Genomic DNA, 57360 nt, shown 5'->3' with positions numbered 1-57360 from the left:
GCACGCGGCCGGCCTGCTCCGCGAGTACCGCGGCGACGGCCACATCGCCGCGCTCACCGCGGCCGGTGTGGACGGCGCCGCGGCGCACGTGCTGCTCGTTGCGGCCGGGTTGGCCCCGCGGGAGCTGCTCCAGTCGGTCCGTGGCTGGGACGACGACGACTGGGCGGCGGCCACCGCGCGGATGGTCGAGCGTGGATGGCTCGGGCCGGACGGCGGCTTCACCGAGTCGGGGCGACTGGCCCGCGAGCGGATCGAGCAGATCACCGACGAGTGCGCGCTGCCCCCGCTGGAAGTCCTCGGCGACGCCGGGACGCAACGCCTGATCGAGCTGGCGACCCCGGCGACGGCGAGGATCGTCGACGACGGCGGCTTCCTGGTGCCTAACCCGATCGGCCTGACCAGGTGACGAGGACGGTGGCCCTGCTGGTCAATCCGACCGCGGGGAAGGGGCGCGCCCAACGGTTGTCGGGCATTGTCGTTGAAGAGCTGACGAAGGCCGGGCTTTCGGTCACGGTGCTTGTCGGGGCCAACGCCGAGGAGGCGCTGGCGCTCGGGCATTCAGCGGTCCGGGACGGCGCGGACGCGCTCGTCGCGCTCGGTGGCGACGGCATGGTCCACCTCGCCCTTCAGGCCGTGGCCGGTACCGCGACACCACTCGGGATCATCCCGGCAGGTACCGGCAACGATCTCGCCAACAGCCTGGGGCTTCCGGCGCATGCGCCGGCGGCGGCCGCGGCCGTCGTCGCCGACCGGTTGCTCCGGGCGGACGGGTCGCCCGGTCGGGCGATCGACGCGGTTCGTGGCGCCGGGAAGTGGTTCGGGTGCGTCCTGGGGGCCGGGTTCGATTCGAGGGTCAACGACCGGGCGAACCGGATGTCCTGGCCGCGTGGGCGGATGCGCTACAACCTGGCGATCCTCGCCGAGCTTCGCGTTTTCCGCCCGCTGCCGTTCCGGATAACCCTCGACGGCGAGTTGCTCGAGACCGAAGCTATGCTTGTCGCGGTCGGCAACGCGCAGTCCTACGGCGCCGGGATGAGGGTCCTGCCCGATGCCGTGCTCGACGACGGCTTGCTCGACGTGTGCATCCTCGGCCCGGTCTCGAAGCCGGAGTTCCTGCGCACTTTTCCCAAGGTTTACAAGGGCACCCACGTCCGGCACCCGGCAGTCACCATCCGCCGGGCGCGCACCGTGACGCTCGAGGCGCCGGACGTCACCGCCTACGCCGACGGCGAGTTCTTCGCCGACCTCCCGCTGTCCTGCGAGTGCGTGCCGGCTGCGGTCCGGGTGCTCGTCTGAGCACCCGCCGCTCCGCCTCCCTCGGGGAATTCGCAGCGAGTTTCCCCTTCCCGCTGGACCCTTTCCAGCAGCGGGCCTGCGCGGCGCTCGACGCCGGGCACAGCGTGCTCGTCGCGGCTCCGACCGGTGCGGGCAAGACCGTGGTCGGCGAGTACGCCACCCATCTCGCCCTCGCCACCGGCCGCAAGTGCTTCTACACCACGCCGATCAAGGCACTGTCCAACCAGAAGTACTCCGACCTGGCCGCCCGCCACGGCCCCGCCCGGGTCGGCCTGCTCACCGGCGACACCTCGCTCAATTCCGAGGCGCCGGTGGTCGTCATGACGACGGAAGTCCTCCGGAACATGATCTACGCCGGGTCGGACACGTTGCGCGGCCTCGGTTACGTCGTCCTCGACGAGGTCCACTACCTCGCCGACCGGTTCCGCGGCGCCGTCTGGGAGGAGGTCATCATCCACCTGTCGACGAGCGTGCAACTCGTCGCGCTGTCCGCGACGGTGAGCAACGCCGAGGAGTTCGCCGACTGGCTGGTCACGGTGCGCGGCGATACCGCGGTGGTCGTCGACGAACACCGGCCGGTCCCGCTGTGGCAGTCGATGCTGGTCGGCCGCCGCCGGCTCGACCTGTTCGCCGACGACGCGCAGACCGAGATCCATCCCGATCTGGTCCGGCTGGTCCGGGAGGAGGAGCGCCGGGCCGAATCCGCCGACCCGCGGCGCCGTCACCGGTACTGGCGCCCACCGAGCCGGCCCGATGTCATCGAACGGCTCGACGCGGAAGGGTTGCTTCCGGCGATCACGTTCATCTTCAGCCGGGTGGGCTGCGACGCGGCGGTCAGCCAGTGTCTGCGGGCGGGGCTGCGGTTGGTAGGCGCCGACGAGCGGACGACGATCCGCCGGATCGTCGAGGAACGCACCGCCGACCTGTCGGCGGAGGACCTTCCGGTCCTCGGCTACGGGGAATGGCTGGACGGGCTGGAACGGGGGATCGCCGCGCACCACGCCGGGCTGCTCCCGACCTTCAAGCAGGTCGTGGAGGAGCTGTTCGCCGCCGGCCTGGTCCGGGCGGTCTTCGCCACCGAGACGTTGTCCCTCGGGATCAACATGCCGGCGCGCAGCGTCGTGCTCGAACGCCTGACCAAGTGGAACGGCGAGGCCCATGCCGAGATCACCCCGGGGGAGTACACCCAGCTCACCGGTCGAGCCGGGCGCCGGGGGATCGACGTCGAGGGCCACGCGGTCGTGCTCTGGTCACCGGGGGTCGATCCCCGGCAGGTCGCCGGGCTCGCCTCGACCCGGACCTACCCGCTGCGCTCGTCGTTCCGGCCCTCCTACAACATGGCGGTCAACCTGGTCGGCACCGTCGGCCGGGCCCGGGCCCGGGAGCTGCTCGAGTCCTCGTTCGCCCAGTTCCAGGCCGACCGGGCGGTCGTCGGCCTCGCCCGGCAGCTCGCGGCCAACTCCGATGCCCTGCGCCGGCTCGGCGAGGCGGTTCACTGCGAGCTCGGCGACGCACCCGGATACGCCGAGCTGCGCCACCGGATCGGTGAGCTCGAGCGCCGGTCGGCCCGGGCGGGCGCCTCGGCGCGACCGGCCGCCGCCGAGGCCACCTTGGAGCGGCTCCGGGTCGGGGACGTGATCCGGATGTCGTCGGGCCGCCGGGCTGGCCTCGCGGTCGTCGTCGAGACCGGCCCGCCGACCGTGCTGACCCTCGACCGGCGGGTCCGCCGGCTCAGCGTCGTCGACGTCACCGATGCGCTGGAACCGCTGGGCCGGCTGCGTTTCCCGCGTGGCTTCAACCTCCGCTCACCGGCCTCCCGGCGGGATCTCGCGTCGTCGCTGCGCAGCGCCGGCTTCGCCGAGCCGCACCGAGCCCGCCGGTCCGCGGCCGAAGACGACCCCGAGGTCGACCGCCTGCGCGCCGGGCTGCGCGCCCATCCGGTGCACCGCTGCCCGGGTCGGGAGGATCACGTCCGGGCGGCCGAGCGGCACCGGCGGTTGCGCACGGACACCGACAGGCTCGCCGCCCGGGTGGAATCCCGGACGAACACCATCGCCCGCACTTTCGACCGGGTGTGCGCGCTGCTCGACGAGCTCGGCTACCTGTCCGGGGACAGCGTGACGCCCGCCGGGCGCATGCTGGCCCGGATCTATGCCGAGTGCGATCTGCTGGTCGCCGAATGCCTGCGCCGCGGGCTGTGGGACTCGCTGGGGGCGGCCGAGCTGGCGGCGGTCGCGTCCACGTTGGTGTACGAGGCGCGTCGGGACGACGCACCGCCACCGCGGCTACCGGGGGGACCGGTCCGCGACACCCTGGCCGTCATGGCCCGGGTCCACGTCGAGCTGGCCGAGGCGGAGGCGTCGCACCAGCTGGCCTTCCTCCGCGAGCCGGACGCCGGGTTCGCCTGGCCGGCCTACCGCTGGGCGTCCGGGAGCTCCCTCGATGAGGTGCTGGGCGACGCCGCCCTGGCCGCCGGCGATTTCGTGCGGTGGACCAAGCAGACGATCGACCTGGTCGACCAGGTGCGCGACGCCGCGCCGGAGGGCCCGGTCTCCGCGACGGCCCGCCAGGGTGTCGACGCCCTTCGCCGGGGGGTCGTGGCCTACTCCTCGGTGGGCTGAACGTCAGTCTTCGCGGTGGCCGAGGAAGCGGTAGACGTGGACCGCCAGGTAACCGGCGACCGCAACCGCGAGGATCGGCATGACGACGTGGCGGAGCACGGCGAGCGCCACATAGGACGTCACGTAGATCCCGCCGGCGACAATCACGAACACCGCGAACGAGGGCGCCAGCCGGCGGCGCAGCCGACCTTTCTCCCGGCGTTGCACCGTGGACATCCGCTCACCCCTTCCACCTTGGAGCGTAGCCCGGTTCAGGCGGCCGCGTCCGCGGCCAACCCGAGCACGCCCCGCTCGGCCCGGACCGCGGCCGCGTAGCTCGCCACCTGCGCCGCGGCCCAGGCGGCGTCCCGGCCGATCTCGCCGGCCAGGATGCCGGCCGCCTCCGCGGCCGCCGGCAGGGCCGCGTCCCGGGCCCGCAGCGAGAGCCGCATCCGCCGGCTGAAGACGTCGTCCAGCGTCGCCGCCCCCTCCTCCCGAGCCGCGTAGAGGACCTCGGCGAAGATGTGGTCGGCCGCCGGCGAGACCGGCCGGGCTCGGGGACGGCCGGCGGCTTCGTCGCCGGCCACCAGGGACAGGACGTCGGCCGCGGCCTCGCCCTGCTGCCGGACGAGCAGCTTGCCGACCGCCTCGGACAGGCCGAGCGAGCGGGCGGCCTCCACGATCTCGTCCCGGAACGGCTCGAACGGCCGGGACAGTCCGAGCGGGATCTCCTCGGTCCGGCATCGGGCCCGGCGGCCGTCGGCGTGGACCAGCCGGTCGACGACGTCCCGGGCCATTCGCCGGTAGGTGGTGAGCTTCCCGCCGGTGATCGTGAGCAGGCCGGTTCCCGGATCGAGCAGAGTGTGCCGGCGGGACAGGTCGCCCATCGCGTCGCTGCCGTCGCCGCGCAGCAGCGGGCGCACCCCCGCCCAGGCGCCGACGACGTCGTCCGGAGCGAGCCCCCGGTCGAACACCGCGTTGCCGGCGGCGAGCACGTACTCGACGTCGGCTTCGGTGAGCCCGAGCCCGTCGAGCGGGCCGTCGTAGGCGGTGTCGGTCGTGCCGAGGATCGTCTGATGGCCCCAGGCGATCGCGAACATGGAGCGGGCGTCCCCCTGCCGGCTGGGGAGCAGGACGCTGGCCGCGTCGAGCGGAAGCCGGTCCCGCGGCACCACGAGATGCACGCCCTTGCTCGGCTGGACCATCGGCGCCCGACCCGGCTCGGCCATCCCGAGCAGCCGGTCCACCCAGACCCCCGTGGCGTTCACGACGTAGCGGGCCCGGATCTCGCACCGCTCGCCGGAGAGCCGGTCGGTGAGTTGGGCACCGACGATCCGCTCCCCGTCGAAGAGCAGGCCGGTCACCTCCGCGTAGGTGAGGACGATCGCCCCGAACCGGCGGGCCTGGCGGGTGACGGCGAGCACCAGCCGCGCGTCGTCGGTCGCGCAGTCGCCGTACAGGTAGGCGTACGCGCAGCCGCTGCGCTCGAGTGCCGGTGCGAGCTCGATCGCCTGCTCGGCGGTGATCCGGTCGTGCCGGCGGACGTTGCGCACCCCGGCGAACACGTCGTAGGTCGTCATCCCGATGCCGAGCAGCCGGCGGCGGGCGGTGTCCGGCCAGACCGGGTAGACGAAGTCCATCGGGCGGACCAGGTGCGGGGCGAGCCGCTGGAGCAGCTGCCGCTCGGTGACGCCCTCGTGGACCAGGCCGAACTCGTAGTTCTCCAGGTAGCGCAGGCCGCCGTGGATGAGCTTGCTCGACTTGCTGCTGGTGCCGCTCGCCAGGTCACCCATATCGACCGCGGCGACGGTGAAGCCGCGGCTGGCCGCGTCCAGCGCCACGCCGGCCCCGGTGGCGCCGAGCCCGACCACGAGAACGTCGAGGACGCCCCCGGTGGCGTCGGCCAGGTCCGCGGCCCGGTGGGCGACCGAGAACGCCCTAGTGCTCACGGATCAGATCGTGCCACGCACCGCCGGTGCTCGCGGCCAATCCGCCCGCGAGCCGGGTCAGCGGCCCGGCCAGCCCGTGCCGCTCGGCGAGCGCGAGGAGGGTGCCCGGATCGGCGGGGGCGCTCGGCACCCGGTCCTCCAGCGCGGGCACCGGGGCATCGGTGGCGACCCGCACGACCACTTCGGCCCGGTCGAGGTAGTCGGCGGCATCGACGAGGCGCCGGCGCGCGCCGGCCGGGAACCCCTCGTCGCCACCGGCCGCGGCGGCCGCCCGGGCGGCCGCGAGCGAGCCGAACCGGCTGACGATCGCGGCCGCGGTCTTCTCGCCGACCCCCGCCACGCCGGGGAGCCCGTCGGAGGGGTCGCCGCGCAGCGTGGCGAAGTCGGCGTAGGCCCGGCCGGGGATCCCGTAGCGCCGGGTGATCTCCGCCTCGTCGACGACGACGATCCCGCCCCTGCCGGTGTAGCGGACGAGGATCGGGACGTCGTCGCGGACCAGCTGGAACAGGTCCCGGTCGCCGGTGACGACGTCCACCGGGCCGCCGGCCCGCACGGCGAGGGTGGCGATGACGTCGTCGGCCTCGTAGCCCGGCACCCCCGGGCTGGCGATGCCGACGGCGCCGAGCACGGCGAGCAGCACTTCCACCTGCGGGCCGAGCTCCGCGGGGACCAACTCGGCTCCGTCCGGGCCGACCCGGTGGGCCTTGTACCCCGGGATCGCCGCCACCCGGAACGCCGGCCGCCAGTCGGCGTCCATGCAGGCCGCCAGCCGGGCCGGCCGATGCTCGCGGAGCAGTCGCGCCAGCGCGTCGAGGAAGCCGCGGACCGCCCCGATCGGGCTGCCGTCCGGGGCGCTGCCCGGGACCGCGTGGAAGGCCCGGAAGTACATCGACGCCGCGTCGAGGAGCATGAGCTGGCCCGGCACGCGGCCACCCTCCCACGCCGGGCGGCGGCTAGCCTTCCCCCGTGCCCGCGACCCGCCAGCTGCCGTCCCCGGAAGCCGAGGATCTGCTCGCGCTGACCCGGGAGCTGGCCGGGGATCTGCTCGCCCCCCGCGTCGAGGCGGGGGAGGCGGCCGGCGAGTTCCCGCGCGAGGTATTCGACCAGCTCGGTAAGGCCGGGCTGCTCGGGCTGCCCTATCCGGAGGAGTACGGCGGGGGGGCGCAGCCGTACGAGGTGTACCTCCAGGTCCTCGAGGAACTGGCCGGGGGGTGGCTCGCGGTCGGTCTGGGCGTCAGCGTCCAGACCCTGTCCGCGTTCCCGCTGGCGACCTACGGAACCGACGAGCAGCGGCGGGCCTGGCTGCCGGCGCTGCTGTCCGGGGAGGCGATCGGGGCGTACTGCCTGTCCGAGCCGGGCTCCGGCTCCGACGCGGCCGCGCTCACCACCCGGGCCACGCTCGACGGGGACACCTACCGGGTCAACGGGACGAAGGCCTGGGTCACCCACGGGGGCGTCGCCGACGTCTACAACCTGATGGTCCGTACCTCCGATGACGGTCCGCGCGGGATCTCCACCCTGCTCGCGCCCGCCGACACCCCCGGGCTGGCCCCCCAGCCGCCGGAACGCAAGATGGGGATGAAGGCCAGCCCGACCACGCAGATCGTGCTCACCGACGCGCAGGTGCCCGCCGATCGCCGGCTCGGCGCCGAAGGCATCGGTTTCCGGATCGCGCTGTCCGCCCTGGACAGCGGCCGGCTCGGGATCGCGGCCTGCGCCACCGGACTCGCCCAGGCCGCCCTCGACTACGCGGTGGGCTACGCCGCCGACCGGCGGCAGTTCGGCCAGCCGATCCTCGACTTCCAGGGCGTCGGGTTCCTCCTCGCCGACATGGCCGCCGGGATCGAGGCGGCCCGGGCGCTCTACCTGTCCGCAGCCCGGCGCCGGGACGCCGGGCTGCCCTTCTCCACGCAGGCCGCGATGGCCAAGCTGGTGGCCACCGACACCGCGATGCGGGTCACCACCGACGCGGTGCAGGTGCTCGGCGGCTACGGCTACACCGCTGACTTCCCGGTCGAGCGCTACATGCGCGAGGCGAAGGTGCTCCAGATCGTGGAGGGCACCAACCAGGTGCAGCGGCTGGTCATCGCCCGGTCCCTGGCGAAGCGGGACTGAGCTCAAGTCCGGCGCCGGGCCAGCCGATGCCCCGACTGTCCCCGACAACCGTCGGGGATGGACGGGACACGGTGATCCGAGCGGCCCCCACCGGCTCCGCAGAGCGCTGCGGAGCACGGAGAAACACGGTCGCCTAGGCAGCTCGGGGAGTGAGTGGCGAGACCGACCGGTCCGGAATGCGGGCTTTCCCGCTGAACGGACAGGAGTACTCATGCGCACGGTCCTGTGCAGGACGGCGGGACGCGCCGCGCTCATCCTCGCACTCGCGGGGGTGGTGGGCAGCGTGGCGAGTCCCGCCGTTTCTGCAAACGCCGAAGGGCGCCAGCACGTGGCGTCCTCGGCCGCCCGGCACCACGCTCGTCACGCTCGCGGCGGTTCGGTCCAGATCGGTACCGCCGTGGCGTACGTCCGGGAGCCGGACGGATCCGTTCGGGAGATCCGCTAGCCGGGTCCCCCGGACCCTCAGGCCGTCGCCGGCTGGTTCCCCCGACCGGTTCCCGTCCGGCGGCGGCCTGACCCGTCCGGCGCCGCGGCTACAGTCGCGCCGTGGAGGACACCGATCGACAGATCGTCCGGGCCCTGCTCCGGGACGGCCGGATGAGCTACACCGACCTCGCCCGGACCAGCGGACTGTCGGTCTCCGCCGTGCACCAGCGGGTCCGCCGGCTCGAAGAGCGCGGCATCCTCCGCGGTTACGCCGCGCGGATCGATCCGAGCGCGGCCGGCCTGCCACTCACCGCCTTCGTCTCGATCAAGCCGATCGACCCGGCCGCCCCGGACGACGCGCCGGACCGGCTGGCCCACCTCGACCCGATCGAAGCCTGCCACTCCGTGGCGGGGGAGGAGAGCTACATCCTCAAGGTCCGGGTGCCCGGGCCGGCTGAGCTCGAGGCCGTGCTCCAGCAGATCCGGGCCGCGGCGAACGTGTCGACGCGCACGACCGTGGTGCTGAGCACCGCGTACGAGGACCGGCCGCCGGCCCTGTGAGGGCCCGGCCGTCCGCCCGGCGCGACACGCCGACGATCTGCCGGATTTGCCCGGCTCTGCCCTACTGCGAAAGGCTGTCGCGGTCCCGCCGGCCGAAGGCCCCCAGACGATGCGAAGGACCTCTCCGTGCGCCGCCTCCTGACGATGCTCGCCGCCATGCCCCTCATCTGCGGGGCACTGGCTGTCACCCCGGCCTGGGCCGGGACCGCCGACGCGAGCTATCTGCTCGCCCAGACCGATGCCTTGCGGGCCGCGAACGGCCTGCCCGGCTACGCCGAGGTCGCCGACCTCGATGCGGTCGCCGCCGGGCAGGCCGACGCGATGGCGGCCAGCTCCACGCTGTATCACAACCCGCAGCTGGCGAGCGCGGTCTGCTGCTGGTCCTGGCTGGGGGAGAACGTCGGGTACGGCTTCAGCGCCGCCGTCGTCGAGGCCGCGCTGGTGGCCTCCCCGCCGCACCTGGCGAACCTGCTGTCGGTGCACTTCGACCAGATCGGGATCGGGACGGCGCGCAGCGCGGACGGCACGCTCTACATCGACGAGGTCTTCCGCCAGGTCGCTTCGTCCGGATCGGCCCCGCTGGTCCGGGCCGCACCGCCGGTGGCGTCCCGGAGCACCGGCCGGGCCCCGCTGGTCACCTACGCCGCGCCGGCCCGCACCGCGGTGGCCCCCCGGACCCGGGCCGCGGTCCTGCCGAGCCGGCAGCTGCTCGCCATGCGGCTGCGGGCCCGGCTGGACTGGGTCCGCGCGGTTGCCCTGCGGCGGCCGCGCGACCCGATCGCGGCCGGGCAGAACTTCTGGTGGTCGCTCAACCGGCTCGCCGGCTGAAGCCCCGGCCCGGGCCCCGGCCGCATCGACGCCCCGACGCACCAGCCCGGCGCCCGGCCGCACCGACGCGCGGCGGCGCGGGCGGACGGCGTGGAGGAATTGCCGGTTTCGTGGCGAACTGCAACCGAGCGTGATCGGGATCCGCGAGAGGGGCAATGGGATGGGTCGCAACCGCCGGCTGGGTCTTCTGGGGCTGGCCGTGGTCGCCGCCGTGGTCGCCGCCGTGGCCGGGGCAGGGGCCGGCCAGGGCGGCCCGGTGGGGCCGGTGGGGATCCAGCACGTCTACCCCGGGGGGACGAACCCGGAGGGGATGGATTCCGCCCTGCCGCCGGCGCCGCTGAACACGCTCGCGTCGCTGGACAACGTCGGGGACTATCTGCGCTACCACGAGCAGGCCGCGGCCCTGCCGGTGGCCGACGCGAACCTCCAGTGGCGCGACCGCGGTCCGTTCGGCATCGACATGCCCCCGGGGTACTCCCAGTCCGGTGAGCGCTTCGAGACGGTCTCCGGGATGGGCACGGCGATCGCCGTGCCGGCCGGGAGCCCGGACACCGTCTTCGTCGGGAACATGGGCGGGCTGTGGAAGAGCGCCGACGGGGGAGCGCACTGGGTCAACCTGACCGACGGCAAGATCCCGACCGTCGCCGTCGGCGCGATCGGCCTCGACCCGGCCCGGCCCGGGGACATCTACGTCGGGACCGGCATCTCCTACCTCACCCTGTCCGGTGACGCCAACGGCACCGGGATCTACGTCTCGCACGACGGGGGCAAGACCTTCACCCGGCCGGCCCAAACCACCACCGGGTACGGCACGAACCGGATCCTCGTCACCCCACAGGCGGTGTTCGCCGCGACCAACAACGGTCTGTTCCGCTCGATCGATCACGGCGCGAGCTTCAGCCGGGTTCCCCTGCCGACCAACGCCGCCGGCACGGCGGAGGCCATCGGCAAGTTCGCCAACTGGGTGAGCGACGTCGTAGCCAAGCCCGGCACCCCCGATGAGATCACCGCCGCGGTCGGGTTCCCGGAGGGCAAGGTAAAGCTGGCCGACGGCACCATCGCCGCGCCCGGCAACGGGCTGTACCGGTCGACCACCGGCGGCGGCCCGGGCAGCTTCAGCCGGATGGCCGGTAGCAGCCAGCTCACCAACCCGGCGGCTAGCTCCGACCCGATCGGGCGGATCTCGCTCGCCTACGGCCAGGCGCCGATGCAGGGCGACGTGCTCTGGGCCCTCGTCTCGGACGCCGGGCTCACCGCCGGGCTGGCCCCGGCCGGGCTGAACCAGATCCAGACGGCCGCCGGCCGTAGCCTCAACGCGGACAACACGGTCGTCAACGGCGTCTACCGCTCCGACACCGACGGCACGGCGTGGACGGTGAAAGCGAACGCGCCCAGCCTGCTGGCGGCGGTCGGGTCGACGATTTCCAGTGTCGCCCCACTCGGCTACGGACCCGGCGTGCAGGCCTACTACAACAACTGGATCGCCACCGATCCGAAGGTGCCGGACCAGGTCTATTTCGGGCTGGAGGAGGGCTACCAGTCCACGGCGAACGCCGGTCCCACGCCGGGGCTGATGGCGCTCACCTCGATCGAGAAGTACGCCGACATCTGCGGCTTCCAGAGCTACTTCCAGAACGTGACGAACGGCGCGGCCTGCCCGAACGAGACGCCGATCTACGGCGGCACGACCACCCACCCCGACCAGCATTCGGCAGTGGTCGTGGCCACGCCGACCGGGTCGCGGATCTACACCGGAAACGACGGGGGCTTCTTCCGCCAGGACAGCCACACGCTGCCCACCGGTCAGATCGGCTTCGACAACCAGAGCTGGACCGCCATCAACGACATGTCGAGCGTCGAACCGTGGCACGTGGCGCTGCTGCCCGACCAGGAGGTGATCGCCGGGCTCCAGGACAACGGGGCTCCGCTCGTCGACAGCCACGGGCACGGGATCGAGGTGTGCGGCGGCGACGGGATCAACGTCATGGCGACCCCCGACCCGAACGTCTTCTACTGCAGCTACGTGAACGCCCTGCTGTACGTGACGACGGACCACGGCCACCACATCACCGAGATCCAGCCGGCGCTCACCAATCCGGGCTTCCTCTCCCCGGACATTCTCGACCCGACCGACCCGAACCACCTGATCGCCGCCGGCGAGAACGTCATGGAGAGCCGGCAGGGAGCGAACACCAAGGTGACCTTCGACCCGGTGACCGGCACGATCATCAGCGACGGCGACTGGCAGACGTCCTTCGACGCCGGGATGAGCCCGTCGATCAGCCCCACGACCGGCCAGCCGATCCCGTACACGTCGAGCGCCCTCGCCGCCCGCGGGGCGGTGATCTACGCGGCCATGTGCGGGGCGTGCCGGACCACGACCGCCGATCCGCGGCTGATCCACGATGCCATCGCAACCGACGTCAAGCCCGGCTGCACCCCGGCGGTGCACTCGACGAACTGCTGGCATCTGGCCAAGAGCCTCGGGCTGCCGCATCTGGAGGTCAGCGGGATCGCGATCGACCCGACCGACCCGCGGACCATCTACGTCAGCTGCGACGCCGACAGCCTCTACGAGTACCCCGTGCCGGTCGCCGGCGCGCAACGGGTCCTGGTGAGCCACGACGGCGGCGACCACTTCACCGACGTCAGCGGCGACCTGCCCCGCACCAACGTGCACGCCATCGTGTGGCGAGCCGGCCAGATCATCGTCGCCACCGACGTCGGCATCTTCGTCGACGCCGCCGGTGATGGGCACTGGAGCCGGCTCGGCACCGGGAATCCGACCGGAGTGGTCGCCCGCGACCTCAGCCTCGACCCCACCGGACGTTACCTGCTGGCTAGTGAATACGGCCGCGGGGTGTGGGAGCTGGACTTCGGGGCGAAGGCGGTCAGCAGCGGCGGCCCCGGGCCGAAAGGCGAACCGGTCGTCGTCCCAACCCGTTCCACCGGCTCCCTCCCGGCAACAGGTTCGTCACCCTGGCTTGCGGTCCTGGCCGTGCTCGCGGTCGGCTCCGGTCTCCTGCTCGCCTGGCGTCGCCGCCGGTCCTAGGCAGGGGACTGCGCCGGGGACTGCGCCGGGGATTGCGCCGGTACGTGGCTCCGGCCGGCCCGCTGCGCCCACCAAGCCTGGCCGGCGGTCGGCAGGGCGTGCAGCGGGTCGTAGTACGGGTAGCGTCGGTCCAGCGCCTCCGGGTCGGCCAGCTCGATGCCGGTCCGGTAGTTCTTCGTCCAGTAGCTGATCCCGTGCGTTCGGTCGTACTCGTCGATCTGGTGCACCCAGCGCTTCCCCACGTAGGGAACGTCGCAGACCACGCGCGGGGTGGCGAATCCCGGCAGGTAACCCATGATCGCGTGCTGCAACGCCTGCGCCTCGCCGACCGAGATCCGCCAGTGCTCGGCACCCGGGATCATGTCGCACAGGTAGAAGTAGTAGGGGAGGATCCCAGCCCCGTCCTGCAAGGCGAAGCAGAGGTCGAGCAGGGCGTTCTGGTCGGTGTTCACCCCGCGGAGCAGCACCCCCTGGTTCCGGACGTCGCGGACGCCGGCGTCGAGCATCGCCTGGGTGGCCCGGGCGACCAGCGGGGTCACCGACGCCGCGGTGTTCACGTGGGTGTGGATGGCAAGCCCCACCCCGCGGGCCCGGGCGGTCGCCGCGAGCCGCGCCATTCCGGCCCGAACGTCTTCGGCGAGCCAGTGCTGCGGCATGCCCATCAAGGCCTTCGAGGCGAGCCGGATGTCGCGGATCGTGTCGATCTCCAGCAGGCGCGCGACGAAGTCCTCGAGCCGCCGCCACGGCAGGTTGGCGACGTCGCCGCCGGAGACAACCACGTCTCGCACCCCCGGCGTCCGGCGCAGGTAGCCGATCATCGCGTCGAGCCGGTCGACCGGCTTGAGCCGGAACCGGGTCTTGTCGACCTGCTGGGTCGACGTGCCGACCAGGTCCATCCGGGTGCAGTGCCCGCAGTACTGCGGGCAGGTGGAGACGATCTCGGCGAGCACCTTGGTCGGATACCGGTGCGTGAGGCCCTCGACGACCCACATCTCCGCCTCGTGCAACGAGTCCCGGCTCGCGTACGGGTGGCTCGGCCAGTTCGGATCGCGGTCGGAGCGCACCGGGAGCATGTAGCGGCGGACCGGGTCGGCGTACACCGCGTCGACGTCGGGCACCCGGTCCGCCACGATCGTGTTGAGCATCTGCGGCGGGAGCAGCAGGGCCATCGTCGCCTGCTCCGCCTGGTCCCGTTCCGCGTCGGCGTAGAAGCCGTCCGGGAGCAGGTCCCCGTAGACCGCGCGCAGCTCCCGCAGCGACTTCACGCAATGCGCGCGCTGCCATTGCGCGGATTCCCACTGCGCCGTCGTGACGTCCCGCCAGCCGGGCAACCGGGTCCAGTCCGGCTCGACGAGGGCGCGCTGCCGGTAGACATACGGCTGCTCCATGAGCGACACCCCCTCGCAGGAAGATATCCATCCAGATGGATAGGTTACCGGAAGAATTCCGCTACGCTCTGGTCAGCGCCTTCTTTTTCTTCAACGCCGGGGAACCGCACATGACCGACACCGCCCCGTTACGCAGCCGGCGGGCTGGCAGTTCCCCGGTCGGGCTGCACCGGGTCGTGGATCCGCCGGGTGTCCTGCCCCAGGCGGCCGACGTCCTCGACACCGACCCGGAACTGTGGCCGGACGAGGTGCGGATCGCACTCGAATGGCTCAACCTCGACGCGGCCTCGGTGCGGCAGCTGGCCGAGGCGCACCCGGACGATCCCGACCGACGCCGGGCGGCGGTGCTCGAGATCGTCACCCGCCGGGGCAAGATGCACAACCCGGTGACCGGGTCCGGCGGGATGCTGGTGGGGGTCGTCGACGCGGTGGGCCCGGAGTCACCGCTCGGGCTGCGGGTGGGGCAGCGGGTCGCCAGCCTGGTCTCGCTCACCCTCACCCCGCTGGCCATCACCGACCGGCTGGCCGGCTGGGACGGTAACGGTGGGCAGGTACCGTGCACCGGGCACGCGATCCTGTTCGCCCGCTCGGTCGCCTCCGGGTTACCCGAGGATCTGCCCACCCCGCTCGCGCTCGCCGTTCTCGACGTCTGCGGCGCGCCGGCGCTCACCGCGCGGGTGGTCGCGGGACGACCCGGCGGGTCGGTAGCCGTGCTCGGCGCCGCCGGTAAGAGCGGGTCGCTGAGTCTGGCCGCTGCTCGCCGGGCGGGTGCGGGCCGGTTGGTCGGCGTGGTCCCGGACGTGGCTGAACGCGATCGGTTGCTGGCCGCCGACCTGGCCGACGAGGTCGTCCTCGCCGACGCCCGGGATCCGATCGGGCTGGCCGAGGCGGTGGGGGAGCCGGTGGACCTCACCGTGGTCTGCGTCGACGTGCCCGGCTGCGAGGGCCCGGCGATCCTCGCCACCGCCGCCGGCGGCACCGTGCTCTTCTTCAGCATGGCCACGTCGTTCACCGCGGCGGCGCTCGGCGCGGAGGGCCTCGGGGCCGACGTCACGCTGCTGGTCGGCAACGGCTTCGTGCCGGGCCACGCCGAGCTGGCCTTCGACCTGGTCCGGGCTCACGCCGGCTTGCGAGCCCTGCTGGAGGAGCGAGTTGGCCTTCAGACCTCGGCCGGGCCCCAGATCCCGTCTAAACCTCTACTTGAGGGTATTCCATGAGCGGCCTGCGTCTCGGCCGCGCGGACGTCCGCCGGGCCCGGCGGCTGGCGGCAGCGGCCGGCGCCCCCATCGTCGAGCTGGCCCGCAGCCACACCACGGTATCGGTCGAGCGGGCCGTGCTCCGGCTGGCCGGGATCGGCGGCGCGGACGCCGAGGGGATTCCCTGGGTCAACCGTCTGGTCGACGCCGTCGCGGCCGAGGTCGGGTTGGCGCACGGCGTGGCCCTGCCGGTCTTCGACGCGCTGGCCCGCGACCGGCTGACCCTCGGCAGCCTTGCCGAGAAGGCGGCCGCCGGGGGGGTCCGGTTCGCCGTTCCGGTCGGGGCGGCGCGGGAGCGCGCCCGGCGGGCCGGCCGCCGGGTGGTGGGGCGCGGCCTCGCGCTGATCGACCGCCAACGCGTGGAACGTGAGCGTCTGGCCGACCGGCTCGGCGACCCGCCGCGGCCCTGGATCTACCTGATCGTCGCGACCGGGGACATCTACGAGGACATCCCGCAGGCGCAGGCGGCCGCCCGGGAAGGCGCGGACGTGATCGCCGTGATCCGGTCGACCGGGCAGTCGCTGCTCGACTACGTACCGGAGGGAGCGACCCGGGAGGGCTACGCCGGCACCTACGCGACCCAGGAGAACTTCCGGCTCATGCGGGCCGCCCTCGACGAGGTCTCCCGCGAGCTGGGCCGCTACGTCCGGCTCACCAACTACGCGTCCGGGCTGTGCATGCCGGAGATCGCGGTCCTCGCCGGCCTCGAGCGCCTCGACATGATGCTCAACGACAGCATGTACGGGATCATCTTCCGCGACATCAACCCGTATCGGACATTCATCGATCAAAGGTTTAGTCGACAAATCCACGCACGGGCCGGCATCGTCATCAACACCGGCGAGGACAACTACCTCACTACGGCGGACGCCGTCGACGCCGCGCACACGGTGGTGGTCAGCCACCTGCTCAACGAGTACTTCGCCCATGAGGCCGGGCTGGCCGACTGGCAGATCGGCCTCGGCCACGCCTTCGAGATCAACCCCGCGCTGCCGGACCAGTTCCGCCTCGAGCTGGCGCACGCGCTGCTCGTCCGGGAGCTGTTCCCGGCCGCGCCGCTGAAGTACATGCCGCCGACGAAGCACATGACCGGGAACGTGTTCGCCGGGTACCTGCTGAACGGCTTTTTCAACCTGGCCGGTCTGCTCACCGGGCAGCAGATCATCCTGGTCGGCATGATGACCGAGGGGATCGTCACCCCGTTCCTCTCCGATCGGGACCTCGCCCTGGAGAACGTGCGATACGTCCGGTCCGCCGTCGGCGGCCTGGCCGAGGACTTCCGCCCCGCGCCGGACGGGTTCATCGCGACCCGGGCCCGAGCGGTGCTCGCCGAGGCCATCTGCTCGCTCGAGCAGGTGAACCGGGACGGGCTGCTCGCCGCGATCGGGGCGGGCACGTTCGGCATCACCCGGCGCCCGGCGACCGGGGGGCGGGGCCTCGAGGGGGTCCACCGGCAGGCCGACGACTACCACAACCCAGCCACCGAGCTGCTCGAGGAGGGGCACCAGTGAGCGGATCCCGGCAGGTGCGGGCCTACGGCGACACCACCGGCGACGGCATGGTGCAGCTGTCGTTCACCCTCCCGGTCGCCGCCGGGCCGGTCGCGACCGCCGCGGCGACGGCGTTCGCGGGAGGGCTGGGGCTCGATCCGGCTCTCGTCGTGCACGCCAAGGCGATGGGTCCCGACTTCACCTTCTTCGTCGTCTACGGGCGCAGCCGGGTGGTCGTCGACCTGGACGCGGTCGCGGTCCCCGTCCAGGAATACCCCATCCTGGCCGCCAAAGAGATCAACCTCAAGCTGAGGTCGATACTGGGACGCCGCCTGGTGGTCGTAGGGGCTTGCATCGGCACCGACGCCCACACGGTCGGGATCGACGCCATCCTCAACGTCAAGGGACATGCCGGGGAGAAGGGGCTCGAGTACTACCGGGAGATCCAGGTGGTCAACCTCGGCGCCCAGGTGCTCGTCACCGACCTGGTCGAGGCGGCCCGACGGGAGCGTGCCGACGCGGTGCTGGTCAGCCAGGTCGTCACGCAGCGCGACGCCCATCTGACGAATACCCGGGAGCTGTCCACGGCCTTCACCGCGGCCTGGCCTGACCGGGTCGGCCGGCCGCTGCTCGTAGTCGGGGGACCGCGTTTCGACCCGGCGGCCGCCGCCGAGCTGGGGGTGGACCGCGTCTTCGCGAAGGGGACCACCCCACGGGAGGTCGCCTCCTACCTCGTGCACGCCCTGGCCGCGACCGCCGGCGCCAGCGCTCGGCGGTCCGCGTGAGCGGCCCGGTCCCGCGGCCGGGGGAGAGCGTCACGCACCGCCGCTACGTGCCGCACGGGCACGCCCACTACGGCGGCGGCCTGGTCGACGGCGCCTACGTGCTCGGCCTGTTCGGTGACGTCGCGACCGAGCTGTGCCTGCGGACCGACGGCGACGAGGGCCTTTTCGCCGGCTACGCGGAGGTGAGTTTCGCGGCGCCGGTCCGGGCCGGTGACGTCCTCGAGGCCACCGGCACGCTGCTCCGCGTCGGCCGGCGCAGCCGGGAGATCGGGTTCGAGGCTCGGGTCCTGGCCCGGGCCGCACCCGAGATCTCCCCGTCGGCCGGCCGGCTGCTCGACCCGCCGGTCGTGGCGGTTCGGGCCCGCGGGACGGTGGTCGTGCCGGGAACTGGGCCGGTTGGGTGATCCGGGCCCGCCGTTCGGTCAGTTCCGAAATCTTCCAAGATTTCCGATCAGTGGCCTCACCTGGGAAATCGCGCGTTTTCCCTGCTCAGAGGCCAGTTGCGGTCCGCGCTGGGGTGCGCTAGCTTCCGCGCTGTCCGTAAGGGACGGCCAGCGGAGCGGCCTTCCGAAATCCGAGGGGCACTGGGTCAGCCGTCGACGGTACTTGGCACAAGGGCCGTCGTGCGGGTGCCAGGCGCAGTGGCCGCGGGAGCGCGGGACGAACCGAGCTCCGCTAGTGGGGGTGCGATCACCCGGGAAGGACCCGGGCGCCCAGTAGACAACGGTTGTCAGGCTCGCCGCCAGCGAGCTGAGGCCGGTCCGAAGGGCGTCCGGGTTCACTTCCTTTTTTCCGCCACCAGCCACGCGACCGCAGGCCAGGGTCCCCACTGGACCCGTCTCCGGAAGGCCGGTCAGCGGATCTGCCGTATCCGGCCCGCAACGCCCCAGGCCCGGTCAGCCGTGAGGATCGGCACGTCCAAGCGGTCCCCGAGTGCCAGGCAGAGCCGGTCGGCCAGCGAGCGGCCCTGAGCCGAGCGCCAACTCCTCGCTGCCCGTTCGGCATCCTCAACGGTCACCGGCTCGATGACGAGGCCATAGCTGAGGAGTAGCGAACGGGAAAGGGCCCAGTCCCGACCATGGCCACGGACCTTCTGGGCCACCTCGGACCAGTTCGCCGCACCGCACACCCCTCCCGCTTCGAGGGCTGTCTCAACCAATGCCGAGCCGTCCTCACCTTGGAGATAGGCCAGGAGCGCCGAGGCGTCTACGACGTTCAATCCCACGTGGCGGGCGGTTACGCCGCGTCTTCGGCAGCTGCCTCGGCGCGGCGATCGGCGAGCAGCTCTGCTACGAGGTCCAGCCCAGCCAGGTCCGTACGAACCCGATCACGCAACTGCGCACGCGTGAAAAGGACGAGGCCCGCCGACGTCTCGAACAGGACGACGGGAGTGCCTTCCGCAAGCCCGGCACGGTCGCGAACCTCGGCGGGGATAACGAGCCTGCCCCGATCACCCATCGTTACCTGATACGTCCCACTCATGTCTTCAATATACCACTGGCTGTGCCGTCGTGGGAGGGCATCGGAGGCACTTCAGCGCCGTTCGGCCGAGTCATGTACCGGCCCTCGAGCTGCTCCCTTGAGGATGTCCGCTACGGCGTCCAACGCGTCCGGCACTTCTCGCCGGTTCGAATCAGGACGACGCTTCACCGGACTTCTCGCCCCGGTGCTCCGCGTGCGGACCAGGTAGCGTCCTTGGTGCGGGGATGCCGAGGAGGTGGCGGGGTGGCACGGCCGGTGACTTCCGCGCCTACGCCGACCTCCGTGCCGACACCACCCCCGGGCGGCGCGACGCGCGGCACCCGGTCGCCCTCCGGCTGGACCGGCCGGCGCCTGCTCGTTGCCCGGCTGACCGCGGCCGCCGCCGGTGGCCTGGCCGAATTCGCCACCGCCCCGCCCCGGGCGGCCTGGCCGCTGGGCATCCTCGGCACCGGTCTGGTGGTCTTCGCGGTCCGCGGGGCCCGGGCGCGGACCGGGGCCCTCGTCGGCTTCGTCTACGGGCTCGCCCTGTTCCTCCCGCTGCTGTCCTGGCTCCGCCACGTCGGCCCCGACGCCTGGCTGCTCCTCACCCTGGTCGAGGCGGTGTGGCTCGCGGCGCTCGGCGCCGGGCTCGCGCTGGTCGCCCGGCTGCCGGGCTGGCCAGCCTGGGTGGCCGCCGTCTGGGTCGCCGGGGAGTGGGCACGGGACCGGTTTCCCTTCGGTGGGTTCACCTGGGGCCGGCTCGCCTACGGTCAGTTCCACTCGCCGCTCACCCCGCTGGCCGCGCTCGGCGGGGCGCCGCTCGTCACCGCCGCCGTGGCACTGGCCGGGGCACTGCTCGTCGTGGCCGTCGGGGCTGGGGTCGGTCGGCGCGCGCCGGTCGCCGCCGCCGCCGCCCTGGCCGGGGCGCTGGCGCTGGTCTGGGTGGGCCTCGCGGTCCCGGTGCCGACCGGCGGTCAGCCGATCCGCGTGGCCGCGGTTCAAGGCGACGTGCCCCGGCTGGGCCTCGACGCGTTCAACCAGGCCTACCAGGTGTTGCGCAACCAGACCGCGGTCACCGAGGGGCTGGCCAGCCAGATCGCGACCGGTACCCGGCCACCCCCCGCGTTCGTCGTCTGGCCGGAGAACTCCTCCGATCTCGACCCGCTGACCACCCCGCTCGCGCGGACCCTGATCGACACCGCCGCCCGGGCGGTCGGTCGCCCGATCCTCGTCGGCGCGGTCCTCGACGGACCCGGCCCGCACCACGTGCGCAACGCCGGCATCGTGTGGGACCCGCGGACCGGACCTGGCGCGATCTATGTCAAACGCCACCTCGTGCCGTTCGGCGAGTACATCCCGTTCCGCTCGCTCATCGGCGGCCTGATCGGGCGGTTCTCCCTGATCCCGGCCGATTTCGTGCCCGGGCACCGGCCGGGGGTGCTCCGCATCGGGTCACATCCGATCGGCGACGTCATCTGCTTCGAGGTGACGTTCGACTCGGCGGTGCGCGACGTCGTGACCGGGGGCGCCCAGCTACTCGTCGTGCAGACCAACGACGCGACGTTCGAATCCCCCGGGGACTCCGGCACGGCGGGGGAGTCGGCGCAGCAGCTGTCGGTCGCACAGCTGCGGGCGGTGGAGCACGGCCGGGCGGTGGTCGTCGCGTCAACCAGCGGGGTCAGTGCCCTGGTCGGCCCGGACGGGCGGATCATCGCCCGCAGCGGCATATTCACCCCGGCCATCCTCGACGCGACGCTGCCGCTGCGGGGATCGGAGACGATCGCCGACCGGCTCGGCCCGATCCCGGACGACGTCCTCGCCGCGATCGGCCTGGCCGCGCTCGTGGTGGCCGGCTTCCGGAGGCGATCCGCTTGACCGGCCGGGTGCTCGTCGTGATTCCCACCTACAACGAGCGGGACAGCCTCCCCAGGATCGCCGCGCGCCTGCGGGCCGCCGTGCCGGCGGCTGAGGTGCTCGTTGTGGATGATGGGAGCCCGGATGGCACCGGCGAGATCGCCGACCGGCTGGCGGCCACCGACCGGCAGATCCATGCCCTTCACCGGCCGGGCAAGGCCGGGCTCGGCGGCGCGTACATCGCCGGGTTCGGCTGGGCCCTGGAGCGGGGCTTCGAGGTCGTCGTGGAGATGGACGCCGACGGCTCGCACGCCCCCGAGGAGCTGCCCAAGCTGCTCGACGCGCTCGCCGACGCCGACCTAGTGCTGGGTTCCCGCTGGGTGCCCGGGGGGGCGGTGGCGAACTGGTCCCGGCACCGCCGGGTGCTGTCCCGGGGCGGGAACGGCTACGCCAGGGTGATGCTCGGGGTCCCGATCGCCGACATCACCGGCGGCTACCGGGCGTTCCGCCGGGTGGTGCTCGAGGCGCTGCCGCTGGCGGAGATCGCGTCGCAGGGGTACTGCTTCCAGGTCGACCTCGCCTGGCGAGCCTGGCGGATGGGTTTCCGGGTCGTCGAGGTGCCGATCACCTTCGTCGAGCGCGACGCCGGGACGAGCAAGATGAGCCGGGCGATCGTCGCCGAGGCGTTGTGGCGGGTGACCGTGTGGGGGCTGGGCACCGGCCGGTCCAGGCGGGGCACCCCGGATCCCCGGCCCGCCGCCGAAGGGGCGTCCGGCCCGGTGCCGCCGTGATCGGCGGGGTGCTGCTCGCCGGGCTGGGTCTGCTCGCCGCCGAGCTGTACGTCATCGTGCTGGTCGCGCACGCGATCGGGTTCGCCCCGGCGCTGGCCCTGCTGCTCGCGGTCAGCCTGCTCGGCGGCTCGCTGGTCCGCCGCGAGGGGGCCCGGACCTGGCGGCGCTTCCGGGCCGGTGTGGAGACCGGACGCAGCCCCGATCGCGAGGTCGTCGACGGGGCGCTGCTACTGCTCGGCGGCGCGCTGCTCGTCCCGCCGGGATTCGTCACCGACGCGGTCGGCCTGCTCCTGGTCCTGCCGGTGACCCGGCCCTTGTTCCGCCGGCTGGTCACCCGGGGCACCACCCGCTGGCTCGGGCGGCGCGGCGGGGTACGGGTGGTCGGCTGGGGCCCGCCGGAGCGCGGGCCGGGATCCGGACCGGAGGGTGGGCCGAAGGTCCTCGACGGAGACTTCCTCGACCCCCCGGGAACGGTCCACTAGGGCCGGAATAGGACCAGGCCACGCGTCCGGGGGGGTGGAGGCGTGGCCTGGGGTTCGGGGGACGGCAGTCTAGAACAAACCGCCGCGGCGGTTTGTTCTAGGCGGTCTTGCGGGCGTGCGACTGGCTCTGGCGAAGCACGGCGAGCCGCTCGGCGAGGACCAGTTCCAGGTCCTCCGGGGTCCGCCGTTCCAGCAGCATGTCCCAGTGGGTCCGGCTCGGCTTGACCTTCTTCGCCGCCGGCTCGGTACCGTCCACCCGTCGCGCGATGGCCCCGCAGGCCTTGCACTCCCACGCGGTGGGGGCTTCGGCGCCCTCGGCGATCGGAACGGTGAAGCTGTGCCCACGCGGGCAGGCGAACTCGACCGATCGGCGCGGCGCCAGGTCCGTGTTCCGGTCGGTCTCATAGCTCGCCGCCCCGAGGCGGCTGCCCCGGAGAATGCGCTCGGCCATCAACTTCGCCTCCCGGCGGTTCGGACGTTCCAGATCTGGTAACGAACCGGGCAGTGAAAGGATTCCCCGGGGGAGCGGGATCACCCGTGCAGCCCAACAACTTCTAGACGCGGAGGCGGGCTGTGCGGTTGCCCTCGACGGCAGATGTGATCCCGCTCACGGGCGGTCTCCGACTCGGCATCGGCGGCGTCATGCTGGCCCGCCCGGGGCTGCTCGGTGCCGTCTTGGGGATGGACCGCGCGACCGCCCGCCGATCAGGCTGGCTGGCCCAGATGATCGCCGGCCGGGAGTTGGCCCTCGGCATGGGCACCCTCGTCTCCGGCCGACAGGGCGGCGCCCGCCCGTGGCTCGCCGGGCAGATGATCGCCGACAGCGTCGACGCGGTCGCGCTGGCGCTCGCGATCCGGGCCAAGGCGGTGCATCCGCTCCTCGCCGGCGCGGTGGTCGGGGTCGCCGGGCTGGCCATCGCCGCCGAGGCCGCCGCCTGGCGGGCCGCGGCCCGTCCCTGATCGGCCCCTCCCGGTCGGCCCCCTTCCGCGGTCGGCCCCTTCCCGGTCGAGTGCCGATAAGGAACCTTATGTCAAGTTGGGCGGTTGAGGCAGGGCTAGCCCCCCTCCCCCTTGGCAAACCCCCCGAGCCGGCCCACCGCCCGACCGGGCCGAGTGTGCAATTTCTGCACGAAATTCCGCCCGGCTGAGCGTGGCCGATCGACAAAATTGCACACTCGGCGTTGGACGCCCCGGAAAGCAGGCCGGGAACCGGACAAATCGGGCCTCCTCCGGCGGGCGGGCGGGCTGGCGGGCGGGCGGGCCGGCGGGCTACCCCCCGCGCGCGACGGCCGCCGGGCTGGCACGATGCCCGGCATGAATCGTGCCGCGCGGCGCTGGACGGTCGGGATCGGTGCCTTCGCCCTCGTCGCGGCTGCCGTGTTGCCGGCGACCGCCCAGACGCCACCGCATACCTACCCCGCGGCCGGCCCCAACGACCCCAGCTACGCGCCGGTCGAGCGGGGCACCTACCCCACCGTTTGCGGGCAGCAGGTGGCCAACGCCGAGGAGCACTACTTCTACTCGTTCGAGCCGAAATGCACGCCGAACGCGGTCGACCCGGGCGGCGCGGCGGGGATGAGCATCGACAAGGCCTGGCACAGCTACACCACCGGGGACCCGCGGATCGTGATGGCCTACATCGAAGGCGGCGTCAACTGGTACGACCGGGGCGCGTTCGACCTGCGGAACAAGGTCTTCGTCAACGAGAAGGAACTGCCGATCCCCTGCACCGGATCGACGATGGTCGTCGCCGGGGTCTCCGGCCCGTGCCGCACGGCCTGGAGCGCCAACCAGGCGGACTACGACGTCAACCATGACGGCGTCGTCAACATCGAGGACTACGTGAACGACCCCCGGGTCGTCGACGACCCGCTGGTGGTCAAGCTCCGGGCCGCGCACGGTTTCTACGACCCGGAGGACCTGATCGTCGCGTTCTCCTGCTTCGACCGGTTCAACCTGACGATCGGGACGCCGTCCTGGCCGGACGGCGTGCTGACCTGCTCCAACGGCGCGGCCCGGGTCGACAATGACGGCGACGGTTTCCCGCACGACATCTCCGGCTGGGATTTCTACGACCACCAGAACGACCCGGCGACCTACGACAGCACCTACGACCACTCGGACAACCAGATGCTCCAGGCCGGGGCCGAGGGCAATAACGCCTTCGGGGGCGTCGGCCTGTGCCCCGGGTGCATGGTGATGCCGATCAAGGCCGGCGCGGAGGCGCTCGACCGCGGCAGCGACCTGGCCCAGGCATGGCTCTACGCCTGTCACACCGGGGTCAAGGTGATCATCAGCGTGACCGCCGACCTCGGGTACTCCTCCTACATGAACCAGGCGATCGACTACTGCTGGGCGCACGGCACCGTCATGGTCGAGGCGAGCAACGACTTCGACTCCCTCGACCATCAGGGCGGGATGTTCCATCCCTACGTGCTCCCCGGCAACGGCGAGGTGGACAACACCTACGGCTACGACACGGCGAGCCCCGGCGGCCTGCTCGACGGGGCGATCAACCTGGCGACGACGACGTTCTCCACGCGCTCCGACGAGACCTCTTGGGGCACGCACGCGATGTTCTCCGACTCGACGAACGGCGGGTCGACGTCGGAGTCGACCCCAACGGTCGGCGGCACCTTCGGGCTGCTGCTCTCCTGGGGCCTCGAAGCCGCCGATCGACACCTGATCGGGGCGCCGCTCAGCAACGACGAGGCGATCCAGGTGATGCGGGCGACGGCCACCCCGATCACGAACCCGAACCTGCCCTGGCCCGGCTCGGCCGGGGATTGGAACGCGCAGTACGGCTACGGCCGTCCCAACCTCGACGCGGCGATGGCCGCCGTCGCCGCCGGGAACATCCCGCCCGAGGCGTGGTTCACCGGGCCGACCTGGTACTCCCTCTACGACCCGACGGTGACCCGCACGGTGCCAATCAGCGGGCACCTCGCCGCACCCCGGTCCGGCGCCTACCACTGGACGCTGGAGTACGCGCTCGAGCCGGCGACGACGAGCTGCCCGCCACAGCCGCCGACGGACTGGACGACGATCGCCACCGGCGCCGGTTCGAAGCCCTACGACGGCCCGCTGGGCACGCTAGACCTGGCGGGCATCCCGCAGAGCTTCTGGGCCGCGCCGTTCGCGCTGTCCAAGTGCAAGGAGCTCGAGACCAACGACCAGTACACGGTGACCCTGCGGCTGCGGGTGACCGACGCCGCCGGGCGGCTCGGGGAGGATCGTCGGGCGATCGCGGTGCACCACGACCCGACCCTGCTGCCCGGCTACCCGCTGGCGTTGCCGGCGAACGGGGGTCAGGCCCCCGGCGTGCCGGGGATGAACATCGACGGCTCGTCGCAACCGGCCCTGGCCGACCTGGCGGGCCGCGGGGACCTGGCCATGGTGTTCGGCGACTCCGACGGCTACGTGCACGCGATCGACCCGTTGACCCGCCGGGAGCTCCCCGGCTGGCCGGTGCATACCGACCCGGTCGTGCCCGACGCCGGCTACCCGGGGATCGACCCCGGGCACGAGTCGGTGGTCGCCCCGCTGGCGGTCGGCGACCTGTTCCACACCGGGCAGCTCGACGTCGTCGCGACCTCGACCCTCGGGCGCACCTACGTCTGGAACGCCGCGGGCAAGCTGCTGCCCGGCTGGCCGCGGACCCTCGACCGAAGTGCGGTCACCCCGGCGATCCCGCGGCCGGAGCTCGACTTCACCCGGCTGCCGCACCTGGGGGCGACGGCCTCCCCCGTCCTGGTCGATCTCACCGGCAATCACCAGCTCGACGTCGTGCAGGCCGCGTGGGACGGCAACGTCTACGCCTGGCGTCCGGACGCCACCTTCGTCCCCGGCTGGCCGGTCCGGGTCGACCCCGGGGTGCTGCACCCGCCGAGCGGCAACATCATGATCAACGATCACAAGATCGACACCACCCCGGCGGTCGCCTTCCTCGACGGCACCCACCGCCCGGACATCGTGGTGGCGAGCCAGTACGACTTCGCCAAGGGAGCCGGCATCCAGGAGGCCGGCTACGGCAACGTGTTCGCCTACCGGGCCGACGGCACGCCGCTGCCCGGGTGGCCGGTCTCCCGGCCGGCGGTCGTCGTCTACTACGGCTCGGCACAGGAGTTCCTCACCGAGGGCTCGACCGCGCCGGTCAGCGCCGACGTCAGCGGGCAGGGCGTCGACTCGGTGGCGATCAGCCCGGGGATCTTCTCGGTGAGCTACCTGCTCAACGCCGCCGGCGGCACGCAGGCGGTGTACGGGCCGGTGCCGAACCCGGCGGCCGGGATCCTCGCCGGCGGCCTCGGCCTGCCCCAGATCGAGGACCTCGCGAAGGGCAACTACCCCACCGACGCTCCGGTCACCTTCACGACGAGCGGCGCCTTCGGCCAGTTCGGGTCCTCGCCGGGCCTCGGCTACGCGCAGGCCGGATCCGGCGGCGCCAGCGTGGCGACCGCGCTGCTGCTCAACGGCAGCGGGGTCGCGGTCAAGAACTACGAGCGGGGCTACGACGCGGCCACCGGCGCGGCGGAGCCCGGGTTCCCGGGCCAGATGCAGGGTCTGGACTTCCTCGGCGAGCCGGACATCGCGCCGGTCACGGCAGGCGGGCCGAACGCGGTCATCGACGGCGCGGACAGCTCGGCGCTGCACGCCTTCACCGCCACCGGGCAGGCCAGCGGGTTCCCCAAGTTCACCACCGGCTGGGTGCTGTTCTCCCCCGCCGTCGGCGACCTCGACACCACCGGGACCAACGACGTCGTGGCGGCCACCCGGGAGGGTTACCTGATGGCCTGGGCCACCCCGGGCGCCGCGGCCGGGAACACCCAATGGTGGACCTACCACCACGACGAGTGGCGGACCGGTCGCTACGGCACCGACAGCCGTCCGCCGGGCACCCTGCGGAACGTGCGCTGGACCCCGGGGTCGAGGACCGCCACGTTCGTCGCCCCGGGCGACGACTGGTACACCGGCACGGTCGCCGGCTACCGGCTGTTCATCGACGGGGTCACGTCGACCGTGGCCCCGCAGGGGCCGGCCGGGAGCCGGCAGGTCGTCGCCCTGCCGGCCGGCGCTCGGCGGGTCGTCGTGCAGGCCTTCGACGCGGCCGGCAACCTCGGCCCGGCGATCGACCTGGCGGCGGCCAATGGCCACGCGGCCGCCGGGGCGGGTGGCATCTTCCCCGGCGCGGCGGCGGTCGTCCTGCCGGCCACCGGCGGCGGCTCGGCCCCCGGTTGGGCCGGGCTGGTCGCCGGTCTGGTGGGGCTGGGACTGCTGCGCCGCCGGTTCGCGGTCAGGGCCGGCGGGAGCCGACCGAACCGCGGAGCAGCCGGTCCGGGCTGAGCCGGAGCAGCGCGCTCACCCGGGTCGGGTCGAGGGCGAGCACCGCCTCGACCGCCATCGGGTCGAACTGGCTGCCGGAGCCGGCGCTGAGCTCGGCGTAGGCCTGCTCCAGCGGCAGGCCGTCCCGGTAGGGCCGATCCGAGACCATCGCGTCCATCGCGTCGGCGACCGCGAACAGCCGGGAGCAGAGCGGGATCTCGGTCCCGGACAGCCCGCGCGGGTATCCCCCGCCGTCCCAGCGTTCGTGGTGCGTCACGACGATCTGCCGGGTGACATCGGCGAAACCGGCCGCAGTGACGAGCCGCTCGCCGATCTCCGGGTGCCGGCGCATGATCTCGAGCTCCGCCGGACCGAGCGGGCCCTGCTTGAGCAACGCGGAGTCCGGCACCCCGATCTTGCCGACGTCGTGGAGCAGGAAGCCGAAGGCGACCTGGGGGTCGGCCGCCAGCTCCGGGTCGACGAGCTCGCAGAGTGCGAGACCCAGCGCGGTGACCCGCTCGATGTGGCCGCCGGTGATCGCGTCCCGGGCGTCGATCGCGCCGGCTAGGGCGGCGGCCGTCCGCCGGTGGGCCTCCGACACCGACGTGAGCGCGGTCTGCAGCTTCTCGTTGCTCGCCTCGACCGCGGCTTTCGATACGACCAGGTCGTCGGCGAGCCGGCGCAGCTCCCGGACATGCCCGGTCGTTCGGGCCAGGTACTGCCGCTGCGCAACCCGCAGCAGGACCAGCGGGATCAGAAAGACGGCGATCCCCCAGACCCCGAAGGAGTCCCATGCGGCCCCGAGCAGGGCGGCGAGCAACCCGTAGGCGACGAAGTGCGGGGCGAGCCAGCCGAAGTCGTGGCGGAACACCTCGACGGTGCGCCGACCGTCGTCCCGGGCGACGACGAGCGCGACCAGGCCGTTGTCGAGAAGGAAAAACGTGACCCCCATTCCGATGGCCAGCGGCAACAGCTCGGGGAGCTGGTGTCCGGGGCTGCCGGTCAGGGTGACGGCGAGTCGGATCGCGGCGGCGCTCGAGGCCGCGAGGGTGATGTTCGCGACGTTGAACACGTGCTGCTCGAGCCGGCGCTTGCCGCGATGCGTCACCGCCTGGCCGAGCCCGGCGACGACCGCGCCGACCACCGCCGCCAACTCTTGGCCGGCCGCGGCCGCGGCAAGCAGCGGAACCGCGGACAGCGAGACGATGCTGGAGCCGTAGACGTTCTCCCGCAGCTGCTCGGCCCCCACGGCGAGCAGCGGGAACACGATGAGCGCGATCGTGATCGCCGGATGCGCCAGGCTGACCAGGGTGCCGACGGTGGCCGCGGCGAGCGCCACCGCGACGGTGACCGGCCAGGTCGCCCGGCGGCCTCGGGTGGCCGGTTCGGTCGACGGGTCGGGGTTCGCGGATCCCCAGATCGTGGGGTCGAGCGGCGCGCCGTCCACCTCCGGCCCCCCCGGCCCGGCCGGCGTCGCGGTGACCGGATCGGGGCCGATCGGGAGCTGTCTCGGGGCCAGCAGCCGGGCGGTCGGGGCGACCGGGACGGCGAGCGCCAGCGCGGCGCCCGGGGCGGCGGCCTGCTCGCCCGCCCGGGCGGCGCGCACCCGGTCCCGACCTTCGACCTTCGCCCGGTACAGCGCCAGGTCGGCCGCGTGCATGAGCTCGCGCAGCGTGTCGCCGTGCTCCCCCATGACGGCGACGCCGACGCTGACGGTCACGTGCAGCGGTTCCACCGAGGTGGCGACGTCGAACGGCTCCCGGCCGACCTGGCTGCGGATCCGTTCGGCCACCGCGAGCGCCTCGGGGCCGTCCGAGCCGGGGAGCAGGATGGCGAACTCCTCGCCGCCGAACCGGGAGGGGATGTCGTACTCGCGGACCTCCCGGCGCAGGACGTCGGCGACCCCGCGGAGCACGGCGTCCCCAGCCAGGTGCCCATAGGCGTTGTTGATGTTGCGGAGCAGGTCGAGATCGGCGACGAGCACCGAGACCGGATGGCCGAGCCGGGCCGCCCGGCGCAGCTCGGCGTCTGCCTGCTCGGTGAACCAGGCGGCATTGGCCAGCCCGGTCTTGGGGTCGGTCCGGCTGGCCTGGCGGAGCGCCGGGAAGTGCAGGGCCCGCTGGAGCAGCACGATCGGCAGCGCGGCGAAGGCGACCAGCGCGGGAGCGAGCGCCCAGAGCCCGGCGATGACGACACCGGTGGCCAGCAGCCCGAGATCGGGGACCAGGCTGTCGGGGCTGAACAGGCCGCTGGTCTTGGGCCGGACGCCCCGTGCCAGCCAGACCGCCACCGCCACGGTGGCATGGTTGACGGTGAGGAAGATCGCCAGCGCGAGCAGGATGCCGACGACCGAACGCGGATCCCCGGTGATCCGGGTGCCGACTCCCACCCCGGCGACCAGCCGGTAGGACATGCCGGCCGCCAGGGTGCACAGGATCTGGGAGGCGATGTTGAACGCCTGGATGTAGGCGGGCTTGCTTTTCACGAGGAACTCGACGACGAACGGGAGCGGCACCACGGCCGCCGCGTCGACCGGCGGGAGCAGCAGGGCGCCGGCCATCAGGAAGGCGATCGTCGCGACGTAGCCCTTGTTGTTCGGGGTCCGGACCTCGGATAGCTGGGCGACGGTCGCGGCCACGGCGAGTCCGATGGTGAGCCCGAGCGCGGAGGTGCCCCCGGCACCGATGCGGGCGGCGACCACCACGGCGACGGCCGCCGCCAGGCTGATCCCGGCGATGTAGACCCAGGCGCCGGGCGAGAGCTCGCCGCGCGCGCGGGCGCGCGCTGGCACGCCGTTGAGCTCGCTCACGGGCCCCTCCGTACCGAACCGGCGACTGTCCTCAGTCGTTCTTCGGCACGTCGAGGGCGTTACTCCAGGTCACATCGCTCCAGGTCACCTGGCTGGTGGTGCCGGTCTGGGTCGCCCCCGAGCTGCCGGACACGCTGTCGCTCCAGGTGACGTCGCTCCAGGTGACGGTCGCCGAAACAACGTTCGCGAAGCTCACGTCGCTCCAGGTCACGTCGCTCCACGTGACGTCGCTCCACGTGACGTCGCTCCAGATCACGTTCCGGTAGGCCCGGGTGTGCAGCACCTGCTGGGCGTAGGCCACGGCGAGCGCGACGGACGCGTGGTAGGCGGCGTTCGCGTCCCGGGTCGGCGTGGCGTTGTCCGCGCCCGGCAGCTGGATCTCGCCGAGCTGGTCCGACCGGGTCTGCTCGAACGCGGCCTTGACCAGGCCGGGACGCCAGCCCGGGTGGTCGGCGAGCAGCAGTGCGGCCGCCCCGGACGCGACCGCGGCCGACATCGAGGTTCCGGAAAGCTGCCCGTAGCCGGCCGGCAGGCCGTCGACCGTCTGCTCGCCGGCCAGGGTGCTTCCGTCGGGCAGCGGGGCCTGGACGTGCTCCCCCAGCGCCGTGACTTCCGGCTTGGCCACCCCGTCCTGGGTGAGGCCCGAGTCGCTGTACGGCGAAAGGGTGTGGTCGCTGAGCCGGAGGGAGCCGTTGTCGGCGACCGAGCCCACGGTGAGCACGAACGGGTCGTTGCCTGGCGCGCGGAGCACCCGGCCGCCGTCGTTGCCGGCACTCGCGACCACGACCAGGCCGGAGAACCACGCGGCCTCGGCGACCGCGTCGATCGGGTCGGTCTCGTAGCTGTCCGCCTGCGACACCGACAGGGACAGGTTCACGACCCCGATCTGGTAGGTCGAAGCGTGCGCGATCACCCAGGCAAGGCCGGCGACGACCTGGCCGACGGTGCTCCGGCCCTGCGCGTCGGCGATCTTCACCGACACGATGCGCGCGGCGGGTGCGACCCCTTCGATCCCGGTCTGGTGGCCGAAGCTGTCCAGGCCGTTGCCGGCGATCAGCCCGGCGACGAAGGTGCCGTGCCCGTAGCTGTCGGCGAAACCGGTGCCGGTGAAGTCGGCGCCGTCGATGACCCGCCCGGCGAGCGCGGGCACCGCGTCCACCCCCGAGTCGAGGACGGCGATCGTCTGGCCCGCGCCGTCACCGACCCGTTGCGCGTAGAGCTCGTTGCGGACCGACAGGACTGCCCGGCCCCGCTGGGCACTCTGGTCACTCTGAGCGCTCTGGGCACCCTGGTCACTCTGGTCACTCTGGGAACCCTGGTCGTTGGCGACGGCGAGGCTGACCGGTGCGTCCGGTGCGACCCGGTAGCCCTCCGCGGTGAGCCGGGCGTCGGCGTCCGCGCTGGCCAGGCCGACCGCGACCCCGGGGGTCAGGGTGCGGATCCCGGTTCCGCCGACCGCGGCGAGCGCCGCACCGGCGGAACGCCCGATGACCACGACCCGGGTAGTGGGAGCGCTGGCCGCGAGGGCCGGCAACGGGGCGGCGAGGGTGGCCACGCCGAGGGTCAGGGCGAGCAGCCGGGATGCCCGGCGAGCCCGACCGCCGCCCCAGCTCGTGCTGGCGCGGCTCATCGCCCGCCTCCCCAGCTGGTGCTGGACGCTTGCAGCATCACTCGTCCCCCGACCCCTTCGAGGCCGGCGCCCCGGCTGGGTACGCCTCCTGGAACAGATCTCGGGAGTGGTCTCGCTACTCCGCTCGCACCGGGTCCAAGCGACCGTCTTGCGGTCCCGGAGGTCATCGCGTCCCGAACGCCACCCGAACTGACTAGTCGGGGTAGCTACAGAAGGCTACGACATGACTACTCTACGTGTCCAGAGGGGTCGGCATATTTTTCTTCAACGAGGACCCCGACCCCCCGGCCGCCACGCCGGAGTCAGCCGCTCGGGACGGTGATCGGGGGGACCGAGTCGAAGCGACTGAACGTCGTGGTCTGTACCGCCTGAAGGACCCGGCCGCGCACCGAGACGGGCAGGACGACCTGGAGCCGGGTCACCTGGTGCGCCGGGTCGATGGTCACCGAGACCGCGACGCGGACGGTGCGGGACGCGCCGGCCGGCAGCAGGCCGGCCGCCTGGGCGACCGGCGGCGGCAGGATCCCCGCCACCACGGTCTCGCCGACCACGACGCTCGTGGTCGGGCCGGTGATGCCGGAAAGGACCGTGATCAACGCCTGGACCGGATCGCTGGCCGGCTGGGCCTTGGGCAGTCGCTTCCAGTGCCCCGGGACCGTGCGCACGTAGGTGGCGCCGAGCAGCCGGACGACCTGCTCGCTTCGCCCGCCGGTGGTCAGCGTGTACGTGAGCTCGTCGGGCTGCACCACGGCCCCGGAGATCCGGGTGGTGCTGCTACCGACGGCGAGTGTCGTGGCGAACGCGTAGCTGCTCAGCCGCCGGCTGGCCGCGATCGCCTGGCCGAGGGCTCCGGTGGCCGGGGATCCCGCGGTGGTCGCTGCACCTGCGGCCGTCGGGGACGCCGCCGGCGGAACGTGCTGTGGGGAGGCGCAGGCGCCGCTCAGGACGAGGGTGGCCACGGCTGCGGCCAAGGGGCGCAGCCGTGGCACCGACCCTCGTCGCTCAGCCGTCCGAGCCACTGCCGCCGGAACTGTCCGTGCTGCTCGAGTCGCTGCTCGTGGCGTCCGGGCTGTGGGTCGCCTCCGGGCTCTCGGTGGGCTCGGGAGAATGGGTCGCCTCCGGGCTCTCGGTGGGCTCGGGAGAATGGGTAGCCTCCGGGCTCTCGGTCGGCTCCGGGGACTCGGTCTCGACCGAGTCGACGCTCGTTCCGCCGCCGCCGAGCTCGACCTGGACGACCGTTCCGTCGACCAGCGCGGCGCGGATCTCGTCGCCGGCGGTGCTCACCGTGGCGCCCGGCGCCGAGGTGGTGGCCGACGTGAGTTGGCCCGAGCCGTTCAGGGTGTAGTCGATGACGATGGCGGTGCCCGCCACCGACAGCGACAGGGCGTACGCGTTGGCCCCGATCTGGCTCAGCGCGACGGCGCCGGTTCCGCCGTCGGCCTGGGCGGGCGTGGCCAGGGCAAGTGCCCCGGCGGAGCCGCAGCCCAGCACGAGCGCGGCGGACCAGGTGGCCAAACGGCAACGGATCATCATTCCTCCATGTCGAGTCGGGCGACCGGCCCGGATTGCTAACCGTCTAGCGGCATATTGCCGACCGGACTCCAACCGTTACAGCGCAACCGGGTGATCCTCCGCGTCGATGATCTGTAACGGAACCGCCCCGGGCGGCAATGGAGGTGACAGTGGAGACCGCAGACGTCGCGGCGTGCCTAGAGCGGGCCCGGCGCGGGGACCGGCCGGCGCTCGATGAGCTCCTCGGGCAGCTCCGACCGGCGGTCTACCGCTATTGCCTGGCCCGCCTACGGGACCCGTACGCGGCGGACGACGCGACCCAAGAGGTGATCCTCGCGGTGGCAGTGACTTTGCCGCGGTACGAAGATCGCGGCCAACCATTCGCCGCCTTCGTCTTCGGCGTGGCCGCCAACAAGGTCCTGGAGGCGCATCGCCGCGGCCGGCGGCGCCGGGAGGAGTCCCTGGACGGGATCAGCCGGGCCCCGACCGAGGCCAAGGGCCCGGAGGAACAGGCGGTTCTCGGCGAGGAGGCGGCCCGGTTGCTCGCCCTGATCGACGCGCTGCCGGACACGCAGCGCGGCGTGCTGCTGCTCCGGGTGGCGGCCGGCCTGAGCGCCGAGGAGACCGCGGCGACGCTGGGGATGACCAGCGGCGCGGTGCGGGTAGCCCAGCATCGGGCGCTCGCCCGGGTGCGCGCACTGGCCGCGGAGCAGCCGATATGAGCACCGACCCGCCCCCCGGCGCGGATCCGCTGGAGTCCGTCGAGGTGCGCGACGATGCCGCCCTGTTCGACGCGCTCGCGGCCGGGCGCACCCCCGACGGCGACACGACGGTGGCCGCGCTGGCCCGGCTGCGCGGTTCGCTCGACGCGGTGGCCGCCGCGCGTCCGGCTCCGACCCCGATCGACCTTGGCACCGGGCCGCGGACGCTGCCGCGCCGGCTCGCCCTGGTCGTCGCCGGCGGCCTGGGCCTCGCGCTGTCCGTCGGCGGGGTCGCCGCCGCGGTCGGCGGGGTCGGGCCGCTGGCCGGGCCGTTCGCCGGGTTGCACCGCGCCCTGATCGGGTCGCCGGCGCACGCGCCGGACCGCAGCGAGCAGGCGGTGGCGCGGATCAACGCCCTGCTCGGGAAGGTGCAACAGCAGGTCGTAGCTGCCCGCCAAGCGGGTGGGATCAGCAGCGCTGACCGCGTCGAGTTGAGCAGACAGCTCGCGGATGCCGCCGCCGCGCTGCCCCTGGTGTCGGTCTCGGACCAGCGCGCCGCACTGGCGGCCCGGCTGACCGGGCTCCAGCAGGCGCTGGCGCAGCTCCCGGGCCTGCCCACGCCGGAGTCGCCCGCCGCGCGACCTTCCCCCACCCCCACCCGCTCGGGCAGCGACCGGGGTGAAACCACGACCACCGGGGGAACTGCCACGGCCGAGCCGTCGGCACCGGCGGAGACCGGCGCGACCGGTGGGGCCGATCGGACGACCGAAGCCCCCAAACCCAGCCCCACGTCGAGCTCCCCACCCGATGCGGGCGACACCCCCGCGGCCGGGGACGGCGCCGGGGGCTGAGCGCGGCCTGGTGCCATGCGGGCGCCGCGTGTCCTTCTCGCTGGCAAGCGACAGCCAGCTCGGGACCGGCCCGGGACTCTCCGTCGAGATGACCCGTTACGGTGGACAAAGCGACCAGCCGCTCGCCACGCCAAGCGCGTTGGGACCGAACGGGTCGTACACTGACACGCACGACGCCTGCTCCTGAAAACTGTCGGAGACTCGGTGTGAGTAGCTCGGCAAGGTTGCGGGAACCGGACCTGAGCGTGGAGTATCCAGCGGGCCGGCGGTCGATGCCTAGCCGCATTGGCCGAGTCTGCGCATCCCTCGTGTGTGTGTTGGGTGCCATCTCATGCACCACCAGTTCGTATTCGGGTCCGGGTCCGGCCTTGAGTCGTTCCGCATTCGGGATCGGGTCGAATCAGTTGCTCATCCTGCCGCCGTCGCCCGGCTTTCAACCGAAGATTGATGCCAAGCAGGCGAAAGCCCTAATCGATCAAGAGGGCATTCGTTTCTCGGATCGCCAGGGTGCACTCGTGCTCTTCGGACTGGGGCGCCCAGTGGCCTGCCAGATCAGCTACCAAGTGTTTTATCCCGGACAGCCGACCCCGACGTTGACCGGGCAGACCGAGGCATGGATCGGCGTATTCCTCCAGACTGGTGGAACTGGCGGCGGACCTGTGGGTCCGTTCCACTCGGCCGAGATTGTAAATGCGACGACAGGACGAGAGGTAAATTGGGTGGAGGGCCACGGCCACCCGTTCCCCTGCCCTCCGGGGGGGTGAACGCCCCGTGGTGGATTCTCGGGTAGACGTTTTGACCTGAGCCCGCTCAGACCACGGCGTGGACGAACTCGGCGACGACCTGGCCGAGCCGGTCCCCGGCATCCTCCTGGAGGAAATGCCCGGCGCCGGTGATCGTCGGATGATCGCGCCCGGCCGCCCCGGGCATCGCCGCGGCGAGAATCGGCGCCATCCCGCCGGTGATCGGGTCGCTGTCGCTGAACGCGCACAGCAACGGCAGGTCGAGCTGGCCGAGCACCGCCCAGGCCGCCCGGTTGGCCGCGCTCGCCGGGTCGTCCGGGCGGGTCGGCACGAGTTGCGGCATCGCCCGCGGTCCGGCCATGAAGCTCGGATCGGGAAACGGCGCGGCGTATCCGGCGAGCACCTCCGGCGGCAGCGGCACGAGGCAACCACTGTTGACGAACCTGGCGATGTCGAGGGTCGGCGCGGACACCACCGCGTCGTGGAAGGTCCACCAGATCGCGGGCATGTCGTGATCGCCGGTCGGCAGCCCGGTGTTGGCCGCGACCACGGCGGCGAACCGGTCCGGGTTCTCGGCCACCAGCCGCAGGCCGATCAGGCCCCCCCAGTCCTGCCCGAGGAGGGTGACCCGGGACAGCCCCAGGCCGTCGAACACGGCGGCCCGGACCCACTCGACGTGCCGGGCGTAGCTGTGGTCCGCCACCTCGGCCGGCTTGTCCGACCGGCCGAAGCCGACCAGGTCGAGCGCGATGGCCCGGCAGCCGGCGTCGGCCAGCACCGCCAGCACCTTGCGATACAGGAACGACCAGGTCGGCTCGCCGTGCAGGCAGAGCACCACCGGCCCATCGGCCGGCCCCGCCTCGACGTAGGCCACCCGCAGCGAGCCGGTGTCGTCGCCCCGGGCCACCTCGACGTAACACGGCTCGTAACCGAACGCGGGAACGTCGGCGAACCGTTCCTCCGGGGTGCGCAGCAGCTGCATGCCGCCCATTCTGGCAGGCTCGACGGATGCCAGCAGACCAGGCTCGGCCGCTCGCCGTGATCGACATCGACGGGGTGGTGGCCGACGTCCGGCACCGGCTGCACCATCTCGAGCGCCGGCCCAAGGACTGGGCCGGCTTCTTCGCCGCCGCCCCGGAGGACCCGCCGCTGGCCGAGGGGGTCGTGGTTGTCCGGGACCTCGCCGCCACCCACGAGATCGTCTACCTGACCGGCCGGCCGGCCCGGACCCGGGGGGACACCCGGGACTGGCTGGCCCGCCATCACCTGCCGCCCGGCCGGATCGTCATGCGGGCCGACGGGGACCACCGGCCCGCGCGGATCGCCAAGGTTGAGCTGCTGCGGGAGGTGGGAGCCGACCGGGAGGTCGGCGTCGTTATCGACGATGATGCGGCGGTCTGCACCGCGGTGAGCGCAGCCGGCTATCCCGTGCGGCAGGCCGACTGGGCCGGGCGGGCCCCGGCGCTCGAAGCCGCGCAGGAGGTCGAGGGCCGGACCTAGTCGGCGAACGCCTCGACCGGCGGGCAGGCGCAGATCAGGTTCCGGTCCCCGTAGGCCCCTTCGATCCGACGGACCGGTGGCCAGTACTTGGCCGCCCGCAGCGCCGGGAGCGGGTAGACGGCCTCCTCGCGGCTGTAGGCGTGCTTCCATTCCCCGACCATCATCGCCGCAGTGTGCGGGGCGCCGGTGAGCGGATTGTCGTCGCGCGGCCATTCGCCGGTCGAGACCCGGTCGATCTCCGCCCGGATCGCGATCATCGCCGCGCAGAAGCGGTCCAGCTCGGCGAGGTCCTCGGACTCGGTCGGCTCGATCATCAGCGTGCCGGCGACCGGGAAGGACATCGTCGGAGCGTGGAAGCCGTAGTCGATCAGTCGCTTCGCGACGTCCTCGACGGAGACGCCGGTTTCCCGGGTGATCGGGCGCAGGTCGACGATGCACTCGTGGGCGACCAGGCCGCCGGCGCCGCTGTAGAGGATCGGGTAATGCGAGGCGAGTCGGCGGGCGACGTAGTTCGCGGCCAGGACGGCCACCTCGCTGGCCCGGCGCAGCCCGTCCGGGCCCATCAGCCGGATGTAGGCCCACGAGATCGGCAGGATCCCGGCCGACCCGTGGGCGGCCGCGGACACGGGCCCGACCGGACCGCCGGACCCGGCCAACGGGTCGCCGGGGAGGAACTCGGCGAGGTGGGCCCGCACCGCGACCGGCCCCACCCCGGGTCCGCCCCCGCCGTGCGGGATACAGAACGTCTTGTGCAGGTTGAGGTGCGAGACGTCGGCGCCGAACCGACCGGGCCGGGCCAGGCCGACCAGCGCGTTCAGGTTCGCACCATCAACGTATACTTGACCTCCAGACTCGTGCACGGCGGCGCAGATCTCGGTCACCGTCGGTTCGAACACCCCGTGGGTCGACGGGTAGGTGAGCATGATCGCCGCGACCCGGCCGTCGTGCTCGGCCAGCCGGGCGCGAAGGTCCGCGAGGTCGACGTTGCCACCCGGGTCGCAGGCCACGACCACCACCCGCATTCCGGCCATCGCCGCGCTCGCCGCGTTCGTCCCGTGTGCCGAGGACGGGATCAGGCAGACGTCCCGTCCGGTCTCGCCGCGACTGTCGTGGTAGGCCCGGATGGCGAGCAGGCCGGCGAACTCGCCCTGCGAGCCGGCGTTCGGCTGGACGGAGACCCGGGCATAGCCGGTGATCTCGGCCAGCCAGCCCTCCAGGGTGCTGATCAGCTCGAGGTACCCGACCACCTGGTCGGCCGGTGCGTAGGGGTGCACCCGCGCGAAGCCGGGCCAGCTCAGCGGCTCCATCTCGGTCGTGCCGTTGAGCTTCATCGTGCACGAGCCGAGCGGGATCATCGACCGGTCCAGCGCGACGTCCTTGTCGGAGAGCGAGCGCAGGTAGCGCAGCATCGCGGTCTCCGACCGGTGCGCGGAGAACACCGGATGGGTGAGGAACGGGCTGGACCTGGCCAATCCCTCGGGAAGGGCCGACGCCGCAGCCCCGGTGGCCGCCGGCACGCCGAACGCGTCGAGCACCGCCGCGATGTGACCGGGCGTGGTGAGCTCGTCGCACGCCGCCGCTACGGTGTCCGCGTCGATCCGGCGCAGGTTGATCCCCCGTTCGAGCGCCGCGGCCAGCACCACGTCGGCGCGACCCGGGACCCGGCCCGCGACCGTGTCGAAGAAGGCGGGGTGGACGACCTCGACCCCGCCGGCTCGCAGGCCCGCGGCGAGCTCGGCGGCCCGCTCGTGGACACGTTCCGCGATCGCGGTGAGCCCTTCCGGGCCGTGGTAGACCGCGTACATGGCGGCGGTGACCGCGAGGAGCACCTGCGCGGTGCAGATGTTGCTCGTCGCCTTCTCCCGGCGGATGTGCTGCTCCCGGGTCTGTAGCGCGAGCCGGAATGCCGGGGTGCCGTCGGCGTCGACCGACACACCCACCAGCCGCCCGGGGAGGGAGCGTTCGAGCCCGGCCCGAACCGCGAGGTAGCCCGCGTGCGGGCCGCCGAACCACATAGGGACCCCGAGGCGCTGCGCGGAGCCGACCGCGACATCGGCTCCGCACTCCCCCGGTGCCCGGAGCAGGGTCAGCGCGAGCAGGTCGGCGGCGACGACGGCCAGGCCGCCGCGCTCGTGCACCGCCGCGATGATCGGCGCCAGATCGCGGACCGCCCCGGTGCTTCCCGGGTACTGGAGCAGGACGCCGGACAGCTCGGCCGGAAGGTCGGGGCCGAGGCCGTCGCTGAGATCGGCCACCACCACCTCGATGCCGAGCGGCCGGGCTCGGGTCCGGACCACGGCGATGGTCTGGGGGTGGCAGTCCCGGTCCAGCACGAACGCCCCGGTCGATGAACCGACACGTCGACAAAGCGTCATTGCCTCGGCCGCGGCGGTCGCCTCGTCGAGCAGCGAAGCCCCGGCGACCGGGAGCGCGGTGAGGTCTTCGATCAGGGTCTGGAAGATGAGCAGCGCCTCCAGCCGGCCCTGCGAGATCTCCGGTTGGTATGGCGTGTAGGCGGTGTACCACGCCGGGTTCTCCAGCACGTTCCGCCTGATCACCGGCGGGGTGACCGTATCGGCGTAGCCGAGCCCGATCATGGACACCGCGGTGGCGTTGCGCGCGGCGAGCGCGGCCAGTTCCGCGCTGACCTCGGACTCCCCCGCGGCCGGTGGCAGGTTCAGCGGCTCCCGGTCGCGGATCGCGGACGGGACGGCCGCGTCGATCAGCTCGTCGAGGCCGTCGAAGCCGACCACCTCGAGCATCCGGGCGATCTCGCCCTCGCGCGGGCCGATGTGGCGGTCGGCGAAGCCGGCGGCCGGGCGGGGGCGGGTCATGGGGCCTCCTCGGATCGCGACGGACCGATGCCCCTCCCGTTGCCTTCTGGTGAGCAAATGTGAGTCTGCTCCATCAGGCAGCCGTCCCTTGCGAGACGGCGGTCCCGGTCGGATCAACACCGGTGGTGTTGTGCCGGGTTGACGTTTCACTGCCTCCTGCCGTCGCCGCTTGCGCGGGTCTGGTCTTATGGGTGGCTCCACGTCCTGCCACCGACCCACTGTCGGCGGGACACGGTTCACCTCGGGTGAGGTCTCGCCCGTATCGGGCGAGGTTGATCGCGGCGTTGAGATCACGGCCGATCGTCAGGCCGCAGTGCTCACATATATAGGTGCGGTCGGCGAGGGTCAGGTTTGGCTTTCGCCTGCCGCACCCCGAGCACGTCTTGGAAGATGGGTACCACCGGTCGGCCTCCACGAGTGTGGTGCCATACCAGCGGGTCTTGTAGCCGAGCATCCGCCTGATCTCGGCGAGGGCGGCGTCGGCCAGCGCCCGGTTCAGGCCCTTCTTGTAGGCACCGCCCGCCGACCTCATCCCGGAGGTGTTCAACGTCTCCACGGTGTTGACCTGGTGCTGCTGGGCCAGGATGGTGGTGGCCTTGTGGAGCGCGTCGCGGCGCACGGCAGCGGCACGGGCGTGGGTACGTCCGATCCGGGCCTGAGTCTTTACCCACCGCTTCGAGGGCCGCTGCTTGATGCGGGTGGCCGGGTCGTAGGGGCCGTGCTGCCGCGCGGCCTTGCGCTGCAACGCCCGCAGGCGGGTCTGCACCTTCGCGTACGGTTTGGGCGCTGGCACCAGCGCGACTTCGACCCCGTCCGGGGTCGCAACCACCAGCAGATCCTTGACGCCGACATCGACACCGACCACCGGATGCGGCGACCTACCGGCGTGTGCGGGTCGGGTCTTGGCCGCCACGATGGTCTGGAACGAGACGTGCCAACGCCCGGCCGAGTCCTCGGCAACGGTCGCTGAGAGGATGCGCGCGGTCGAAGCCTCGATGCGGCGCGCCAGTTTCCTCGTGGACTCGTGGGTTTTGAGTTTGCCCACCCGCGGCAGGGTCACGTGATGGCGGGTGGCCTCGACGCGGATGGCCCCGGTGGTGAACCGCACCGAGCGCCTGGCCCGGGCAGTCTTGAACCTCGGGAACCCGACCGCCTTGCCCGCCCGCTCGCCCTTGCGGGACTTACCCCACGCGTCCAGCCCGCGGGCCAGAGCGTCCAGACCGGTGTTGTAGGCCTCCTTGGAGTTCTCACGCCACCACGGCGCAACCACGTCCTTACGGGTTTCCACTCCTTCCGCAACGCCGCCAGCGACCACCCTAGCGACGGGGTCAGGTCGGCTTCGTCAACGTCGTAGGACCGTTCCGCAGCCCGCTGATCCAGCGTCGCCTTCACCAGCGCGAGCATCGTGTTGTGTGCCTTGCGGGCACCACCTGCATGAGAACGGAACGCCTGCTCCTGGCCGGTACTCGGGTCGAGCGCAAACCGGTAGGCCTGCGCCACCCAACCATCAGGAACCTCGAACCTCGCCATCACACACCGACCGATCCCGTGACTGTCTCCTCGGCATGCTTGGTGGCGGTGACCGCCCTCATGGCCCGGTTCCGCGCACCCCGACGCCCGTAGAGCCGGGCGCACATGAAGGTGAGGACCTCGATCATGTCTCGCACCAAATCATCGGTGGTCTCGCCCGGATCAGCCACCACCACGCGGCGGCCATGTGCAGACAACGCCGCTTCGAGGTGGTCGGCCCCGAACCTGGCCAGCCGGTCGCGATGCTCCACGACCACCACGCTCGCAGACGGGTCCGACAGGATCCTCCGCAACTTCGGGCGCTTGCCGTTCAACCCGGACCCGACCTCGCGCACCACCTCACCAACCATGTGACCGTTGCTGGTAGCCCAGTCCGTGAGCCGTGCGACCTGCCCGTCCAGATCGGCACGCTCGTCATGAGAAGACACCCGCGCGTAGACCACAGTTCGGCCGGTGTCATCGGCCGGGGCCGCGTCCACCCAGATCGTGCCCGACTCCAGACGCCGAGCTAGCACCGGCATCCGGTCCTCCCGGAACCACCGGTACGCGGTCTGCGGATGCACACCGTTCACCCGCGCCCACTCAGCTAGCTTCACACACTCAATAAAACACACGTTCGCTCACGTTTGCTCACGAAACGCCGAGCAGTTTGCAGCCCCTCTGTCATGGAACCTGAGAGCTTCACCCGCGCCCGGGCTTGCCCCATCGGTGGGACGCCGTGGCGTCCGCTTTCCAGAGTGTCCTAACCTGCGCGGTCGCTGGGCCTGAGAGATTCCGGGGAGGAATTGCTCCTTCGGCGCCTCACGCTGGCGGCGTGAGAACTCTCCCGCGCGGGGTCGACGGACGGTTCAGGCTACCAGCGGTGGCTGGCGCCGGCTGTGCTGGCTAGGCCGTGCTGCGCCGGCCGCGGCGGGCCGCCAGCTCGTCGGCACCGGGCTCGCCGGGCCGCTCGCCCGGGAGCTCGGCGAGCGAGCCCTCCACGTCGCGGGCCACCCGGCTCACCGCGATCGCGAAAACGCCCTGACCGCCCTGGAGCAGGTCGACCACCTCGTCCGGGGAGGTGAACTCGTAGACCGTGGTTCCGTCGCTCACCAGGGTGAGCCGGGCCAGGTCGTCGATCCCGCGCTCGCGCAGCGTGGCGACCGCGGTCCGGATGTTCGGCAGCGAAACACCGGCCCTGAGCAGTCCGTTGACGACCCGGAGCACCAGGATGTCCCGGAAGGAGTAGAGCCGCTGGCTGCCCGACCCGTGCGCCGGGCGCACGCTCGGCTCGACCAGACCGGTCCGCGCCCAGTAGTCGAGCTGCCGGTAGGTGATCCCAGCCGCCCGGCAGGCGGTCGGTCCCCGGTAGCCGATCCCGTCGGACGGTCGATCTTCGGCGAACAGGGCCTGCTGAATGCCCGGGTCCCCCGGGCGCTCGGTGCCGGCCACGTTCCCGCCTCTCCTCGACTCGGGCGACGCTAGGCAGCCCACCGGCCGCCGTCAATGTCATCGGCCGGCGCGTCGCAACCCTCAAGCTCCAGTCGACATCCACGTCTGAGCGCGGATGCCGGTCAGGAGGTCTCGAAATCCTCCGGGGTCACCTGGTCGAGGAACTCCCGGAACTTCTCGACCTCACTGTCCTGCTCGGTGTCCTCCGCGATCGGGATTCCGGCCTCGGCGAGCACCTCGTCTTCGGCGAAGATCGTCGTGCCGGTCCGGATCGCCAGCGCGATCGCGTCCGAAGGTCGCGCCGAGACCGTCGTGCCGCTCGCGAAGATCAGTTCGGCGAAGAAGACGCCGTCCCGCAGATCGGTGATGTGCACGGCCCGCAGGTCACCGCCCAACGCCTCCAGGACGTCCTTGAACAGGTCGTGGGTCAGCGGCCGGGCCGGTTTGATCCCCTGCTGGGCGAACGCGATCGCGGTCGCCTCGACGGCCCCGATCCAGATCGGCAGGTAGCGGTCCCCGGAGACTTCCTTGAGCAGAACGATCGGAGCGTTCGACGGCAACTCCACGCGGACCCCGACCACGGAAAGCTCGTTCACGTCGTTCCCCGTCCCTCACGGCCCGACGTCCAACCTACACCGCGCCGTCGGCCGCGGACCGCGTGTCGCGACGACCGGTCAGCGTCCGAATCGCGGCTGGAGGCCGGCCTTGACCAGGGTGGCATGCAGCTTCACCGACAGCGCCGCGAGTTCCCGGGACACCTCCTCGGCCCGGGCTCGCGCTTCCGGGTTGCGCTGGCGGGCGAGCGGGCTGATCACCTGTTCGACCAGGCCGATCTCCCGGTCGGCCGCCGCCTTGAACGAGCGCAGATGGCGGGCTTCGATGCCGAACGAGGCCATCTCCGCGACGGTTTTCGCGATGATGAGCGCGTCGCCGTCGTAGTGCGTGGAGCCGGGGCGCGGCCCGACCAGGCCGTAGTTCTCCAGCGCGGCGAGGGCCTCCGGCTCGAGCCCGGCCGCATCCATCAGCTCGTCGCGGGACAGCCGCAGCTCGCTGGCGTCCGGCCCGAAGGCGGTCGCATCCGGCAGCCCCTCCGCGGCGACCAGGGCCCGCGGCACCTGCGGGCCCCCACCGGGGGTGCTCGGGGGCTCCAGGCCACGGTCGAGGGCCTCGAGGTGGGCCTTGATCACCCGCAGCGGGAGGTAGTGGTCACGCTGGGCACCGAGCACGTAGCGCAGCCGGGCCAGGTCGTCGCGGGAGAACTTGCGGTATCCCGACGGGGTGCGTTCCGGCTCGACCAGGCCCTCCGCCTCCAGGAACCGGATCTTCGAGATGGTGACGTCGGGGAACTCGGGGCGGAGCTGGGACAGCACCTCGCCGATGCTCATGAACGCCCGGGAGGGCATCGCCGCGCTCACCGGGTGGTCTCTGCGGTGAGGTAGACCAGCCGGAACTTGCCGATCTGCACCTCGTCACCGCTGGCGAGGGGGGTGTTGTCGATCCGCTCCCGGTTGAGATAGGTGCCGTTGAGGCTGCCCACGTCGCACACCGAGAACACCGTGTCGGCGCGGTGGAACTCGGCGTGCCGGCGGGAGACCGTGACGTCATCGAGGAAGATGTCGCTCTCCGGGTGCCGCCCGGCGGTCGTCACATCTTTGTCGAGGAGGAAGCGGCTGCCGGCGTTCGGGCCTCGGCGCACCACGAGCAGCGCCGAGCCGGCCGGCAGCGCCTCCAGCGCCAGGTCGCCGAAGGTCTCGTCGTCGCCGTGCTCTTCGAGCGGATCGAGCCCGCCGATCGAGATCGTCGAGGTCGCCTCGACCGCGCGCTCCCCCGACGGCAGGGTGAGGGCAGCGCCGCAGCGCGCGCAGAAGCGGGACTCCTCCGGATTCTGCTGGCCACACTGGGTACAGAACACCGTCGCCATAGCGGGTCCTTTCCCCGTCCGACCGTCGACCAAAGGTTGATGGTCCGGGGAACGTAAGCGGCCGGTGGCGGTGCGGTCAACCGGGAGCCGGTCAGGAGGACGGCGTGATCAATGCGGTGTAACCATCCGAGTCGAGCAAACCCTCGATGTCCCCCTCGCCGGACGGGGTGATCTCGATCATCCAGCCTTCGCCGTACGGATCGCTGTTGACCAGCTCGGGGCGCCGGTCCAGCTCCTCGTTGCGAGCGCTGACCGTCCCGGAGACCGGCGCGTATAGGTCGGAGACGCTCTTCGTCGACTCCACCTCGCCGAACACCGACCCGGCCGCCAGTTCGGTGCCCGGCTCCGGGAGGGTGACGAAGACGATGTCCCCGAGGGCCTCCTGGGCGAAGTCGGTGATCCCGACCCGGACGACGTCACCGGTGAGCCTGATCCACTCGTGCTCCGCCGTGAACTTGAGGTCTTGCGGCAACACCGGGCCTCCGCGGGCGCTCGGGACGGTCGGGACGGTCGGGACAGGGCGCGGCGAGCCTACTGACCGGCTCCGGCCGGATGCAAGGCGCGGATGGTCACCCGGGCGAGCTGGTCGACCGTCGCGCTGGCCCCGGGCCGGGCGTCCACCGTGTCGAGGACACCGCCGGGGATGCCGAGGGCCGCGGCGAGCGTCTTCGGGTCGCCGATGACGAGGAAGGCGTACGGCGGCGCCACCTCGACCCCGTCGACGGTGACGTTGCGGTTGGCGGCGTCGAGCAGCGCCGTGGAGGCGACGACCCGCACCGGGCCGATCTGGATCACCTCGGCCCCGGCGCCGCGCAGTTCCTCGAGGGCGTCGAGGAGCACGTCGGCTCGGACCTGGTGCCCCGGATCGTTGATCGTCAACGCGATCCCGGGCCCCGTCGCCGGCAGGGTCCCGGCGAGGATGCCGAGGGTCTGAAGCCGGGCCTTGGCCGCGGCCAGCGCGGCCGCCCGTCCCCCGGTGCCGGCGGTGAGCTGCGCCTCGGTCACCTCCAGGGCCGCGATCTGCCCGCGCAGCCGGTCGGCCCGCGCGGTGAGGTCGCCCAGCAGGCCGATCAGGTCGGTCTGGCGGGCGGTGGCGAGGGTGCCGCCGGAGCGGGTGACATGGACTTGCGCGGCGATCGCGAAGCCGAGCAGCCCGACGAGAAGCGCGACGATCGCCTGGGCCCGGTTGGGCCGGGGGCGGAGCAGTTCGACGAGCCCGCGCCACCCGGTCGGTGGCGGGGGCGACGGCAGGGCCGCGGTCACGCTCGGAACAGGTGCCGGCGGATGGCCGCCACGTTGGAGAAGATCCGGATACCCAGGACGACGATCACCGCGGTCGACAGCTCTCCGCCCACCCCGAGCTGGTCCCCGACGAAGACGATGAGCGCCGCCACCAGCACGTTCGCGATGAACGACACGACGAACACCTTGTCGTCGAAGATCCCGTCGAGACGGGCCCGCAGGCCCCCGAACACCGCGTCGAGGGCCGCGACGACGGCGATCGGGAGGTAGGGCTGCAGGTCGATCGGAACCGAAGGCTGGACCGCGAACCCGATGCCGATCCCGGCCGCCAGCGCAAGCAGGATGATCAAGGCAGCGGCTCCGCTTCGTGCAGGACCAGGTCGGTGGCGGCGGGCAGGGAAAGCCCGGACGCCCGGTGGTAGGAGAACCCGAGCCCGTACACCGACTGGTAGGTCCGGTACTGGGCTGCCGTGGCGCTCCCCCCGAACCCGGTCTCGATCGCGACCGGGTCGCCGACCGCCTCGACCGTGTACGGGGGGGACAGCGGGCTGAAGTCGACGAGGATCGCCGCGCCGGCCGTTCTGATGGCGGTCAAGGCGGTGAGGCGCTCCCCGTTGATGGCGATGCCCCGCGCCCCAGCCGCCCACAGCGCGTTGACCACCGCCTGAAGGTCCGAGTCGAGGATGCGGTTCTGCCCCGTCGCGGGGCTCCCGGCACCCAGCGTGTCCGGGGAGGCGGTCGGGGCGTCGTTGAGAATGACGACGAGGCCGGGGCCCGACAGCGGGGACATCCCGCTGTCGCGTTCGAGCCCGACCAGCCGGCCGGTCCCGGCGGCGTCCGCGGACAGCGCGCTCGCCGAGGCCGCCGCCACCTCGGCCTGTAGGTTGCGCACGGTGCCGGCCAGGGCGGCGGTCTGGGACTCGAGACCCTGCACCTGCGCGACCAGGGCGCCCCGGGCCCGGGCGTCCGCCGGGGCGTGCAGGGCGGCCTGCGCCCCGTCGACCACGACGAGTAGCGCGGCGATCCCGACCGTGACCGCCACCGCTATCCGCGGGCCGCGCCCGGCGGGCCGGCGGGCATGGGCCTGCGCGGCCTGCGCGTAGCCCGGCTCCAGGGCGTTCGCGGCGATGTCCGTGAGCAGCGACATCGAGGCGTCGAGGCGTCTCGGCTCGCGTCGCTGGGTCATCCGTTCATTGTCGCCCGATTCGCCTTGCCCCGGCTCAGCGGCTCGCCTTCTCGACGATGCCGGCCCACTCGTCGAGCCGCTGCGTGGCGGTCTCCGGGTCCGCGGCCTCGGCCCACAGATGGGTAACCGCCTCGGCCGGGTCCGGAAGGACGAGAACCCAGCTGCCGTCCGGCTCGACGATCCGCACTCCGTCCGTGGTGTCCAGTTCCCGGCTGCCGGCCGCCTCGACGACGAGGCGCATGACCTGGCCCTTGACCGCCCACGGCGTGGGCACGGTACGGCGGACGAGATGCGCCCGCGGGATCCGGGCGTCGATCTGGGACAGGGTGAGCTGCGCTCGGGCGACCAGGCCGATCAGTCGCAGGAACGCCGCCATCGCGTCGATGTGCGCGGAGAACTCCGGGATGACGAATCCGCCGCGGCCGTTGCCCGCGAAGATCACATCGGGTTCCCCGGCGGCGAGCGAGAGCTCGTCCGGTGCCGTCGACGTCCAGCGGATCCCCGTCCCGTGGAAGCTGGTGACCTGCTCGGCGACCCGGGTCGTCGTCACCGGCAGCGCGATCGAGCCGCTGCGCCGCTCGGCGGCCACGAGGTCGAGGAAGACGAGCAACGCCCGGTCGTCGTGGATCAGCTCTCCCCGCTCGTCGACCAGGGCGATCCGCTCCCCGACCGGGTCGAAGCGCACCCCGAGCGCGGCGCGGCTCGAGCCGACCAGTTCGCCGAGCCGCTCGAGACCCCGCATGTGGTCGGCCAGCGTCTCGGTCGGTGACCGCTCGTCGAGGATGCCGTTGACGATGAGCACGTCGACCCCGAGCCGGCCGAGCAGGTTGGGCAGGATGAGCGCGGCGGTGCCGCCGGCGGTGTCGAGGACGACCTTGAGCTGCGCCTCGGCGATTCCGCTGGTGTCGATCGTGGCGACCAGGTCCTTGGCGTAGGTGTCGACCACCCGGGACGGGAAGGTCAGGTCGGCGATCTCCCCCGGGAACGCCCGGCGGAACTCCTGCCGGCTGAACACCCGGTCCAGTTTGCGCTGAACGGCGCGGGAAATGTCGGCCCCCCGCTCGTCGAGGAAGACGATGTCCACCCCCTGCGCGTCGCCCGGGGTCGTGCGGACCACCACGCCGCCGACCGAGTCGCTGCGCGCGGTCTCGAACCGGGTGAGCGGCATCGGGGCGACCTCGAGGTCGCGCACGTTGATCGCGCTGGCGGTGAGGGCGGAGATGACGGCGCGCTTGAGGGCTCGGGCGGCCCGGGACGCGTCCCGGCTGGTCGTGACGACGCTCCCCTTCGGCAGGGTCGTCGCGTAGGCGCTGGCCAGCCGGACGACGAGCTCGGGGGTGATCTCGACGTTGACCAGTCCGGAGACCCCCCGCGGGCCGAACAGGTTGCGCTGCCCGCGGGACTCCCACACCACGCTGGTGTTGACGACCGCGCCCGCTTCGATCGTCTTGAACGGGTACACCGTCACGCCCGCCGAGATGAAGGCCTCCTCCTCGACCACGCAGTCCTCGCCGACGATCGAGCCCTCCTCGAGCCGCGCGGCGCGGAGGATGTCGGTATTGCGGCCGACGACGCAGCCGCGAAGGTTGGTCTGCTGCCCGATGAAACCGTTGTCGTGGATGATCGCGCGATGCAGGAAGGCCCCCGACTTCACGACCACGTTGTTCCCGAGCACGGTGTACTCGCGCAGCTCGACACCGCCCTCGACCTTGGCGTAGTCGCCGATCAGCACCGGGCCCTTGATCGCGGCGTCCGGGTCGACCTCCGCGCCTTCCCCGACCCAGACCCCGGGCATGACCTCGAAGCCGTCGATCTCTACGTCGACCTGCCGGTTCAGCACGTCGGCGTGGGCCTTGAAGTAGCTCTCGTGCGTGCCGACGTCCTCCCAGTACGAATCGGCGACGTACCCGAAGAGGGGGGCGCCGGCTTCCAGCAGCGCCGGGAAGACGTCGGCCGACCAGTCGACCACCTCGCCGCTTTCGACCGCGTCCAGTGCTTCCGGCTCCATCACGTAGATCCCGGTGTTCACCGTGTCCGAGAAGACCTGTCCCCACGTCGGCTTCTCCAGGAAGCGGTCGATGCGGCCATCCTCACCGGCGATCACGATGCCGAACTCCAGCGGGTCGGGCACGGACTTCAGGGCCACGGTCACCAGCGCCCCGTGCTCCTTGTGGAAGCGCACCATGGCGGACAGGTCCAGGTCGGTGAGCGCGTCACCGGAGACGACGACGAAGGGTTCATGGCGCAACGCGTCGGCCGCGTTCTTGACACTTCCGGCGGTGCCGAGTGGCCGTTCTTCGGTCGCGTAGTGCAGGTTCATGCCGACGTCGTCGCCGTCCCCGAAGTAGCTGCGGATCAGCGAGGCGAGGAACTGCACGGTGACGACGGTGTCGGTGAAGCCGTGCCGGCGCAGCAGCAGCAGGACGTGCTCCATGATCGGCCGGTTTGCCACCGGCAGCAGCGGCTTCGGCAGGTTCGCCGTCATCGGGCGCAGCCGGCTGCCCTCGCCACCGGCCATGACGACCGCTCTCATTCGAGGCCTCCCGCACTGTCGGCTACCACCAGCTGGCGCACCTGGGCGATGTAGAGCGCGCCGGCCCACCAATACATCCCCGTGCCCCACAGGGCGAAGGCCCAACCGAGCGGGCGGGTGATCGTCGACACCGTCCCGTGACCGACCGAGAACAGCAGGAACGGAAACGCGTAAAGCAGGTTGAAGGTAGCGGCCTTGCCGAGGAAGTGCACTGGGAGCGGCCCGTAACCGTGCCTGTGCAGGATCGGCAGGCACAGGGCCAGGACGGCGTCGCGGCTGACGAGCACGATGAGCAACCAGAGCGGGACGATGCCGCGCACGGTCAGCGCGATCAGCGTCGACGCGATGTAGAGCCGGTCGGCCAGCGGGTCCAGGAGCTCACCGAGCCGGCTGGTCATGCCGAACATCCGGGCGATCTTGCCGTCGAGGTAGTCGGAGACCCCCGAGGCCATCAGCACGACCAGTGCATAGCCGTCCGCCCGGGGGCCGAGGACGAGCCAGAGGAACAGCGGCACGCCGAGCAGGCGGAGGAACGAGATCAGGTTCGGGATCGTGAAGATCCGGTCAGGCTGGGGAGCGGTAACCGGGGACCCGGAGCGCACCTCCTCCTCCGACACGGTCACGGGTCCTCCCTGTGCAGGCGGGTGTCCCGACCCGGCTTGGACGCTAACAGAACCGCGCAGACGGGGGTATTTGCAGCGCACCGGATAGCGTCCGGTCACGTGGGTGACCGGTGCGGGGTGACGGCGGTCACCGGGAGCTTCGCGGGCCTGTACTGCCTCGTCTCCTTCGAGCAGCAACGCGGCTTCCGGACCGGATACGACTCGACCATCTTCGACCAGGCGGTGCATTCCTACAGCCGGCTGCGCGGGCCGATCTCCCCGGTCAAGGGGGTGCACGACTTCGGCATCGTCGGCTACAACCTGCTCGCCGACCACTTCTCGCCGATCTGGGCGGTACTGGCGCCGTTCTACCGGCTCTGGCCGAGCATCGGGCTCCTCTTCGTCGCCCAGTCCGTGCTTTTCGCGGCCTCCGGCGTGCCGGTCTGGCGGTTCACCCGCCGGGCGCTCGGCCGGCGCGCGGCGTATCTCGTGCTCGCCGGCTACGGCCTGGCCTGGGGGCTCCAGTCCGCCCTCGGTTTCGACGTGCACGAGATCATGTTCGCGGTCCCACTGACCGCGCTGGCGGTCGAACGGGCGGACGCCGGCCGCCCCGGGCAGGCGGTCGCCGCGGCCTCGGTGCTTCTCGTGGTCAAGGAGCAGTTCGGGCTTTTCCTGGCCGGTTTCGGCGTCTACCTGGCCGTCCGGGGCTACCGCCGGCTCGGCGCCCTGACCGCCCTCGGCGGCCTCGCGGCCTTCGAGCTGACGGTGAACGTGCTGATCCCGCACTTCGCCGCCGGCCACCACTACGCCTACTTCACCGACACCGTGTTCCGCGGCGGCCTGCCGGCCGCGTTGGGCTTCGCGGTCCGCCATCCGGTGCGGCTGCTGCGGCTGTTCGTGCTGCCCGGGCCGAAATGGCGGACGTTGTTGTGGCTGACCGCGCCCTGGGGATTCGCCGCGCTGGGATCCCCCCTGGCACTGCTCGCCGTGCCGCTGCTTCTCGTGCGCTTCCTCGGGACCGACCCGCACTGGTGGGGCACGGCGTTCCAGTACGACGCCGAGCTGATGCCGCTGGCGGTCCTGGCCGCGGTCGACGGGATCCGGCGGGTTCGCTCACGCCTGCCCCGGCTCCGCTCGGAGCGCTGGGCGCTCGGCTGGGCGGCCGCCGTGCTCGGTGGCGCGGTCTGGGCCTGCACCCGGTTCCCGTTCGGGCAGTTGGGCGCGACCGCGGAGTGGTCCACGACTGCGGCGGTCGCCGCCGCGGAAGCGGCGGTGGCGCACGTGCCGCCCGGGGTCACCGTCGAGGCCCCGGCCCAGGTCGGCCCGCACCTGGTCGACCGGGACACCGTGCTGCTCCTCGACCCCACGCCGCGAAACGCGCCGTGGGTAGTGGTCGGCTCCCGGGCGCCGGCCGCCGACCGGACCGCCCGGCTGGAGAGCGCCGGCTACCACGTCGTCTTCGCCGATGACGGCTACGTCGTCTTGAACCGGCCGTGACCCGGCCGGGTAGCGTCGGGCGATGCGCCGAGAAACCGCGAGCCTGCACGGGCACGAGATCAGCTACATCACCGCGGGCGAGACCGGGCCGGTCGTCGTCCTGCTGCACGGAATCGCCGGGTGCGCGGACACCTGGTCCGACGTCATCGACCGGTTGTCGGACAGCGTCCGGATCGTCGCCCCCGACCTGCTCGGGCACGGGCAGTCGGCGAAGCCCAGGGGTGACTATTCCCTCGGCGCCTACGCCAGCGGGGTCCGGGATCTCACCGACCTGCTCGGTCACGAGCGGGTGACAGTCGTCGGGCACTCGCTCGGCGGTGGTGTCGCGATGCAGTTCGCCTACCAGTTCCCGGAGCACACCGAACGGCTCGTGCTGGTCTCCTCCGGCGGGCTCGGCCGACAGGTGACGCCGCTGCTGCGGGCGGCAACCCTTCCGTTCGCCGAATACGTCATGCCGATCGGCGTCAACCCCCGGCTCCGCAACGCGGCCCAGGCGGTCGGTCGGGCCCTGCCCTGGCTGTCGGATCTGATGGCCCCGGCGGCGAAGGAGATCGCCCGGGGCTACGGGTCGCTCGCCGATACCGAGGCGCTTCGGGCCTTCGTGCACACCTGCCGGGCGGTCATGGACCTCGGCGGCCAGCGGATCGACGCGAGCGACCGGCTCTACCTCGCCGCGGGGCTCCCGACGCTCATCGTCTGGGGGGCCCGGGACCGTTTCATCCCGGTCGCCCACGCGCACGCGGCGGCGGCGCTCCTGCCGGCCGCCCGGGTGGAGATCTTCGAGCGCGCCGGACACTTCCCGCATCGCGACGAACCGGCGCGTTTCGCCGCTACCCTGCTCGATTTCTTCAACGACGAACACCCCGCAACCCTGTCCGCAGACATGTTCCGTGAGCGGCTTCGGCTGCGCGGATAGGCGACGGCGCAACCGAACGCGACCGCCCGGTGTTCTTGCTGCTGTGACGACGACGGGACCCGGCGGGCTGGTCGAACGCCTGGCCCGGGACGTCGATTCCGCATTTCCCGATCTCGTCTCCGACTACGGCGGGGTCGTCTACACCGCCGCGTTGCGCACCACCGGGTGCCCCGCGGACGCGGAGGACCTGGCGGCCGAAACCTTTCTGCGCGCCTACGCGGCGCTCCGCGGCTACCCGCCGGAACGGATCGCTGGGCTCGCGGTGCGCCCGTGGCTGGTCACGATCCTGCTCAATCTCGAGCGGAACCGTCGTCGCATGCTGGCCCGCCGGCCGGCGCACGTCCCGCTGGAGGCCGGCAACGAGCCGGCGGCGCGCGGCGAGGGACCGGAGCAGCGGACCGCCCGGCACGAGTCCGGTGACCTGCTGGCCGGATTGCTCGGCCGGCTCCCGGAGCGGCAGCGGGTGGCCATCGTGCTTCGGCACATCGTCGATCTCGGCTACCCGGAGATCGCCGGTGTGCTCGGTGTGGCTGAGGGCACCGTTAAATCCGATGTTTCCCGTGGGCTGACCCGGTTGCGCGGGCTGGCCAGCGCCGCGGGCCTGGAGGAAGGGCCGTCATGACCTCGATGCCCGTTGCCGATCCACTGACCGCGGCACTTGCCGCGCTGGCCGCCGACGCGCCGGCCGATCTGGGCGGGCGGATCTTCGCCCGGTGGGTCCGGGTCCCCGGACCGGTCGGGGATGTCTTCGTCGCCAGCACCGAGCGCGGGATCGCCTACCTGCGCCCGGCCACCGCGGTCGGCGACTCGGCGGAACGTTTCCGCGCCGAGTTCCAGGATCGGCAGGGCCGGCCACTGATCCCGGCGAGCCGGCCCCCGGCTGGGCTGATTCCCGCGTTGCGAACCGGGGCCGCGCGCGGCCTCGCCTACGACCTGACCGGGCTGTCCTCGTTCGACCGCGACGTGCTGGCGGCCACGTTGACCATCCCGTCCGGTCAGCTCCGCCCCTACGGATGGGTGGCTGCGGAAATCGGCCGGCCACGCGCGGTCCGGGCGGTCGGGTCCGCCCTGGGTCGCAATCCCGTCCCGCTACTCATCCCCTGCCATCGGGTCACGCGCTCGGATGGGCGGCCCGGCGACTACCTGTTCGGCCGGTCGATGAAGTTGAGCGTGCTCGAAGCCGAAGGCGTGGACCTGCCGTCGCTGGCGCTACTGGCCGCCGCCGGACGCCGTTACGCCGGGAGCGACCGCACGGGCGTGATCTGCCACCCGACCTGCCCGCACGTGCGGCGGATCACCGCAGCTCACCGGCGGGACTTCCCCAGCGTCGCCGCGGCAGTCCGGGCCGGCTATCGCCCGTGCCGGGACTGTCGACCGGCCCCGTCGGTTCAGCGCCGGACCGCCCAGTCTGGCGGATCGCACCCGGCCTAGCATGGCCCCGCCCGGTCCGGACCGGCCGATCCCAGGGACGCGCATGCAGGTCACTCTCGTGACGCCGTCCCACCGCGGTGACTACGAACGGTTCGCGTTCCTGCGGGAGTCGATGGCGGCCTGCGACATCGATCTGCCGCAGGTGGCGATCGTTCCAGCCCGGGACGTGCCGCGGTTCGAGGCGGTGCCCGACCGGCACCGGCTCACCGTCGTTGCGGAAGGCGAGGTGCTCCCCCGCGGGGCGACCGCCCGGCTCGTCGAACGGCTGGCCCGGCGGGACATCACCGGGTGGGAGCGGCAACAGCTGATCAAGCTGGCCGCCTACCGGGTGGTCGACGACCCGACGTGGGTCTGCGTCGACAGCGACGTGTTCTTCCTGCGCCCGGTGACAGCCGAGACGCTGGCCCTTGGCGCCACCCGGCCCCTGCTGCTCGAACTGCGCGACTTCCCGATCGGCCCGGAGCCGACGGCGTTCCGCCGGGCCTCGGCCCGCCTCCTCGGTCTCGACCCGAACCGGCTCGACCCGGCGCTGACCTACACCGCCTGGCTCGTGCCGCTGCACGGCAGCGTCGTTCGGGAGCTCCTGGACTTCCTCGACCGGCGACAGGATCTGCCCTGGTGGCGGGCTATGACCGCAGGCTCGGCCACCGAATACGAGACCTATGGGCTGTTCGCCCGGCACATCCACGGTCTGGCGGCGCTCGATGCAGCGGACCGGCGGACTTGTTGGCTGTTCTATTCCACCGCGCAGTTCCCGGACCGCCTGGCCCGAGCCCGTGACCGGCACGGGGTGAGCGCGGCCATGGTCCATTCGAGGCTCGACTGCGACTGGAGCGCCGTGCAGGATGCGGTCCGCAGCCTGTGGCGCCGGCCCCAGCCCGGTGGCTGAGCCAGCGCGTAGGTCGGGAACACTCGGCTGATGGCGGAAGCGTTCGAGGAGGCCCGTGACGGGCTGCTCCTCACCGGCGACGCCGATCGGATGCAGGTCGAGTTGATCCATCGCTGGCTCGCCGAGGGGTCGTACTGGGCGGCCGGCCGGGACCTGGAGGTCGTCCGTCGCTCGCTCGCCGGGTCCCGCTGCTACGGCGTCTTCCGCGACGACGTCCAGGTGGGCTTCGCCCGTGCGGTCACCGACGAGGCGACGTTTGCCTGGATCTGCGACGTTTTCGTGGCCGCGCCCGATCGGGGACTAGGGATCGGATCATGGCTGGTCGATGCCATCGTCCGGGACCTGACCGGGTCGGGGGTCAGCCGATTCGTTCTGGCGACCCGCGACGCGCACGAGGTGTACGGGCGGGTCGGATTCGGGCCGGTGCGCTACCCCGAACGCTGGATGGAGATCGACCGTCGCCGCGCGGCGGCTAGTCCCCCGTGAGCGTCGCCCGCACGTCCAGGTTGTAGAACTTCGGCGGTCCGTCGCAAAGCTTGCCCATGGCTTCCGCGAAAGACCGGGTCTCCGGGCGCTCCGAGTTGGCCATGGCCGCCTCGTAGGAGGGGAATTCCACGATGCTCAGGTAGGTACCGGCTCGATCACGGTCTCCGGTCGCCATCGACCGGACCGCGGTGCCGGCCTCGAGGTCCGCGCGCCGCTCCGACATCAGCGTGTCGACCTCGTCGATCCGGGAGGTCGTGAATTCGATGATCTGCACGAAACCCGCCATCGGCTCTCCTCCATGAGGGTGTGGGACGTACCGAACTCCCCGCGAACTGACCTTAGACCCGACCCGAGCGCGAGCGTGCTGGTAGGCGGGTCGCTGCTGCCTTGTCGGACGCATGAGCTAAGTCCGACCGCCCGCCGGCTGAGTTCGAAGATCTCGTGGAGTTGTTGCTGGTCACCGGTGAGTTCAGTGGCCATACGTCGGGTTTCGGGCCGTCCTCCGGTAGCGGAAGACGGCTCCGTCTCGCCACGGGCTACGGCTGGACTAGGTCTCGATGTGCGCACACTCGCATTCGATCCGATCAACATGCGCACCGACGCCGAGCGCAGGCGTCGCTTTGGCTCGCGGCAGAATCGTGGTCAGGGCAGAGCGAGGCGGAGGCCAGCGCTGATCGCGCGCATGGTGGCCGGGCTGAGTGAGCCCAGTGGGGTGGTCAGTTCGTCGCGGTAGAGCGGTATGAGGTCGTCGCAGAGGACGTGCCCATTGAGTGGATCGGCGGCGCTGAGCGCGACGATGGTCGGCAGTTGGGCGTTCTTGCTGGTGGTCGTGATCCGGGCGGCGATCACCGTCTCTAGGTTGCGGTTGCGACTGTTGTTGCTGACCACCACCCACGGCTTGCGACCGTGGCCCAAGTCAAGGCGGTACACCTGACCACGCAGCGGGGGTGGGCTCACCCGCCGGCCTGCCGCTCCGTCCGGGCTAGGTAGCGGCGACGAGCCGAGCGGGTCTCCGCCCGTTCGTCCTTGGTGATGGCGGCCGCGAGTGCGGCGTAGCCGTCGTCGAGGGCGTGTTCGCGCAGCCGGTCGGCCCCGGCGCGCAGGAGCGCCCGCACGACGGAGGCCTCCGAACCCAGGCTGTTGGGATCCAGCCCACGACCTGCGGCCCAGTCGGTCAGCGCGGCATGTTCCGGCGTACCGCGCTCGGAGAACGCGCTGACGGCTTGTTCGTCTTCGCCCTCCAGGGTGACGCTCATCCGCTTGCTCATGCACCATACGGTACACCACTATGCGGTGTACCACGCGGTGTAGACGCAAGCCTTTCGGGCCTGTCAAGTTCTCTGTGTGTGACGGTGCTTGATGGATGGGGCTGAATAGCTCCTGGACGAGCACTGGCTCGTCGCAGTTGGGGCAATGGCCGCCGTCTCCCAGCCGGCGGCTGAACAGGTTGCAGTCCGGGCAGC

Annotated in this window: 54 protein-coding genes, 1 pseudogene and 1 riboswitch (1 of these 56 only partly in view); of the genes and pseudogenes, 26 read left to right on the top strand and 29 right to left on the bottom strand. The window is 72.3% G+C overall.

All coding sequences use genetic code 11. The features are described from left to right. The 3 genes in view from VNG13_15385 to VNG13_15375 are tightly spaced (each overlapping or abutting the next) and all read left to right on the top strand, a layout consistent with a single transcriptional unit that may run on beyond the window. Positions 1-406, top strand: the final stretch of a protein-coding gene (locus VNG13_15385) for a hypothetical protein (protein ID HVA61898.1). 449 nt of this gene lie to the left of the window's left edge; the window shows 406 of its 855 coding nt (coding positions 450-855); the start codon falls outside the window, past its left edge; it ends in the stop codon at positions 404-406. After that, positions 403-1296, top strand: coding sequence for a diacylglycerol kinase (locus VNG13_15380; GenBank protein ID HVA61897.1), 894 nt, complete (start codon positions 403-405; stop codon positions 1294-1296). The genes VNG13_15385 and VNG13_15380 overlap by 4 nt, the downstream gene beginning before the upstream one ends. Further along, positions 1293-3917 (top strand): DEAD/DEAH box helicase, encoded by a 2625-nt coding sequence (locus tag VNG13_15375; protein ID HVA61896.1) that lies wholly within the window; start codon positions 1293-1295, stop codon positions 3915-3917. Before VNG13_15380 ends, VNG13_15375 begins: the two co-directional genes overlap by 4 nt. Before the next feature lie 3 nt (positions 3918-3920). On the opposite strand, the gene VNG13_15370 is transcribed toward VNG13_15375, so the two are convergent. Genes VNG13_15370 through VNG13_15360 form a run of 3 tightly spaced genes read right to left on the bottom strand, consistent with a single transcriptional unit; the run spans position 3921 to position 6755 of the window. Then, on the bottom strand, positions 3921-4133 hold the full coding sequence (locus VNG13_15370; GenBank protein ID HVA61895.1) for a hypothetical protein: 213 nt from the start codon (positions 4131-4133) through the stop codon (positions 3921-3923). A 35-nt stretch (positions 4134-4168) separates the two neighbouring features. After that, the gene (locus tag VNG13_15365) at positions 4169-5845 is read right to left on the bottom strand and encodes a glycerol-3-phosphate dehydrogenase/oxidase (protein HVA61894.1); all 1677 of its coding nucleotides are present in this window, start codon (positions 5843-5845) and stop codon (positions 4169-4171) included. Further along, a complete protein-coding gene (locus tag VNG13_15360; GenBank protein HVA61893.1) occupies positions 5835-6755 on the bottom strand; it encodes a 5'-3' exonuclease in 921 nt (306 codons plus the stop codon). The genes VNG13_15365 and VNG13_15360 overlap by 11 nt, the downstream gene beginning before the upstream one ends. 56 nt (positions 6756-6811) lie before the next feature. Here VNG13_15360 and VNG13_15355 point away from each other — a divergent pair, with 56 nt between their 5' ends. From VNG13_15355 to VNG13_15335, 5 genes are all read left to right on the top strand, one after another. Next, positions 6812-7960 (top strand): acyl-CoA dehydrogenase family protein, encoded by a 1149-nt coding sequence (locus tag VNG13_15355; GenBank protein ID HVA61892.1) that lies wholly within the window; start codon positions 6812-6814, stop codon positions 7958-7960. A gap of 211 nt (positions 7961-8171) precedes the next feature. After that, positions 8172-8405, top strand: a complete 234-nt coding sequence (locus tag VNG13_15350) for a hypothetical protein (protein HVA61891.1) — start codon at positions 8172-8174, stop codon at positions 8403-8405. A 101-nt stretch (positions 8406-8506) separates the two neighbouring features. Then, a complete protein-coding gene (locus tag VNG13_15345) occupies positions 8507-8947 on the top strand; it encodes a winged helix-turn-helix transcriptional regulator (GenBank protein ID HVA61890.1) in 441 nt (146 codons plus the stop codon). A 126-nt stretch (positions 8948-9073) separates the two neighbouring features. Then, positions 9074-9775: a hypothetical protein gene (locus VNG13_15340; GenBank protein HVA61889.1), complete on the top strand. Its 702-nt coding sequence runs from the start codon at positions 9074-9076 to the stop codon at positions 9773-9775. Between the two features lie 160 nt (positions 9776-9935). After that, positions 9936-12827: an LPXTG cell wall anchor domain-containing protein gene (locus VNG13_15335; GenBank protein ID HVA61888.1), complete on the top strand. Its 2892-nt coding sequence runs from the start codon at positions 9936-9938 to the stop codon at positions 12825-12827. Here VNG13_15335 and VNG13_15330 read toward each other — a convergent pair. After that, the gene (locus tag VNG13_15330) at positions 12824-14215 is read right to left on the bottom strand and encodes a lysine 2,3-aminomutase (protein ID HVA61887.1); all 1392 of its coding nucleotides are present in this window, start codon (positions 14213-14215) and stop codon (positions 12824-12826) included. The genes VNG13_15335 and VNG13_15330 overlap by 4 nt on opposite strands. A gap of 35 nt (positions 14216-14250) precedes the next feature. Between VNG13_15330 and VNG13_15325 the strand changes: the two genes are divergently transcribed. From VNG13_15325 to VNG13_15310, 4 genes are read left to right on the top strand one after another with little or no spacing between them, the layout of a single operon-like run. Further along, a complete protein-coding gene (locus tag VNG13_15325) occupies positions 14251-15432 on the top strand; it encodes an L-erythro-3,5-diaminohexanoate dehydrogenase (GenBank protein ID HVA61886.1) in 1182 nt (393 codons plus the stop codon). Further along, a complete protein-coding gene (locus VNG13_15320; GenBank protein HVA61885.1) occupies positions 15429-16982 on the top strand; it encodes a lysine 5,6-aminomutase subunit alpha in 1554 nt (517 codons plus the stop codon). Before VNG13_15325 ends, VNG13_15320 begins: the two co-directional genes overlap by 4 nt. Then, positions 16979-17746 (top strand): OAM dimerization domain-containing protein, encoded by a 768-nt coding sequence (locus VNG13_15315; GenBank protein ID HVA61884.1) that lies wholly within the window; start codon positions 16979-16981, stop codon positions 17744-17746. Before VNG13_15320 ends, VNG13_15315 begins: the two co-directional genes overlap by 4 nt. Further along, positions 17743-18150, top strand: coding sequence for a hotdog fold domain-containing protein (locus VNG13_15310; protein ID HVA61883.1), 408 nt, complete (start codon positions 17743-17745; stop codon positions 18148-18150). Before VNG13_15315 ends, VNG13_15310 begins: the two co-directional genes overlap by 4 nt. A 449-nt stretch (positions 18151-18599) precedes the next feature. On the opposite strand, the gene VNG13_15305 is transcribed toward VNG13_15310, so the two are convergent. Together VNG13_15305 and VNG13_15300 are read right to left on the bottom strand one after the other, a co-directional pair. Next, complete coding sequence (locus VNG13_15305) at positions 18600-18971, bottom strand: PIN domain-containing protein (GenBank protein ID HVA61882.1); 372 nt, start codon at positions 18969-18971, stop codon at positions 18600-18602. Between the two features lie 11 nt (positions 18972-18982). Further along, complete coding sequence (locus VNG13_15300; protein HVA61881.1) at positions 18983-19228, bottom strand: AbrB/MazE/SpoVT family DNA-binding domain-containing protein; 246 nt, start codon at positions 19226-19228, stop codon at positions 18983-18985. Between the two features lie 282 nt (positions 19229-19510). Here VNG13_15300 and lnt point away from each other — a divergent pair, with 282 nt between their 5' ends. From lnt to VNG13_15285, 3 genes are read left to right on the top strand one after another with little or no spacing between them, the layout of a single operon-like run. Continuing rightward, positions 19511-21082 (top strand): apolipoprotein N-acyltransferase, encoded by a 1572-nt coding sequence (gene lnt, locus VNG13_15295; protein ID HVA61880.1) that lies wholly within the window; start codon positions 19511-19513, stop codon positions 21080-21082. Then, a complete protein-coding gene (locus VNG13_15290) occupies positions 21079-21852 on the top strand; it encodes a polyprenol monophosphomannose synthase (protein HVA61879.1) in 774 nt (257 codons plus the stop codon). Before lnt ends, VNG13_15290 begins: the two co-directional genes overlap by 4 nt. Beyond that, a complete protein-coding gene (locus tag VNG13_15285; protein HVA61878.1) occupies positions 21849-22334 on the top strand; it encodes an FxsA family protein in 486 nt (161 codons plus the stop codon). Before VNG13_15290 ends, VNG13_15285 begins: the two co-directional genes overlap by 4 nt. 97 nt (positions 22335-22431) lie before the next feature. On the opposite strand, the gene VNG13_15280 is transcribed toward VNG13_15285, so the two are convergent. Further along, positions 22432-22785, bottom strand: a complete 354-nt coding sequence (locus tag VNG13_15280) for an RNA polymerase-binding protein RbpA (GenBank protein HVA61877.1) — start codon at positions 22783-22785, stop codon at positions 22432-22434. A gap of 146 nt (positions 22786-22931) precedes the next feature. On the opposite strand from VNG13_15280, the gene VNG13_15275 reads away from it, so the two are divergent. Continuing rightward, complete coding sequence (locus tag VNG13_15275; GenBank protein HVA61876.1) at positions 22932-23294, top strand: hypothetical protein; 363 nt, start codon at positions 22932-22934, stop codon at positions 23292-23294. Between the two features lie 354 nt (positions 23295-23648). After that, the gene (locus tag VNG13_15270) at positions 23649-27674 is read left to right on the top strand and encodes a hypothetical protein (protein ID HVA61875.1); all 4026 of its coding nucleotides are present in this window, start codon (positions 23649-23651) and stop codon (positions 27672-27674) included. Here the strand turns inward: VNG13_15270 and VNG13_15265 are convergent. From VNG13_15265 to VNG13_15250, 4 genes are all read right to left on the bottom strand, one after another. Further along, positions 27625-30462, bottom strand: coding sequence for a diguanylate cyclase (locus VNG13_15265; GenBank protein ID HVA61874.1), 2838 nt, complete (start codon positions 30460-30462; stop codon positions 27625-27627). The genes VNG13_15270 and VNG13_15265 overlap by 50 nt on opposite strands. 31 nt (positions 30463-30493) lie before the next feature. After that, positions 30494-32092 carry a S8 family serine peptidase gene (locus tag VNG13_15260; protein ID HVA61873.1) on the bottom strand — a complete coding sequence of 533 codons (1599 nt, stop codon included), beginning with the start codon at positions 32090-32092 and terminating at the stop codon, positions 30494-30496. A gap of 302 nt (positions 32093-32394) precedes the next feature. Then, entirely contained in the window at positions 32395-33081 is a 687-nt protein-coding gene (locus VNG13_15255) for a hypothetical protein (protein ID HVA61872.1), read from the bottom strand. Between the two features lie 13 nt (positions 33082-33094). Further along, positions 33095-33622, bottom strand: coding sequence for a hypothetical protein (locus VNG13_15250; protein HVA61871.1), 528 nt, complete (start codon positions 33620-33622; stop codon positions 33095-33097). Positions 33623-33774: 152 nt separating this feature from the next. Between VNG13_15250 and VNG13_15245 the strand changes: the two genes are divergently transcribed. Together VNG13_15245 and VNG13_15240 are read left to right on the top strand one after the other, a co-directional pair. Beyond that, positions 33775-34326 carry a sigma-70 family RNA polymerase sigma factor gene (locus VNG13_15245; protein HVA61870.1) on the top strand — a complete coding sequence of 184 codons (552 nt, stop codon included), beginning with the start codon at positions 33775-33777 and terminating at the stop codon, positions 34324-34326. After that, positions 34323-35156: a hypothetical protein gene (locus tag VNG13_15240; protein HVA61869.1), complete on the top strand. Its 834-nt coding sequence runs from the start codon at positions 34323-34325 to the stop codon at positions 35154-35156. Before VNG13_15245 ends, VNG13_15240 begins: the two co-directional genes overlap by 4 nt. Before the next feature lie 810 nt (positions 35157-35966). Here VNG13_15240 and VNG13_15235 read toward each other — a convergent pair. Next, entirely contained in the window at positions 35967-36881 is a 915-nt protein-coding gene (locus VNG13_15235) for a haloalkane dehalogenase (protein ID HVA61868.1), read from the bottom strand. A 26-nt stretch (positions 36882-36907) separates the two neighbouring features. Between VNG13_15235 and VNG13_15230 the strand changes: the two genes are divergently transcribed. Then, a complete protein-coding gene (locus VNG13_15230; protein ID HVA61867.1) occupies positions 36908-37399 on the top strand; it encodes a hypothetical protein in 492 nt (163 codons plus the stop codon). On the opposite strand, the gene gcvP is transcribed toward VNG13_15230, so the two are convergent. The 14 genes and pseudogenes from gcvP to VNG13_15160 all read right to left on the bottom strand — a co-directional run bounded on the left by gcvP (position 37396) and on the right by VNG13_15160 (position 50699). Beyond that, a complete protein-coding gene (gene gcvP, locus VNG13_15225; GenBank protein HVA61866.1) occupies positions 37396-40233 on the bottom strand; it encodes an aminomethyl-transferring glycine dehydrogenase in 2838 nt (945 codons plus the stop codon). The two genes, VNG13_15230 and gcvP, sit on opposite strands and share 4 nt — an antisense overlap. A 73-nt stretch (positions 40234-40306) precedes the next feature. Next, the gene (gene tnpB / locus VNG13_15220; protein ID HVA61865.1) at positions 40307-41521 is read right to left on the bottom strand and encodes an IS607 family element RNA-guided endonuclease TnpB; all 1215 of its coding nucleotides are present in this window, start codon (positions 41519-41521) and stop codon (positions 40307-40309) included. Between the two features lie 146 nt (positions 41522-41667). Beyond that, positions 41668-41763: pseudogene (locus VNG13_15215) on the bottom strand (hypothetical protein). Beyond that, positions 41763-42359 (bottom strand): IS607 family transposase, encoded by a 597-nt coding sequence (locus VNG13_15210; protein ID HVA61864.1) that lies wholly within the window; start codon positions 42357-42359, stop codon positions 41763-41765. The pseudogene VNG13_15215 and the gene VNG13_15210 overlap by 1 nt, the downstream one beginning before the upstream one ends. A 146-nt stretch (positions 42360-42505) precedes the next feature. Then, positions 42506-42602, bottom strand: a riboswitch (glycine riboswitch). Between the two features lie 46 nt (positions 42603-42648). Then, positions 42649-43161, bottom strand: coding sequence for a MerR family transcriptional regulator (locus VNG13_15205; GenBank protein ID HVA61863.1), 513 nt, complete (start codon positions 43159-43161; stop codon positions 42649-42651). 155 nt (positions 43162-43316) lie between these two features. Continuing rightward, positions 43317-43790 carry a bifunctional nuclease family protein gene (locus tag VNG13_15200; protein ID HVA61862.1) on the bottom strand — a complete coding sequence of 158 codons (474 nt, stop codon included), beginning with the start codon at positions 43788-43790 and terminating at the stop codon, positions 43317-43319. 78 nt (positions 43791-43868) lie between these two features. Further along, positions 43869-44579, bottom strand: coding sequence for a MerR family transcriptional regulator (locus VNG13_15195; GenBank protein HVA61861.1), 711 nt, complete (start codon positions 44577-44579; stop codon positions 43869-43871). A gap of 26 nt (positions 44580-44605) precedes the next feature. Beyond that, positions 44606-45115 carry an FHA domain-containing protein gene (locus tag VNG13_15190; GenBank protein ID HVA61860.1) on the bottom strand — a complete coding sequence of 170 codons (510 nt, stop codon included), beginning with the start codon at positions 45113-45115 and terminating at the stop codon, positions 44606-44608. A 91-nt stretch (positions 45116-45206) separates the two neighbouring features. Next, positions 45207-45590 carry a glycine cleavage system protein GcvH gene (gene gcvH / locus VNG13_15185; protein HVA61859.1) on the bottom strand — a complete coding sequence of 128 codons (384 nt, stop codon included), beginning with the start codon at positions 45588-45590 and terminating at the stop codon, positions 45207-45209. 56 nt (positions 45591-45646) lie between these two features. Then, complete coding sequence (locus VNG13_15180) at positions 45647-46378, bottom strand: DUF881 domain-containing protein (GenBank protein ID HVA61858.1); 732 nt, start codon at positions 46376-46378, stop codon at positions 45647-45649. Then, a complete protein-coding gene (locus VNG13_15175; protein HVA61857.1) occupies positions 46375-46707 on the bottom strand; it encodes a small basic family protein in 333 nt (110 codons plus the stop codon). The genes VNG13_15180 and VNG13_15175 overlap by 4 nt, the downstream gene beginning before the upstream one ends. Next, entirely contained in the window at positions 46704-47543 is an 840-nt protein-coding gene (locus VNG13_15170; protein ID HVA61856.1) for a DUF881 domain-containing protein, read from the bottom strand. The genes VNG13_15175 and VNG13_15170 overlap by 4 nt, the downstream gene beginning before the upstream one ends. A gap of 34 nt (positions 47544-47577) precedes the next feature. After that, positions 47578-50076 (bottom strand): mannose-1-phosphate guanyltransferase, encoded by a 2499-nt coding sequence (locus VNG13_15165; protein HVA61855.1) that lies wholly within the window; start codon positions 50074-50076, stop codon positions 47578-47580. Next, positions 50073-50699 carry a CDP-alcohol phosphatidyltransferase family protein gene (locus VNG13_15160; protein HVA61854.1) on the bottom strand — a complete coding sequence of 209 codons (627 nt, stop codon included), beginning with the start codon at positions 50697-50699 and terminating at the stop codon, positions 50073-50075. The genes VNG13_15165 and VNG13_15160 overlap by 4 nt, the downstream gene beginning before the upstream one ends. A 99-nt stretch (positions 50700-50798) precedes the next feature. Between VNG13_15160 and VNG13_15155 the strand changes: the two genes are divergently transcribed. The 6 genes from VNG13_15155 to VNG13_15130 are packed head-to-tail and all read left to right on the top strand — an operon-like array spanning position 50799 to position 55897. Then, positions 50799-52175, top strand: a complete 1377-nt coding sequence (locus VNG13_15155) for a DUF2079 domain-containing protein (GenBank protein ID HVA61853.1) — start codon at positions 50799-50801, stop codon at positions 52173-52175. Positions 52176-52197: 22 nt separating this feature from the next. Further along, the gene (locus VNG13_15150; GenBank protein ID HVA61852.1) at positions 52198-53091 is read left to right on the top strand and encodes an alpha/beta fold hydrolase; all 894 of its coding nucleotides are present in this window, start codon (positions 52198-52200) and stop codon (positions 53089-53091) included. Positions 53092-53134: 43 nt separating this feature from the next. After that, positions 53135-53713 (top strand): sigma-70 family RNA polymerase sigma factor, encoded by a 579-nt coding sequence (locus tag VNG13_15145; protein HVA61851.1) that lies wholly within the window; start codon positions 53135-53137, stop codon positions 53711-53713. Then, a complete protein-coding gene (locus tag VNG13_15140) occupies positions 53710-54522 on the top strand; it encodes a methylated-DNA--[protein]-cysteine S-methyltransferase (protein HVA61850.1) in 813 nt (270 codons plus the stop codon). The genes VNG13_15145 and VNG13_15140 overlap by 4 nt, the downstream gene beginning before the upstream one ends. 43 nt (positions 54523-54565) lie before the next feature. Then, positions 54566-55411: a DUF6492 family protein gene (locus tag VNG13_15135; GenBank protein ID HVA61849.1), complete on the top strand. Its 846-nt coding sequence runs from the start codon at positions 54566-54568 to the stop codon at positions 55409-55411. A gap of 30 nt (positions 55412-55441) precedes the next feature. Continuing rightward, a complete protein-coding gene (locus VNG13_15130) occupies positions 55442-55897 on the top strand; it encodes a GNAT family N-acetyltransferase (GenBank protein ID HVA61848.1) in 456 nt (151 codons plus the stop codon). Here the strand turns inward: VNG13_15130 and VNG13_15125 are convergent. The 3 genes from VNG13_15125 to VNG13_15115 all read right to left on the bottom strand — a co-directional run bounded on the left by VNG13_15125 (position 55884) and on the right by VNG13_15115 (position 57165). Beyond that, positions 55884-56183 carry a hypothetical protein gene (locus tag VNG13_15125; GenBank protein HVA61847.1) on the bottom strand — a complete coding sequence of 100 codons (300 nt, stop codon included), beginning with the start codon at positions 56181-56183 and terminating at the stop codon, positions 55884-55886. The genes VNG13_15130 and VNG13_15125 overlap by 14 nt on opposite strands. Positions 56184-56539: 356 nt before the next feature. Continuing rightward, positions 56540-56854: a type II toxin-antitoxin system PemK/MazF family toxin gene (locus tag VNG13_15120; protein ID HVA61846.1), complete on the bottom strand. Its 315-nt coding sequence runs from the start codon at positions 56852-56854 to the stop codon at positions 56540-56542. Beyond that, entirely contained in the window at positions 56851-57165 is a 315-nt protein-coding gene (locus tag VNG13_15115; protein ID HVA61845.1) for a hypothetical protein, read from the bottom strand. The genes VNG13_15120 and VNG13_15115 overlap by 4 nt, the downstream gene beginning before the upstream one ends. Positions 57166-57360: the final 195 nt, after the last annotated feature.

The organism is Mycobacteriales bacterium, from assembly GCA_035533475.1.
Taxonomy (GTDB): domain Bacteria; phylum Actinomycetota; class Actinomycetes; order DATLTS01; family DATLTS01; genus DATLTS01.
The sequence above is the reverse complement of the archived record's forward strand: the minus strand, read 5'-3'. Positions and strand labels throughout refer to the sequence as shown.

Bases quoted from the DNA above. Each gene is read 5' to 3' on its own strand.
- VNG13_15370 (HVA61895.1), bottom strand. From the start codon at position 4,133: ATGTCCACGGTGCAACGCCGGGAGAAAGGTCGGCTGCGCCGCCGGCTG.
- VNG13_15360 (HVA61893.1), bottom strand. From the start codon at position 6,755: ATGCTCCTCGACGCGGCGTCGATGTACTTCCGGGCCTTCCACGCGGTC.
- VNG13_15350 (HVA61891.1), top strand. From the start codon at position 8,172: ATGCGCACGGTCCTGTGCAGGACGGCGGGACGCGCCGCGCTCATCCTC.
- VNG13_15335 (HVA61888.1), top strand. From the start codon at position 9,936: ATGGGTCGCAACCGCCGGCTGGGTCTTCTGGGGCTGGCCGTGGTCGCC.
- VNG13_15330 (HVA61887.1), bottom strand. From the start codon at position 14,215: ATGGAGCAGCCGTATGTCTACCGGCAGCGCGCCCTCGTCGAGCCGGAC.
- VNG13_15325 (HVA61886.1), top strand. From the start codon at position 14,251: ATGGATAGGTTACCGGAAGAATTCCGCTACGCTCTGGTCAGCGCCTTC.
- VNG13_15320 (HVA61885.1), top strand. From the start codon at position 15,429: ATGAGCGGCCTGCGTCTCGGCCGCGCGGACGTCCGCCGGGCCCGGCGG.
- VNG13_15300 (HVA61881.1), bottom strand. From the start codon at position 19,228: ATGAGTGGGACGTATCAGGTAACGATGGGTGATCGGGGCAGGCTCGTT.
- VNG13_15280 (HVA61877.1), bottom strand. From the start codon at position 22,785: ATGGCCGAGCGCATTCTCCGGGGCAGCCGCCTCGGGGCGGCGAGCTAT.
- VNG13_15270 (HVA61875.1), top strand. From the start codon at position 23,649: ATGAATCGTGCCGCGCGGCGCTGGACGGTCGGGATCGGTGCCTTCGCC.
- VNG13_15260 (HVA61873.1), bottom strand. From the start codon at position 32,092: ATGAGCCGCGCCAGCACGAGCTGGGGCGGCGGTCGGGCTCGCCGGGCA.
- VNG13_15250 (HVA61871.1), bottom strand. From the start codon at position 33,622: ATGATCCGTTGCCGTTTGGCCACCTGGTCCGCCGCGCTCGTGCTGGGC.
- VNG13_15240 (HVA61869.1), top strand. From the start codon at position 34,323: ATGAGCACCGACCCGCCCCCCGGCGCGGATCCGCTGGAGTCCGTCGAG.
- VNG13_15235 (HVA61868.1), bottom strand. From the start codon at position 36,881: ATGCAGCTGCTGCGCACCCCGGAGGAACGGTTCGCCGACGTTCCCGCG.
- VNG13_15230 (HVA61867.1), top strand. From the start codon at position 36,908: ATGCCAGCAGACCAGGCTCGGCCGCTCGCCGTGATCGACATCGACGGG.
- gcvP (HVA61866.1), bottom strand. From the start codon at position 40,233: ATGACCCGCCCCCGCCCGGCCGCCGGCTTCGCCGACCGCCACATCGGC.
- VNG13_15195 (HVA61861.1), bottom strand. From the start codon at position 44,579: ATGAGCATCGGCGAGGTGCTGTCCCAGCTCCGCCCCGAGTTCCCCGAC.
- VNG13_15190 (HVA61860.1), bottom strand. From the start codon at position 45,115: ATGGCGACGGTGTTCTGTACCCAGTGTGGCCAGCAGAATCCGGAGGAG.
- VNG13_15170 (HVA61856.1), bottom strand. From the start codon at position 47,543: ATGACCCAGCGACGCGAGCCGAGACGCCTCGACGCCTCGATGTCGCTG.
- VNG13_15165 (HVA61855.1), bottom strand. From the start codon at position 50,076: ATGAGAGCGGTCGTCATGGCCGGTGGCGAGGGCAGCCGGCTGCGCCCG.
- VNG13_15150 (HVA61852.1), top strand. From the start codon at position 52,198: ATGCGCCGAGAAACCGCGAGCCTGCACGGGCACGAGATCAGCTACATC.
- VNG13_15140 (HVA61850.1), top strand. From the start codon at position 53,710: ATGACCTCGATGCCCGTTGCCGATCCACTGACCGCGGCACTTGCCGCG.
- VNG13_15135 (HVA61849.1), top strand. From the start codon at position 54,566: ATGCAGGTCACTCTCGTGACGCCGTCCCACCGCGGTGACTACGAACGG.
- VNG13_15130 (HVA61848.1), top strand. From the start codon at position 55,442: ATGGCGGAAGCGTTCGAGGAGGCCCGTGACGGGCTGCTCCTCACCGGC.
- VNG13_15125 (HVA61847.1), bottom strand. From the start codon at position 56,183: ATGGCGGGTTTCGTGCAGATCATCGAATTCACGACCTCCCGGATCGAC.
- VNG13_15115 (HVA61845.1), bottom strand. From the start codon at position 57,165: ATGAGCAAGCGGATGAGCGTCACCCTGGAGGGCGAAGACGAACAAGCC.